Consider the following 57,671-nt stretch of genomic DNA (forward strand, 5'->3'; position numbering starts at 1 on the left):
CGTGGGATAAAACCGATAGCGGTAGGCACGGTGTACGGTCGTCATGGCTAAAAATTAACGTGGTAAATCTAGCATGTCAACTAAGAGGCGCTGCGCGCCTCGCGCTATCCTGCCTCGGCCTAAAAGGCCGAGGTTTGACGCGCATTTTGATCAGGAATGCCCAGTTGGCGAATAAGAGCAGCGCGCGCCTGCTCTTCTGGCAGCAAGTTGCCAAACCAGTGGTGGGCGGTCAGCGTTTCGGGCGGCCATGTTCGTTGGTTTAAAGGAAGGCTATTGGAAATTGCTTGTCCGCTAGCTTGCCACTCTTCGTCATATTCAAAGCCCATGAGACGGCCATCTAAACCACGCCAGAGGGTACCTACTCGCTGATGGTTTTGCCAAACGATAAGCTGGTCTGGGGTCATAGATCACTATCCATGGGCTGGGCGAGAAGCTCTATGCCAAGTGTTTCTAACACGCGTAATACTCTTCCTATGCCACATGTATCACGGCCATTTTCGAGTTCACTTAAAAAACGAATGCTGACGCCGCATAGTCCTGCCACCGTCTCTAGTGTCAGATGTTGGCGTTTGCGGGCTTGTCGAATTAACAGGCCGAGACTCTTGGCGGATTCAATTGAGTGAAGGGGCGTTTCCGTCGTTGCTGGCAGGGTACGCATACATGCTCCATTTTCCCGATAAGGAAAATTTCTGGATGAAAACAGATATACTAGCTGATCTTTCCCTGTAGGGAAAATAATGCGTAGGATGATCGAAAAGAGAGGCCTTTATCCCTATAGGGAAATAAAGAGCAGGCAGATGTTTGCTACTCATCCGCCGAGTTTTGAAATGAAGCTAGGTAAGCCAAGGCTCAAAAAAGTGCCCCCACAGCAGTAGGGGCACTGGTGAGCCATAGTTGCTTTATCGCTTCTTCCGCACCGGTTTTTTATCGCTGCTTGCTGGCTCGGCGCTATCGGCTTTGCGTGCGCTGCTGGGAAAGTGCGCTCGTACTAACTCCAGAAGCCCCTGGGTGGAAGCGTCGAAGTCGGCGGCGTTGGCGTCGATGCGTTCGCTGATTTCACCGGCGATGCGCTTCCCTAGCTGCACGCCCCACTGGTCGAACGAGTTGATGTTCCAGATTACGCCCTGCACAAACACCTTGTGCTCATAGAGCGCAATCAGCGCGCCCAGGTTTTTCGGCGTTAGCTCGTCGAGCAGTAGGGTGCTGGAGGGGCGGTTGCCGGGGCAGCTGTAGGGGTCGAGCTGGCTAAGCTCTTTGCTGTCGCCTTGGCTGCCTTCCATAAAGGCGTTGGCTTGGGCCAGCATATTGGTCAGCAGCGCGAAGTGGTGATCTTCCACTCCCGGTTCCGGCTTGAGAGAGGCAATAAAGTCGATGGGCACGTAGCGAGTGCCCTGGTGCAGCAGCTGGAAGAAGGCGTGCTGGCCGTTGGAGCCGGTTTGGCCCCATACAATCGGGCCGGTTTTGTAGTTCACCGGGTGGCCGAAAATATCCACCGACTTACCGTTGGACTCCATGTCCAGCTGCTGCAGGAAAGAAGGCAACTGGTTCAGCGCTTGGTCGTAGGGCACGATGGCCTGGGTTTCCGCGCCAATGAAGTTGATGTACCAAATGCCGATCAGCGCCATCAGTACCGGCATGTTCTGAGCGAAAGGCGCTTCGATAAAGTGCCGGTCCATCTCATGGGCGCCTTCCAGCAGCTCGATGAAGCCTTCGAAGCCAATCGAGAGCGCAATGGGCAGGCCAATGGACGACCACATGGAGTAACGTCCGCCCACCCAGGCCCAAAACTCGAACACGTTCTCTTCGCGAATGCCGAACTCCATGGCCGCTTTGCGGTTGGTGGACGCGGCAATGAAGTGCGCGCCCACGTCGGCGTCTTCGCCAGCGTTCTCCAGGAACCAGCGCCGTGCCGTCTTGGCGTTGAGCAGGGTTTCCTGGGTGGAGAAGGTTTTCGTAGAGACGATAAACAGCGTGGTGGCGGGGTCTAGCCGCGACAGCACTTTCTGAATATGGGTGCCGTCCACGTTGGAAACGAAGTGGAAGTGCAGCTCCGGGTGGCGATATTTCAACAGCGCACGCACCGCCATGTTAGGGCCGAGGTCCGAGCCGCCAATACCGATATTGACCACGTCTTTAATGCGCTGGCCGTTATAGCCTTTCCACTCGCCGCTACGCACCGCTTCCGAGAACAGCTTGATCTGCTCGCGGGTGCGGGTGATTTCTGGCATCACGTCTTCGCCGTCCACATACACCGGCTCATCGCCCAAATGGCGTAGGGCGGTGTGGAGTACCGGACGGTTCTCGGTCACGTTGATAATGTCGCCAGAGAACATCTGGGCGCGGCGCTGTACCAGGGCGGAGTGGTCGGCTAGCTCAATCAGTTTGGCCAGCACTTCATCCGATACCTGATGCTTGGAGTAATCTAGAAAGAGGCCGCCGACGCGCAGGCTCATTTTTTCAAAGCGCTGCGGATCATTCGTAAAGTAGTCACGAATGCGGTCATTGGCGGTTTTATCGCGCAGGCGCTCTAGGGTCTGCCAAGTAACGCTGCGAGTGAGTTGAAACATAACGGGCGGTCCTGTTGTTTTTGCATCTGTTTTACATCGTTATCGCTAACGGGGCGTGTCCAACCCCTGGCGTCGCTGTTATTTATGTAAAAATACTACATATTGCGCGCTTGAGAACAACAGTTAGCGATAAATGGTAAGAAAAATGGTTAATAAAACAGCGGGGTGGTGGACGTCTTGAACGGCTGACTAAACAGCAAAAGGGCGAGGTTGCCTCGCCCTTAGTGTGCCGCTTTTAGCTGGCAACGGCTACTTGGGCAGCGCCACGTTTGATAAACGCGTAGCCCAGGCCGGTGATCAATGAGCCCACCACAATGGCGCCCAGGTAAAGCAGAGCGGGAGTAATGGCGTTAGGAATCAGCAGCACGAAGATACCGCCATGGGGGGCCATCAGCTTGGCCCCCACCAGCATGGAGAGCGCACCCGTGACCGCGCCCCCGGCGATACAGGCGGGAATCACGCGCAGCGGGTCTTTCGCCGCGAAGGGAATCGCGCCTTCACTGATAAAGCACAGGCCCAGCACGAACGAGGCTTTACCCGCTTCGCGCTCGGGGGCAGAGAACTTGTTGCGCGCCACGAAGCTGGCGATACCCATACCAATTGCGGGCACCATGCCAGCGGCCATGATCGCGGCCATTGGGCCGTAGGTTTCAGAGGCCAACAGGCCGACGCCAAAGGTGTAAGCCGCTTTGTTGACCGGGCCACCTAGGTCGAAGCACATCATGGCGCCGAGCAGAATGCCCAGCAGCACGGCATTGGTCGAGCCCATGGACTCCAGGAAGCTGGTGAGCGCGCTCAGCACGGCAGCCACCGGCTCGCCAATCACGTAGATCATCGTCAGGCCGGTGACCAAGCTGGCAATCAGCGGGATGATCAGAATCGGTTTGAGCGACTCGACGCTGGAGGGCAGCTTCACGTAGCGCGTGACGGCGAGTGCCACATAGCCCGCCAGGAAACCGGCCAGAATACCGCCGATAAATCCGGAGCCAATCTCGGCGGCCAACATGCCGCCAATCATGCCGGGGGCAATGCCGGGGCGGTCGGCAATCGAGTAGGCGATGTAGCCCGCTAGAACGGGAATCATCAGTGCGAAGGCCGTGCCGCCACCAATCTGCATTAGCGCGGCGGCCAGGGTGCCTTCCTCCTGGAAGGCCTCGATACCGAACACGAATGAGAGGGCGATGAGCAGGCCGCCTGCGACCACCATGGGCAGCATGAATGACACGCCAGTCAGCAGGTGCTTATAAATGCCTTTTTCTTTGATGCTTTTTTTGGCCGTGGCGCTGCCAGCAGTGCTGGTGACGTCTTCCACGGCAGCGTCAGTGAGGGCGGCCTCCAGGGTCGGGCGCGGCTTTTTGAGCGCGTTGCCGGTCGACGTTCGGTAAATTCGCTTACCCGCAAAGCGCGAGGGGTCGACTTCGATATCGCAGGCCAGCACGACGACGTCGGCGGCGGCGATGTCGTCGTCGGTGAGTTGGTTCTGCGCGCCCACCGAGCCTTGGGTTTCGACGCGGATCTGGTGGCCCATGGCCTTGCCCGCTTCGGCGAGCGCTTCGGCGGCCATAAAGGTGTGCGCAACCCCGGTGGGGCAGGCGGTGACGGCAATGATGTTTTTACCCCCCGCACTGCTAGTCGGGGCAGCCGCTGTGGCTGCCGGGGCACTGTAGATCGGCGCTTCCCGCTTGGCCTGGCTCAAGAAAGCGCTGGGGTCGGGCAGGGCGCTGGCAATAGGAGCCTGGAATAGCCGCTTACCTTCGAACCGCTCCGGGGCGGGTACGTGGTCGGCGGCCACGACGATCAAGTCGGCGTTGGCGATCTGTTCAGCGCTGGCGGCTTGCAGCGGCGCAATTTCGCCGTGCATCTCCACATGAACGTTCCAGCCTAGCCGCGTGGCGGCTTGCTCTAGGCGCTTGGCGGCCAGGAAAGTGGTCGCCATGCCGCTGGGGCAGGCGGTAATCAGGATCAGGTTCATCGCGTGGCTCCCTCGGTGTGGGTGTCGTCAAGACGCCGTACCCGGGTCTTTTGTTGGAGTGAGTCGAAATCATCGGCGTGGGAAGTGCCTACGCCAACATGGCGTACCGCTTCGGCAGAAAGCGCCGTGGCGAAACGAAGCGTATCGACGGGTGTGTGCTGGCTTAGCAGCCCGTGGAGCATACCGGCCACAAAGGTGTCGCCCGCGCAAACGGTATTGGTGGCGGTGACGGTCGGCGGCGTGGATTGCCAAATCCCGTGCTGGCTCACCCATAAAACGCCTTCAGCACCCGCTGAAATCAGCGCGTGTTCGATACCGCTGGCGTGCAGCCGCTTGGCGGCGGCTTGGCGCTGCTGTTCGGTATCCAGCGCGCTTCCTGCCCAGTCGGCCAGCTCGGTTTCGTTGGGTTTTACGGCGGCAGGCTGCGCGGCAATTGCCGTGAGCAGCGCCGGGCCGCTGGTATCCACCCACAGCGGCACCCCGAAATCTTTCAAGAAGGCAAGCAGTTCGCCAAACGCGGGTTGGTCGATGCCGGGAGGCAGGCTGCCTGCGACCACCACAGCCTCAGGCGGCGCGCCACTCTCGAACAGGCCATCGAGCGCGGTGCGTAACGCCTCCAGATGGGCAGCTTCGATGGGCATGCCGGGGCCGTTGATGTCGGTCACGCGGCCGCTCTGCTCGGCCAGTTTGGCGTTGATGCGCGTGCTGCCCGGCACCCGCACGAAGGCGTCGATGACGCCGTAACGGGGGAAGGCGCGGCTGAAAGGGGCGTCGTTCTCTTCGCCCAAAAAGCCGCTCACGATCACCTCGTGGCCCAGGCTTGCCAGCACCCGCGCGACGTTCACCCCTTTACCTGCGGCTTCTAGCTGCGCGCTAGTGGGGCGGTTGACGTGCCCCAGCGTCAGCGCATCCAGGTTGAAGGCGAGATCCAGCGCGGGGTTGAGCGTAATACAGACCACGCGTGCCATTAGCGGGCCTCCAGGGCGTCGCGGACGTCGTCGCTGGTAGCTTGGCTCAGCGCCAACTGGGCACTAGCCTGGGCTTGGGCAAGATCAAACTCGCGCAGGCGGGCTTTGACCAGCGGGATTTGGCGTGCACTCACCGAGAGTTCATCGACACCTAAACCCACCAGAACCGGCACGGCCATGGCATCAGAAGCCAGCTCGCCGCAAACACCGACCCATTTGCCGTGAGCGTGGGCGGCTTCGACGGTCATTTGGATCAACCGCAGTACCGCCGGGTGCAGGCCATCGGCTTGAGCGGATAGCTCTGGGTGGCCGCGATCAATCGCGAGGGTGTACTGGGTTAAATCGTTGGTACCCACTGAGAAGAAGTCGACCTCGGCGGCCAGCGTCGGTGCTAGCAAGGCGCTGGAGGGCACCTCAATCATCACGCCAAGCTGTACATCGGTGGCGCGCTGCTGGGGGGAGATCTCGTTGAGCAGGCGGTCGTAAATGGCTTTGGCGGTGCGGAACTCGGCCACGTCTTTGACCATCGGCAGCATAATGCGTAGCGGTTTACCGACGGCGGCCATTAGCAGCGCGCGAATCTGGGTTTCTAACACGTCTGGTTGGGTCAGCGCTAAGCGAATACCGCGCAGGCCGAGGAAGGGGTTGTCTTCCTGGGGCACTGGCCAGTAGGGCAGCGGCTTGTCGCCGCCGACGTCCAGGGTGCGGGCGACGAGGGGGCGGCCGTCGAGGGCATCGGTGGCTTCACGGTATTCGGCGATTTGCGTGGCGAGATCTGGCGCGCTGGAGTAGGCCATAAACAGGAACTCGGTGCGCAAAAGGCCGACGCCTTCCGCGCCGCGCTCTACCGCATCGGCGGCGTGGGCGGTGTTGCCCAGGTTGGCGGCAACCTCAACCCGGTGACCGTCGCGGGTTTGCGCCTGCTCGAAGCGCAGCTCCCAGGCGTCCGCTTCACGCTGCTGCTGGTCGAGCAGCTGCTGCTCGGCGCGGCGCAGGCGCTCCTCGGAAGGCTGCGAGGTCACGCGGCCGCGCTCGCCATCCAGAATCATCATGCCGCCGTTGTGTAGCGCCATGACCGCTTCACCGGCGCCTACGACGGCAGGAATGCCCAGCGCACGGGCCAAAATCGCGCTGTGGGCGGTGGCGCCGCCGCGCACGGTCAGCAGGCCACGCACGCGGGAGGTATCCAAGCGGGCCACATCGGAGGGGCCGATATCGTCCATCACCAAGATATAGGGGTGCTCGGGCGGCTCGGGCAGGCTGACGTCGCAAAGCACGCCGAGCACGCGGCGGCCGACATCGCGCAGGTCGGCGGCGCGTTCGGCCAGCAGTCTGTCGGCCAGCATCTCTTGGGCGTGGGCGGCGGTGTCGATAGCTTCCCACCAGCCCGCTTCCGCCGAGCGGCCTTCGCGGATGGCGTCAATCGCCGCCTGGTGCAATTCGGGGTCGTCGAGCATCTCTTCGTGCATAGAGAGAATGTCGGCCACTTCGCCGCCGGGGGCTTTGTGTACCAGCGCCTGAAGCTGGGCAGCCCCTTCTTTCAGCGCTGCCTCCAGGCGGGCGATCTCGTCGTCGGGCTGATTGGCGTGCTCAGGATAGTCGAACTGCATCGGGCGAATGACGAACACCGGGGCAATCGCCAAACCCGGCGAAGCGGCAACGCCAGAATGGGGCGTATCGGCAGCGAGTGGTTCGACGGCGGGCTTACTGGTGCTAGCGGCTGGGGCCGCGTCGCGACCGCCATCGAAGGGCGTGACTTTCTCACCCAAGCCACTCTCGACGGCGGCGGCAATGGCGTCTAACGCGGCATTTGCCTGTTCGCCCTCGGCGGAGAAAATCAGCCATTGGCCACGGCGTGCACCCAGGCCAATCACTTTGGTCAAGCTGGCGGCAGAGACGGTAGTGGCGCTGCCCTCTTCCAGGCGTACGTTGATGGGCATGGGCTGGGCACGAGCGATCTGTACCAGCTGTTTGGCCGGGCGGGCGTGCAGGCCGTGGGGGTTCAGAACGCGCACGCGGCGGGTTTGGGTGCTGGCGGTTTCACCGGCCAGCGCTGCCAGCAGTTGGGCGCTATTTTTGCCCACAAAGCTGTCGCTTTCGCCGTTCTCTAGTACCGCCATCAACTGTTCGAGCAGCGGCCGGTGGGCATCGCCGCTGGCGGCCAAGCAGAATAGCGCATGAACCGGATGACCGCCATGCTCGATGGTGCTATCGGCGGGCGTTGCCACGCCTAGTGCGGGCTGGTTGACCCCTTGGGCGTGGCTTGAAAGCCATAAGCCTTTGCCCAACCACTGGGGCTGGGCGCTCGCCACGGCACTAATAAAGCCGTTATCCACGCAGCCGCTTTGACGCAGCCGCGCTGCCGCCGCCAGGGCCAGTTCCTGCGGGTCGCGGGCGGGGAAGTTAACACACAGCGTATCGGCATTCAGGCGCGGTGCTAATGACGGCTTCGAGAGCAGGCGCGCAACATCGGCGGCGGAGCTGGCGCGGGCCAACTCGGTTGCTACGCCGTCGCGGTCGAGGACGTGGGTTAGCTGGCGCAGAATATCTAGGTGTTCGTCGTTTTGTGCCGCTATCGTGACCAGTACGTGAACGGTGTTGCCGTCGTGCCACTGCACCCCTTTAGGGAACTGCAGCACCCGTACGCCGGTACGTTTGACGTGATGGCGGCTTTCCGGAGTGCCGTGGGGAATGGCAATGGCGTTGCCTAGGTAGGTAGAGGACTGCGCTTCGCGGGCGTGGAGGCCATCGCGATACTCGGCCGCCACCAGGCCAGCCTCTGCCAGGGCGTTGGCGGCGCTGTCGAGCGCAGCTTGCCAGTTGTCCGCGTGGCGGTCGAGCAAGATGTCATCGGGGCCGAGTGTCAACATAGGGGTCTCCTGTAAACGCGGTCAGGCAACGGCAACGTCTGCGATTGGCGGCGAAAGTGCACGCATAAAACGTTAGTCGTAGATCGTTAAGGTTAGCTGGATGAATCGTGTCACCTGTGGTTAGTTGGCTATGCTGAATCGATTCACTTTTTGGCACAAGGGTTGTTTCTTTAGACTTTTGTCTGAAGAGGGTAAAACGGCTGCTAAACTGCCGTCTTCATCTAGGGAGAAACCAGCATGACACTTGCCGATATTGCCCGGCTTGCCGGGGTTTCGCGCACCACGGCAAGCTATGTAATCAACGGCCAGGCCGAGCAGCGACGCATTAGCCCGGCCACTATTGATAAAGTGATGGCTGTGGTGCGTCAGCACCGCTATCACATTGACCCCCAGGCCGCCGCGCTGCGCCGGGGCGCTAGCCGCTTAATTGGCCTGATCGTCCCGGATTTAGAAAACATCAGCTATGCGCGCCTCGCTAAACGCTTGGAGCGCGGTGCTCGTGAGCGCGGCTACCAGCTGCTGGTGGTGAGTTCCGATGACTGCGCGGATAGTGAGCGCGCGCTGGCCTTGGCGCTGCGCGCCCAGCGCTGTGAGGTGCTGATTACCGCCAGCTGTCTGCCAGAGAGCGACACTTTTTATACAGATTTGGCCGACGAAGGCTGGAGCGTCGTTGGGATGGACCGTGGCCTGACCCCCGAGCGTTTTGCCAGCGTGGTGAGCAATGACCAAAAGGCGGCTTACGCGCTGACGCGCTCGGTGATGACGAGTTCAACGCGGCGAATCGCGTGGCTGGATGCAATGCCTGAGCTGTCGGTTAGCCGGGAGCGCCGTGCGGGATTCTTAGAGGCATTAGAAGGGCAGGGAGTTGAAGCCGTCACCTTTAGCGGCGAGCGCTATGAGCGTGACGCAGGCGTTGAGCTGGCTAAGCAAGCCTTGGCGGTAGGTGAGATCGACGCGCTGGTCACGGCGTCTTATGCGCTCATGGAAGGTGTGTTTGATGAGCTGCTCGCCCAGGGGGGGCTGCCAGAGACGCTGCGGTTAGCCACGTTTGGTGACCACCGCCTGCTAGATTTTCTGCCGCAGCCGGTCAATTCGGCACTGCAAGATTACGACCGCATCGCCGAGCTGACGCTGCAGTGCGCGCTGGTCGCGATGAACGGAAGCTACCAATGCGGTCAGCAGGTGGTGGCACGCCACCTGCGTACTCGCTAAGTAAGAGGTGCGCGCGGCTATACCGTGCGGGCCTTTGCCCAGGCATTCGCGTCGGGAATCGACATATCATAGCGTTCGCTAAGATAGGGCGAGGAGAGCAGAAAGTCGGCACTGGCCGCATTACACGCTACCGGCACGTTCCATAGCGCCGCCAAACGCAACAGCGCTTTCACATCCGGGTCGTGGGGCTGCGGTGCAAAGGGGTCCCAGAAGAAGATCAATACGTCGAGCTGCTGCTCGGCGATACGCGCGCCGATCTGCTGGTCGCCGCCTAGCGGCCCGCTCATTAAGCCTTCCACTTCTAGCCCCAGGGCGGTTTTCAGCCGCCCTGCGGTAGTGCCTGTGCCAATCAGCGTATGCTGGCTCAGTGTGTCTTGCCAGCGCGTCGCCCACTCCAGCATCTCGGTTTTTTTGCCATCGTGGGCAATCAGCGCAATACGCTTGCGCGGTTGCAGCGTGCGCACGGCTTGGCGGGGTGGGCGGGCATCGTTCATGGCATGGCTCTCCTGGTCATTCGATTGTTATTCATCGTCCGTCGAGACGGTTATTCATTCGGCGTCGACGGCCAGTACTTTCATGGCGTTGGTGCCACCGTGGGCATTCATGTGGTCGCCGCGAGTAAGAATGACATGCTCGCCTGGGCGTGCCAATCCATGGGCCTTCAGCAGCTTGATGGCTTCCTGGTTCACTTCGGTCGGCTCCATGTGCGTGGTATCGAATGGAAGCGAGACCACGCCGCGGTAAAGCGCCATGCGCCGCTGGGCGATGGGGCTATGGGCCAAGCCTACGATTGGCAGGCCCGAGCGAATGCGCGAGGCAATCAGCGGCGTGTAGCCGGTGGAGGTCATGCAGGCAATGGCGCGTACGCCGGTCAGATGGTTGGCGGCGTACATGGCGGAGAGCGCAATGGTTTCATCGATCCGCTCGAAGCCTTCATGGATGCGGTGGCCGGAGGCTTGGGCGATGCGCTCCCGCTCGGCACCTAGGCAGACGCGGTCCATGGCTTCAATGGTTTCCACCGGGTAGTCGCCTGCCGCCGTTTCCGCAGAGAGCATGACGGCATCGGTGGCATCCAGCACGGCATTGGCCACGTCGAACACTTCGGCACGCGTAGGCAGCGGCGATTCGATCATCGACTCCATCATTTGGGTGGCGGTGATCACCGCGCGATTCAGCGAACGGGCATGCTTGATAATGCGCTTTTGCGTGCCGATCAGCGCCTCATCGCCAATCTCTACGCCCAGGTCGCCGCGAGCGACCATGACTGCTTCTGACGCTTCGATGATGGCGTCTAGAGTTTCGTCGTTGGCAACGGCCTCGGCACGCTCCAATTTCGCCACCAGCCCGATCTCTTTGCCCTCGTCGCCCAGTAGAGCACGCGCTTCCTGCATGTCGGCGGCGCTGCGTGGAAACGAAACGGCGAGGTAATCCACGCCAATCTCGATGGCGGTTTTCAGGTCTTCTTTATCCTTATCGGTCAGCGCTGGGGCGGAAAGGCCGCCGCCTTGCTTGTTGATGCCTTTATTGTTGGACAGCTTGCCGCCCACGTGAACTCGGGTGTGAACTTCTTGCCCAACGATAGACGTGACGTCCAGCACGACGCGACCATCGTCCAGCAGCAGACGGTCGCCGGGGGCGACGTCATCGATGAGCGCTTTGTAGTCGCAGCCGACGCGTTCGGCGGTGCCGCTATTGGCATCCATAGCCATATCGAGCACAAACACTTGGCCGATGTCTAAGTGGATAGCGCCTTCTTTGAAGCGCGAAATGCGAATTTTAGGGCCTTGCAAGTCGCCCAGTGCCGCTACGCTGCGGCCTAAGCGCTGAGCAATCTCGCGTACTTCGGTGAGGCGGCGGCGATGATCATCAGCAGAGCCGTGGGAGAAATTCAGCCGCACCACGTCAACGCCCGCTTTTAGCATGGCTTCCAACACCCCGGGGCGGTCACTGGCTGGGCCAAGCGTGGCGACGATTTTGGTACGACGAAGGGGGGTTGGGGACGTTGCGCGTGTCATAGTGGTACTCCTAATGAGCAGCGTGGGCTGAACATAGACTATAAAAAGGGCTGATGAATCGTTGATTAAGTATTGGACTACGATAGCCTTTATATAGTAATTTTACTACATATTGGATAGTTATTAGCCTTTAGGGGCGGTTATGGCAGGTTAAAATCGGCCTATAGGTGCTTAAATACGTATTTTTAGTAATTTTTTTACTGGATACGCCATCTACGACCACTGCTTGATTGAGGTGCTACCATGACAATAAGAGTTGCCATTAACGGATTTGGACGGATTGGCCGTAACGTACTGCGTGCACTGTATGAAAACGGCTACCGTGATCGCGTTCAGGTGGTTGCGATCAATGATCTGGGTGACCCTTCGCTTAATTCCCATCTACTGCGTCATGATACGGTTCACGGTCACTTCCCCTTCAGTGTCGAGCATGACGCCGAAAGCATCAGCGTAGATGGTGATCGTATTACGATCTCCTCCGAGCGTGATCCGGCCAACCTACCCTGGGCGTCCATGGATATCGATCTCGTCATGGAGTGTACTGGTCTGTTCACCAAGCGCGAGGCGGCTGCCAAGCATATTGCTGCGGGCGCCAAGCGTGTGCTGATCTCAGCTCCCAGCCCGGACGCGGATGCCACCATCGTTTACGGTGTGAATGACCACATCCTCACCGCTGAGCACACTGTGGTGTCCAATGCGTCGTGCACGACGAACTGCCTAGCACCGGTTGCCAAAGCGCTGAACGACGCTGTTGGTATCGAAAACGGCCTGATGACCACGGTTCATGCCTACACCAACGACCAGAACCTGTCGGATGTGTATCACTCCGACCCCTACCGTGCGCGTAGTGCCACTCACTCCATGATTCCGACCAAAACCGGCGCGGCGGCAGCCGTGGGTTTGGTACTGCCGGAGCTAGCGGGTAAGTTCGATGGCCTGGCCGTGCGCGTGCCGGTGATCAACGTTTCTCTGGTGGATCTAACCTTTACTGCGGGTCGTGATACCACCAAAGAAGAGATCAACGCGATTGTCGAGAAAGCCGCCGCAAACTCCCCGGTCTTGGCCGTCAACGCCCAGCCGCTGGTGTCTATCGACTTCAATCACGATGCGCACTCGTCTACCTTTGACGCTAACCATACTCGCGTTAATGGTCGTCTGGTGAAGATCATGGCGTGGTACGACAACGAGTGGGGCTTCTCCAACCGTATGTTGGATACCGCCATCGCCATGCAGAAAACCGCCAAATAACGCCTGTTTGATCTTTAAGGGCAGGTATCGCCCAGCAGCAGCTCGGTTTTGAGCAGCTGCTGGGTTTTTGGTATTCGGCCTAAAATCATTTTGGCTGCCACGCGCCCTTTACCTGCGCTGTCCTGGCGTACGGTGGTTAAGCGTGGCGCCCGGTACTGCCCTTCGGCAATGCCGTCAAAGCCGGTAATTCGTAACTCCCCTGGGACGTGAATGCCTCGCTGCTCTGCTAGCGTTAGCGCAGTGAGTGCAATTCGGTCTGACATGCATAGTAGTAGATCTGGACGCTGCTCAGCGGGCAGATCGATGATCTCGGTAATCACCGGCGAGCACACGTCAAACACGTTCTCTTCAATATTCCACAGCGGAACCTGTTCGGTATCAAAGCCATGCTCAGTGAGCGCGGCATGAAAACCGGCCAGGCGCGCACGGCTTATCGTGCTGCTGTCGGGCAGCATCGTGTGCTCTTTGGTCACCCGGCCATTGCAGTGCTCTTTAGTTAAACGCAGGTTGATAATGGCAGGCCGAAGAGGGCGCTGCTTAAGCGCATGGGTTGCCATCGCGTAGCTGGCATCACGATCATCGATGTGCACGGTAGGGCTGCCGTCGATATCGAAGTCTACCGACACCAAAGGGCGTTGAGAGGACAGTTCGTTCAGCAGTTTATTGTTGGGCATCAGCCCGTAAACGATAAATCCATCGGCGATATTAGCCGAGCCGGGTGGCTGGGAAGCATGGCCTCGGCCCGGTAATAACAGCATGGTATGGCCGTGGGCATCCAGCACTTCAGCCACGCCAGAGAGAAACTCACTGGCCACGGCATCGTTCAGGCTGTAAGTCAGGCTTTCGGCCAGAATCACCGCCACGATGCTGGAGCGTCCGGTGCGCAGGCTGCGTGCTTTGGCGTCGGGTCCACTATACCCCAGCCGCTTAGCTTCCTTAAGAATGCGGTCGCGCAGTAGCGGGGAGAGCTGGTCGGGTCGGTTAAAGGCGTTGGAAATCGTCGCGGTTGAGACGCCGAGTTCGAGCGCAAGATCCTTTAGGGTCATTCGGCGAGGGGCGGTCACGGTGCTTCCTAAACAGGTGAAGATTATGGGCGGAGAGAGTGCGTTGCCTGGGCGGTATTTACAACGCAGGCTAATTATTTACTTGTAGTGCACAAGAATAACGGCCTTGATGGTGTGACGACTACACTCTTTGGGAAGACGTTTCACCCAGCCAAGGCCGTGATGGGGCTTTCTAGCAGTATTTAAGCTGCTGTGCGTGTAGCAGAGAGGATTAACGCGGCCCCGCTTTCGTCGAACAGATGTACATGCTCGGTATCCGGCACCAGCGACACCTGTTGACCCTCTTGCCACTGGCTGGGCGCTTCGCTGCGGTGGATCAGCAGGGTAGAGCCCTCTTTCGGCTCCAGATACACGTAGACTTCGTTACCCAGGTATTCAACGTTGACGATATCAAAGCAGTTATCGCCCTGAGGCGCTTCCAGGCGAAGGTGCTCGGGGCGCACGCCAAGTGTGAGCGAGGAGCCTTTCGAGTAAGCGTCGCCCGCTTGTGGCAATGATACTTCTCCCACTCCCGCCGCTTTCACTCGGCAGCCGTCGGCGGTGCCGCTCAGTAGCTCGGCGGGCATAAAGTTCATGGTGGGTGAGCCAATAAAGCCGGCTACGAATTTAGTGGCCGGACGCTGGTACAGCTCGTGAGGGCTGCCCACTTGCTCGATATGACCGCGGTTTAGCACCACGATTTTATCCGCCAGGGTCATGGCTTCGACCTGATCGTGGGTGACGTAAATCATGGTAGAGCCGAGACGGTTGTGCAGGCGGGCGATCTCGTTACGCATCTGCACCCGCAGCGAGGCATCCAGGTTGGAGAGCGGCTCGTCAAACAGCAGAATGCGCGGCTCCCGCGCCATGGCACGGCCCATCGCCACCCGCTGGCGCTGGCCGCCAGAGAGGGCTTTGGGCTTACGGTGTAAAAGCTCTTCCAACTGCAGGATTTTTGCCGTGCTCATCACCCGCTCGTGAACGGTCTCTTTGGCGGTGTTGGCCAGCTTAAGACCAAACGCCATATTGTCGTAAACGGTCATGTGCGGGTAGAGCGCGTAGGACTGAAACACCATGCCTACGCCGCGTTCACGAGGCGGTAAGTCGTTGACCACGGTGCCGCCAATATTCAGGTCGCCATCGGTGATTGATTCAAGACCGGCGATTAAGCGCAGCAGCGTGGATTTACCGCAGCCGGAGGGGCCAACAAATACGACAAACTCACCGTCGCCAATGGAAAGATCAACGTCTTTGATGATGTGATCGCGGCCAAATACCTTATTGACCTTTTCAAGCGTAACACTTGCCATGGTAACTCCTTGCCGACCTCGATCGGAGCGGGTCGGCTATCGTTATTAACTGTTATGGGCGGCGTTTAGGCAACCTGCATAAAGGCGGCTTGGTACGCGGGCAGCGTGAGCGTGCTGCCGTCTCGCGTGGCGGTAAAGTGGGCGACCGGCAAGTCGCTGGCGACCTCCACAGGCAGGGTGGTTTGCTGCTCTTGCCCGGTCAGGTTGAACACGCACAGCAGGGTCTCGTCGCCTTTTTGACGGGTAAAGCCAAGTAGCTCCTCGCCAACGTCTACCAGTGCCAAGTCGCCATCGAACATGGCCGGTTGGCTGCGGCGGAACGCTAGCAGGGCGCGTACGGTGTTGAGCGTGGCGTTGGGGTCATCCTGCTGGCGGCTCACCGCCAAATCCAAGTGACGAGCTTCCATGGGCAGCCACGGTTCCACCGGAGAGAAGCCGCCCTGTTCGCCGTCGGTCCACGGCATGGGCGTGCGGCAGCCGTCGCGGCCTTTAAACTCAGGCCACAGCACTTTGCCGTAGGGGTCTTGAATGCGCTCGAAGGGCACGTCCGCTTCCGGCAGGCCCAGCTCTTCGCCTTGGTACAGGCACACACTGCCGCGCAGTGAGAACAGCATGGCCAGCATCACTTTCGGGTAGGCGTTGGGGTCTTCGTCAGCCCCCCAGCGAGTCGCGCTACGCACCACATCGTGGTTGGAGGTTGCCCAGCAGGGCCAAGCGTCGCCTGCTAAGCGCTGGAAGCGTTCAATCACTTCGCGCAGGTAGCTCGCGGAGTGGGGCATGTTGAGCAGGTCGAAGGTGTACGCCATGTGCAGCTTATCGCCACCGGCGGTGTACTCGGCCATGCGCTCTAGCGGGTTATCGTCGCCAATTTCACCTACGGTGGTGGTGCCGGGGTACTCATCCATCAGCGCACGGAGGTCTTTGAGGAAGTCCAGGTTTTCCGGGCGGCTGAGGTCGTAGACATGGCGCTGCCAGGTATAGGGGTTTGCTTCCGGGGCGCCCAGGGTTTTGGCTTCGCCTTTGGTCACCGGCGGGTTGTCCCGCAGCTCGGCATCGTGGAAGTAGAAGTTGACCGTGTCCAGACGGAACCCATCGACGCCCAGATCGAGCCAGAAGCGCATGTTGTCCAGCTGTGCCTGACGCGCTTCCGGGTGGTGGAAATTGACGTCCGGCTGGCTGGTCAGGAAGTTGTGCAGATAGTACTGCTGGCGGCGGGAGTCGAAGGTCCACGCCGAGCCGCCAAAGATCGACAGCCAGTTGTTGGGCGGCGTGCCGTCGGGTTTCGGGTCGGCCCACACAAACCAGTCGGCTTTAGGATTGGTGCGATCCTGGCGGCTCTCCTGGAACCAGGGGTGCTGATCGGAGGTATGGCTGATCACCTGATCGATCATCACTTTCAAGCCCAGCGAATGGGCTTTTTCCAGCAGCGCCTTGAAGTCGTCCAGGGTGCCGAACATCGGGTCTACGTCGCGGTAGTCACTCACGTCATAGCCAAAGTCGAGCATCGGCGAGGTGAAAAAGGGCGATAGCCAGATGCCGTCCACGTTGAGGGAAGCCACGTAATCCAGCTTTTCGGTGATGCCGTTCAGATCGCCTACGCCGTCGCCACGGCTATCTAAAAAGCTGCGCGGGTAAATTTGATAGATTACACCGCCGCGCCACCACATCATGTTGTCTTGCATTACTGTGTTCCTTAAAAACGGTTGCTGAGGTTTATCAGCGAATTCATAGAGGCGTTATTGCGCAGGGGCTTAGCCCTTCACGGCACCCGCGGTTAGGCCGGACACAATGCGGCGCTGGAAAATGATGACCAAAATCACCAGCGGTACGGTGACCACGACGGACGCGGCCATGATCGGCCCCCAGGGCAATTCGTAGGCACTACCGCCTGACAGAAGGGCAATCGCGACCGGCACCGTGCGCTGCGCATCGGTGAGCGTGAAGGTCAGTGCGAACAGAAACTCGTTCCAGGCGGCGATGAATGCGAGCAGGCCCGTGGTCGCCATGGCCGGCCACATCAGCGGCAGAAATACCTTGGTGATGGTCACCCAGGGCGTTGCCCCATCCATGATCGCCGCCTCTTCCAGCTCCATGGGCAGCTGCTTCATAAAGGTGGTGAGCACCCACACCGTAAAGGGCAGGGTGAAGATGGTGTAGCTGAGAATCAGGCCCGCCGGGTTGTTGTAAAGGTTCAGCGCGCGAATTACCTCGAACAGCCCAGAGAGCACGGCCACTTGAGGGAACATCGAAACGCCCAGAATGACCAGCAGCACCGTCGAACGGCCGCGAAAGCGTACCCGACCCAGCGCATAAGAGGCGGTAATGCCTAACAGCAAAGCGATGAACACCACGCTGAACGCGACAATGATCGAGTTAAAAATCGCCCGCACAAAGCTCGATTGGCTAAAGATTTGCGCGTAGTTGTCCAGGTTCCAGGTAGAGGGCCATAGCTCCACGCGGAACAGGTCGCTAGAGGGTTTTACCGAGGTGATCACCGCGTAGTAAAACGGGAACACTGCATACACCATAATGACGGCAATCAGTGCCCAAAAACCAACGCGTTTAGCAATTTTGGCGAACTGGCGGCTGTTCATCAGTCACCTCCCAATTGAATCTGTTTGCGGCCAAGGTAGAGATAAGCCACGGTGGCCAGCGCGATGATCAGGAACAGCAGCGTAGAGGCCGCACTGCCATAGCCGACGTCCTGGAATTCCACCAGCTGCTGGCGCGCATACACCGACATCGACATCGTGCTGGTGGAGTTGGAGGTCAATACGTAGATCACGTCGAATACGCGCAGCGCATCCAGCAGGCGGAAGATTACCGCCACCATTAGCGCTGGAGTAATCAGCGGTAGCGTGACCTTGAAGAACACGCGCACGGGGTGAATGCCATCCACCTCAGCAGCTTCATAGCAATCTTTAGGCAGCATCTGCAGCGCGGCTAACACCAGCAGCGCGACGAAAGGAATGGTCTTCCAAACGTCAACCATAATGACCGCCCACATGGAGTAGGTGGCGCTGGCTGTCCAGGCGATGGGATTATCAATAATGCCAACCACCATCAGCAGGTGGTTGATGATGCCGAACTGATCATTCAGCATCCACGCCCACATCTGGGCTGAGACAATGGTGGGGATGGCCCAAGGGATGAGGACCGCCGCACGAACAATCACACGGCCTTTAAATTCTGCGTTCAGAATCAGCGCCACGATGACGCCAAACACTACTTCCAGCGAAACGGAAACGACCGAGAAGTAGACCGTGTTCCACACGGACTGCCACCATACCGGGTCGGCTAGCACGCCAAACCAGCGGCCGTTGTCGTAAACCAGATAGTTTTCAAAGCCAATCAGGTTTGCGGCGCCTAAATCGGACAGCGACGCATCGGTAAAGCTGAGAAAGAAGGTGCGAAGTAACGGCCAGCCCGCCACCAGCGTGAGGGCAATCAGCATGGGGGCTAAGAACAGCCACGCCGCCTTGACGCGTTGGCGGCGGACCTTGGTACCCCGTTGCCGCCGCGCTGGCGTGGCGGAACGCGCCCCGAGGGGCGCGTTTTGGTGAGAGTGGTGAGAAGAGCTCGACATAGGTGTCTCCGCGTTTACCAGTTGCGACGCTTCAGGCGCAGCAATTCGCCTTCAAGGTCAGCGACGGCTTGAGCGCCATCTTTGGTGCCGGACAGCACGTCATGAGAGGTGCTAAAGAAGGCGTTGCTGACCCGGCCATAGGCACCGCCGGTAGGTGCAGAGGGGCGGGCAACCGCACTCGTGAAGGTGTCGTAGAGCGTGCCGAAGAAGGGCACCGCTTCCAGTACTTCCTGGTCCTGGTAGAGCGCATCGATGGTGGGGTTGTAGGACGCCTGAATGGCGCGACGTTTCTGCTCTTCTTCACCGGTCAGGTAAGCCACCAAATCCGCCGCAATGTCAGGATGCTCGCTGTAGCGCGACACGGCCAGGTTCCAGCCGCCCAGGCCCGCAGCGCTTTGGCCCTCTTCACCGCCAGCAGGCAGCTGCACGACGCCTACTTTGCCGCGTACGTCGCTGTCATCGCTTTGGGCCAGCGCCCAGGCGTAAGGCCAGTTGCGCATGAAGACGGCATTGCCGCCCTGGAAAACACCCCGTGCTTCCTCTTCGGTGTAGTTCAGCACGCCTTCCGGGGAGATGTCACCGATCCAAGAGGCAGCGAGATCCAGCGCTTGGGCAGCGCGCTCGTTGTTGATGGTCACTTCGCCGTCATTATCGACCACGGTACCGCCGCCAAAGCTGGCGACCCATTCCAAGGCGTTGACGGTCAGCCCTTCATAGGCGCGCCCTTGGAATACGAAGCCCTGCATGCGGCTGTTGCCCGCTTCACGCTCAGCGTTTTGAATATCGCGCGCAATCTCAGTCAGGTCTTGCCACGTGGTGGGCACCTCGTGGCCATGCTTTTCCAACAGGTCTTCCCGGTAGTAAAGCACCCCCGCATCGGTAAACCACGGCATGGCGACCAGACGATCATCGATGGTGTTGTTGACCACGATCGTCTCGAAATGGCCCGCGGCTGCGTCGTCACCCAATACCTCGCGAAGATCGAGCAGGTGATTGGCCAACAGGCCGGGCCACACCACGTCGATTTGCATGACGTCGATATCGCTGGAGTTGGCGGAGAGAATTTGTTGATAGAGAGACAGGCGCTCAGTGGATGAGTTGGGCGTTGAAACCACATCGACGCTGTGGCCGGTTTTCTCTTCCCAAGCGCGCACGCCTTCTTGGCAAAGGGTCAACTCTGCACCAACCGCACCACAGGAAATCGTCAGTTCGACCGCCTGGGCAGACCCGGTGGTACTGGCAAGACTGGCCAAAGCGATAGCTGAAGTGAGTAGTGTCTTTTTCATTACGGCGTTCCTCGGCGTTTATTGTTGTGGGTGATGGGGGATCAGAGCGCTTGTAGCGCCTACTTAAACGATTAAGTACGCTGCCAGTTAGCCGTCTGTCATCGTGAAGTTCAATAGAGACTTTTGTCTAATCTATTTCAATTCGGTTTCTCTAAGATAAATAGTGCTTTAGACATTGGTCGATAATTAGTAAAAGCTTGTTGGTTTACTAGCTCTTAATCGATTAAGTTTTAGTGGCTGTCGCTCTTCGGCTCAAAATAGAAGTTGCTTTGCAACATTATTCAAGGGAAGGCGGTGCCTGGAGCCAGCGTCACGATCAGAACAAAAATAGGATTTAAAATAGATTTAAAACAATGCACAAAATGACATTCAAGACACCATTAGCCATCGCCGTTGCCACTGCCAGCCTCGGACTTTGCGGTGTTGCCAACGCCGACACGACGATGGAAGAGCGCTTTGCCGAGCTAGAAGCGCGCATTGCGGCCGCCGAGCAGCGGGCTGAGGCTGCCGAGCGCCGCGCCGAGCTAGCCGAGCAAGGTCGTGGAACCGCGCCTGCATCCAGCGCCCCGGCTGCGGCGACTACCAATGCCGATATCGAAGAGCGCCTGGCCCGCGTCGAACGCCAGGCCAGCGGCGAAGAGGGCTTCTCGTTCAACGTGTATGCTCGTTCTGGCCTGTTGATCGGTGAAGATGGCAAAAGCGCACCGGGCGGCCCGTACCTAACGCCCGCCGGTGGTAATGGCGGCGCAGTGGGGCGTTTGGGTAACGAGCCGGACACCTACTCTGAAGCCATCCTGAACTACCGGATGCAGTTTGATAACGGTGCAAAAGCCCGCTACACCACGATGATTGCGGACAGTGTCAATACCAGCAACGACTGGACGGGAGATGAGTCCCAGCTCAACGTCCGTCAGGCCTATGCCGAGTTCAGCGACCTGCCCAGCTTCACCGGGGCCTTCGAAAATGCCTCCATCTGGGCGGGTAAGCGCTTCGACCGGGATAACTTCGACATCCACTGGCTCGATAGCGATGTAGTCTTCCTCGCCGGTACCGGTGGCGGTATCTATGATATGCAACTAGCCGATAACTGGACCTCTAACCTATCAATCTATGGACGCAGTTTCGCCGACTTTGATGTGGTTAGTAGCGAAAACCCAGGCCTCAAAGACGATACCGATAACTTGATCCTGACCTCCAACAATTACTTCGGTAATTGGCAGTGGATGGTTAACGGCATGTCCGCCGCCGATAACGACACCCGTAATATTGGCGCTGGGCAGGAAGCAGCCGAGAATGGCTTTCATACCATGGTGGCCTAACACGGCGACAGCTTCTTCGGCTTGGGTGAAGGTAACTTCAAAGCGGCGGTTCTGCATGGCCAAGGCTTGGGTGCCGAAGTGAAGGGGCTCGGTAGCAATGGTGATCTAACCGACGATGCCTCCACGACGCGTCTGGCCGTTTACGGTACAACCTATGTTGCTCCGAAGTGGCGCATTGCTCCCGCCATTCTGGCGGAAACCAGCGATGACCGTTTTGCTAGCGGTGACAGCTACGACTGGGCGACCCTGAACGTTCGTCTGGCGAACGAGATTAACCAGAACTTTGAAATGCAGTACGAAGCCAGCTACCAGTGGATGGATTTCAAACCGCAGGGCTACAGCGACCGCAACGCTGTCGATGGCGACTACATGAAGTTCACCATCGCCCCGACCTTCAAGCCGGAAGTTGGCGGGTTCTGGAAGCGTCCTGAAATTCGTCTGTTCACTCCTATAGCGACTGGGATGAGAGCCTGAACAGTTACGGTGGGAATTCACTACTTGGCAGCGATGGCTTTACTGGCGGTGAGTTCACCTTCGGCGTACAAACCGAGGTATGGTTCTAAGGGCGAACCACTCACTAGCAAGGCTGTTATTGATACGTTTGTTTCACCAATGCTGATTGCCCGCGATTCGTCGCGGGCTTTTTATTAGCCTAGGTTTACTAGGCTAGGTTTTGGGTAGTGAAAGGAGAGGGCCATGCCGCTGCTTCAAGAAAAGCTAAAAGCACCGCCGCTGCCACTGAGCGTCGTGGCAAGGCCGCGCCTGAACGATTTCTTCGCGTTGAACGAGCGGATACGCTTGCTGGTCGTGCAAGCGCCTTCGGGGTATGGCAAAACCACGCTGCTGGCGGAACGGCTACCGGCTCTGGAACAAGAGGCGGCCTGGCTTCGTTTGGATCAGCGCGATAACCAGCCCGAGCGCTTTTTGAGCTACTGGCAAGCGGCCATCCAGTCGCTGCTAGGCGACCATACGCCGCTGTCGCCTTTGGCCGAAGGGGCAGAGTGCGATGAGCAAGAGTGTGTTGAGCAGTTGGAGCGCTGGCTGGCCGAGCTGCCTGAACAGCGCGCAGCCTGCCGGTTGGTGGTGGATGAGTTTGAGCACCTTACCCATCCCGATATTTTAGCCGGGCTGGCCCACTGGCTACGCCACCAGCCACCCTGGCTGACCTTAACGCTGGCCAGCCGCTCCCGCCCTGCGTTGGGCCTTGCCAGCCTGCGGTTACGCGGCGAGCTTGAAGAGATCGACCTTAGCGCCCTGGCCTTCGATAGCGAAGAGGCGCAAACTCTCTGCGCCGAGCAGCTCAGTTTTCCGCCTACTCGGGTGAGCCTGGAGCGGGCGCTGCGTCGAAGCGGCGGCTGGGTGATGGCCCTGAACTGGCTGGTGGAGCGTACGACGACCCGCGCGGGATTCGATGCGCTGGTCGAGCGGCTAAACGGCGGTCATCCCGATTTCGTGGCGTGGTTCGATGAACGGCTGGCCGAGGCGCTGCCCCCTGAAGAGCGTGAACTCCTGCTGCAGCTTGGAGTGCTGGAGCGCTTTACCCCTGAATTGATGGCGCGCCTACTGGAGGGCGAGCGGCTTACCCAGCGGTTGGAAGCCTTTGAACAGGCGGGGCTATTTATCGAGCGGCCCGACCCTCACGCTCAGTGGTACCGCTTTCAACGGCTGTTTGGTGAGTACCTGCGCCACCGCCGTCACGAGCTAAGCTTGGCCACCCAGCGCACGCTGCACCAGCGGGCCAGCCAAGCCTGGCTAGCACTCAACGACCCGGTAATGGCGCTGCGACAAGCCATTTTGGCCGAATCGCCTGGCGATGTGGCTAGCCTGCTGGTTTCTCAAGGGCCTGCACTGCTTGCCAGCGGGGCCTACGCGCTGCTGGCTCAAGGGCTTGGGTTGCTGGGGGAGCCGCAAATCTCGACACGCCCAGAGCTGGTGCTGCTTTACGGCTGGGTATCCCACGCGCAGTTTCAGTTTGATATCACCGCACGGGTGATTAGCTGGATCGAAGCGCAGCTTGAGGTGCCCGAGTGGCAGGTGTTGAGCGCGGAGTTTGCCACCCTGCGTGCCCAGTTAGCGATCAATCAAGGCAACGCCGAGCGTGCCGCTCCGCTCGCCGAACAGGCGCTGGCCGTGCCCGCCCGCTATTTAGCCTCCACACCGCTGACCGCGACAGCCATTTTGAGCGAGGCGCGCTTTGTGCTGGGCTATCTGGATGAGTCGCTGCAGCGGGTGCGCGAGGTGGAGCGTCTGGCACGTCAGCGTGAGGATCATCAGCTGCTGCTGTGGTCGTTCTGCCATCAGTCGGAAACGCTGGTGGCCCAGGGGCGCTTGCAGGCTGCCTACGATATTCAAGAACGCGCCTTTGCCCACCTGGAGCGAGCAGAGCTTGAGCACCTGCCCGTGGCGGAATTTCTCTACCGGATTCGCAGCCAGGTGCTCTGGGAGTGGCACCGCCTGGATGAAGCCGAGCAGGCCGCGCTGAAAGGCATTGCCGTGCTGGATAACCAGGGCGAGCGCTGGACGCTGCAGTGCCATATTCAACTGGCCAAAATTGCCCAGAGTCGTGGCGATCAGGCCCAGTGCGCCGACCATATCCGGCGGTTGCGTAAAATCCTCGCCGAAGGCGATTACCATATCGACTGGGTGGCCAATGCCCACGCCACGCTGCTGGCCTGGTGGCACTCCACGCAAGACCTCGACGCGGTAGAGCGCTGGCGCCAAGAAGCGCCCGCTCCCGTTACCGAAGGGGCCACCAACCACTTTGCCCAATGCAACGTGCGCAACCACGCCCGAGCGCTCACGCTGTTGGGCCAGTGCGAGGAGGCCCGCACGCTTCTGGAAGCGCTCGAAGTGCATACTCAAAGACTAGGGCTGGTTACCGATGCCAACCGCAATCAGCTCTGCCTCGCGGCCGCTGCGTGGTCGGCTGGCCAGGAGACGCAAGCCCGCCACCACATGCATCAAGCGCTCAGCTTGGCTTCCCGTACCGCGCTGGTAGGCAGTTTTCTGCGCTTGGGGAAACCGCTTGGGGAACTGCTCAACGGCTTACTCGCCAGCGGCACGCTAGCGGCTTTAGAGCAGGCGAGGGCAGAACGGCTGTTGGCGCTGGCGGGCCAACAGAAGGATTTCGGCTGCGCCCGACGCTTAATGCTAGATGAAACGGTCATCGCGGATATTGTCGCGAGGCCCGACGTGCCAGAGCTGATCCGCACCTCGCCGCTGACCCGCCGCGAATGGCAAATCCTGGGGCTGATTCACGCCGGGCTCTCCAACGAACAGATTGCCGAGCAGCTCTCGGTAGCACCGACCACCATCAAAACCCATATCCGCAGCCTCTACCAAAAGCAGAATATCCGCCGCCGGGACGAGGCCATTGCCCTGGCCGGACAGCTCTTGGCGCATATCCAGGGGGAGTAAGGCGCCGTGTGACCACTCCTCCCCGGGCCTACGCCTGGTATGCCCAGTGGGGGAGGATTCTATCGAGCGGCGTAGCCTGCATCATGCCGACCATGGGTCATCTCTCTATTCATCGAGATGCCGACGGCAATAACAAGGACAAGGATCATGATGCAGACACCTTCTACTTCTCACTACGTTGGCAGCCAGGGGGCAGACTGGTGGCGCGGCGCGGTGATTTACCAAATCTACCCGCGCAGCTTTATGGATAGTAACGGCGACGGCATTGGCGATTTGAAAGGGGTAATCGATAAGCTCGACTACATCGCCTCACTGAACGTCGATGCGATTTGGCTGTCGCCGTTTTTTACCTCGCCGATGAAAGATTTCGGCTACGACATCAGCAGCTACCGCGATGTCGACCCCATGTTCGGCACGCTGGAAGACTTCGACCGCCTGGTCGAAGCGGCCCACGCGCGGGGGCTGAAAGTGACGATCGATCAGGTGATGTCCCACACCTCCGACCAGCACGCGTGGTTCGAAGAGAGCCGCCAAAGCCGCGACAACCCCAAAGCCGACTGGTACGTATGGGCCGACCCCAAACCCGACGGCGCGCCGCCCACCAACTGGCAGTCGGTATTCGGCGGCAGCGCGTGGCAGTGGGATACCCGCCGCTGCCAGTACTATCTGCATAACTTCCTGGCCAGCCAGCCGGACCTTAACTTCCGCACCCCTGCGGTAGTCGACGCCATGCTGGAAGAGGTGCGCTTCTGGTTGGAGCGCGGCGTGGATGGCTTCCGGCTGGATGCGGTGAATTTCTGCACCCACGGCGAGTTAAAAGACAACCCGCCGCGCCAGGAAATTATCGAGAGCTTCCTGGGCGTTCGCCCTGATAACCCCTACGGCTATCAGCTCCACCAATACGACAAAACCCAGCCGGAAAATCTGCTGTTTCTGGAGCGGCTGCGGGCGCTGCTGGATGAGTACCCCGGCACCACCAGCGTGGGCGAAGTGGGCGACGATGACGCGCTCGGCGTGATGGCGGAGTACTCCCAGGGCGGCAAGCGGCTGCACATGTGCTACTCGTTCAACCTGCTGACCGATAAAGCCGACCCCGGCTATTTGCACGAAACGCTTACTGAAATGGAAGCGCGCATTGGCGATGGCTGGCCCTGCTGGGCGTTGGGAAATCACGACGTAACGCGGCTAGCAACTCGCTGGCAGGCGGAAGGGCAGCTGGAGAAGCTGCGCCTCTATTTGGTGTTCCTGTTCAGCCAGCGGGGCAGCGTATGCCTCTATCAGGGCGAAGAGCTGGGTCTGCCCGAGGCGGAGCTGACCTTCGAGCAGCTTGTCGATCCGGCGGGCATCACCTTCTGGCCTGCTTATAAAGGTCGCGATGGCTGCCGCACCCCGCACCCCTGGCAGGCGGACGCCCGCCATGCGGGCTTTAGCAGCGCTACTCCCTGGCTGCCGGTGCCCGATTCCCACGCGAGCTTGGCAGTGGATCAACAAGAGCAAGATGCTGATTCTCTGCTCAATGCCTACCGCGCGTTTTTAGCCTTCCGCCGCACGCAGCCTGCGCTGGTTAAAGGCGACGTGCGCTATCACCCGGTACGCGATGAGGTGCTTTGCTTGGAGCGCACCTATCAGCAAACACGCCTGCTGGTGGCCCTGAACTTTAGCGATCAAACCGTGACCCGCCCGGCTCCCGAGGGTGCTGAAGCGCTGGGGGATGCGCCTAAGTGGCTAAACGGCGAGTGGCAAGCAGGTACGCTGACGCTGCCGCCGTTTGGGGTGGCGATTGCCCGCTGCCCGCAAACCCAGGAGGATGCGCCATGGGACGTTTAACCCTCAGCGGTATCGGTAAATCCTTCGATGGTGTCGAAATCTCACGAGATATCGACCTCACCATCGAAGACGGCGAGTTCGTCGTTTTCGTGGGCCCCTCCGGGTGCGGTAAATCCACGCTGCTACGCATGATCGCGGGCTTGGAGGACATCACCGCTGGGGATATGCAGCTCGATGGTCAGCGTATCAACGAGATACCGCCCCAGGAGCGGGACATCGGCATGGTGTTCCAATCCTATGCCCTCTACCCGCATATGAGCGTGGCCGAGAACATGGCGTTTGGCCTGAAGCTGGCGCGCACCGACAAAGCGGAAATTCGCCGCCGCGTGGAGCACGCTGCCGAGATGCTGCACCTCACCGAGCTTCTGGAGCGCAAGCCCAAAGACCTCTCCGGCGGCCAGCGCCAGCGGGTCGCTATTGGCCGCACCCTGGTCAAAGAGCCTGCAGTGTTTCTGTTCGACGAGCCGCTCTCCAATCTGGATGCCGCACTGCGCGTGGATATGCGGGTACAGATCGCCGCGCTGCACAAGCGCCTGAACGCCACCATGATCTACGTCACCCACGATCAGGTGGAGGCGATGACCCTGGCCGACCGTATCGTGCTGCTCTCGAAAGGACGTATTGCCCAGGTAGGCGCGCCGCTGTCGCTGTATCACTTTCCTACCACCTTGGAAGTCGCCGAGTTCATCGGCTCGCCGCGTATCAATACCCTGCCGGTAACGGTGGTCGACCCCGGCGAGCGTCAGACCGTGGTGCGCCTGCATAGCGGTGAAACGTTGCCGGTGGCAGTCAACGGTCAGCAGCTCCAGGCAGGCGATAGGGCCACCCTGGGACTGCGTGCCGAAGACTTCGTGGCGGCTGAGCAAGCGGATGCAACGCTGAGCGCGACCCTGATGGTGGCCGAAAAGCTGGGCTATGAAACTCTGGCCCACTGGCAGGTGGCGGGTATCGATACCCCTTTAACCCAGCGCCTGGATGGCCTGACGCGGCTGGAGGAGGGCCAGGTCTCGCGCTTGGGAATCGCAGGCCAGCGCTGCCATCTGTTTGACTCCAACGGCAACGCCTGCCCACGCCAAGTCACGGTGGATGGGGTAAGCCGATAATTTTTTAAATCATTAAACTCTTTTTAAAAAGAGTGCATCCAATCGGTCTCCTTGTGTGTATCCCCTATACAGCCGCTATTTAAAGCGGTTGATACAAAACCCAAGGAGACTGAAATGACCATCCAGCATACTCTTGCCGCTATCTTGATTGCATTCTTCAGTCACGTCGCGCTGGCTGACATGACGCCCGCCGACGTCCAAGTACCGGACGGCAACACCGTCGCTCTCGAATGCTGATTCGCCCAGCGATTCGCCTTCACCGCTATGTCTATTTCAAGCAGTTGCCGGACACCGACCAGGACGCGTAGACATACAACCCCATTCAACGCAGTTGGCTATCCTTACTGCCCCGACGATTGTAGCCACTATAAGCCGACTGCTTTTTGTCCAATTCACCTTGACACACCACACAGAGTCGAACGCCAGGAATAGCCTTGCGGCGTGCTTCGGGAATGGGGTCGCCACACTCCTCACAAAACTCAAGACTTTCGCCGCGGGGTAATTGGCTACGCGCACGCTGCACCGCATCCTCCAGCGTGCTCTCCATCTGCTCGTGTTCAGCGCCATCTTTCGCCCATCCACCCGCCATAATCGCGCTCCTCGCTTCAGCCAAGAACAATCTTTCAACATAGCAGTAACGAGAAGAACGCACCATCAGTCCAAAAACCTAACTCCTTGGGCCGCCAATGGGCTTCTTAGCATGAACGATCACGGCAGTAGTTACGACGGTAGTGCTAAAGATTACCTAACCCATAAAAAACCGGCGCTGATGAGCGCCGGTCATGAGCAACATGCTCAAGCGAGGAAACAGCCTAGTAAGTTCCTGCTTAACCCTTCACACCCCCTGCGGTTAAACCGCCGATAATCCAGCGTTGGCAGATCAAAAACGCCACGGTAATCGGTAGGCCGGAGAGAACAGCAGCGGCGGCGAAGTTACCCCAGCGCTGGTTGTGGTCGGCTAGGTACTGCTGGGCACCCACGGCGAGCGTCAGCTTGTGCTCGTCGACCAACAGTACCGAGGCCATGGGGTACTCCATAATGCTCATCACAAACGCCAGAATGAACACCACCATCAAGATTGGGATAGAGAGCGGCAGCAGAATGTAGCGAAACGCTTGCCAAGTGCTGGCGCCATCCACCATGGCAGCTTCCTCAAGCGAGCCATCGATGGATTCGAAATAACCTTTGATCGTCCAGATATGCAGCGCTACCGCACCCAGCGAAGCCACAATCAGCGCGCCGTGCGTATTGATGCCTAGCCAACCGACGAACTGCCCCAGCCGGTCAAAGAGGGCATACAGTGCCACCAGTGAGAGCACCGCTGGGAACATCTGAAAAATCAGCATACCTTTGAGCAGCGGCGCTTTGCCCTTGAAGTGCATGCGGGCAAACGCGTAGGCGCTGGTGGTAGCGAGCATGAGAATCAGCACCGACGACACCACCGCCACCTTGATGGAGTTCCACAGCCAGAGCAGCACGGGGAAGGGCGGCTGCACTACGGTGCCGTCTGGCCGCTCCCAAGGAATCCCCAGCGCCAGCGACCAGTGCTCCAGCGAGAAATTTTCTGGAATCAGGCTGCCGGTGGCAAAGTTGCCCTCGCGAAATGAAATCGAGATGACCAGCAGCAGCGGAAAGACAATCAGCGATACAAAGCAGATCAGCGCTAAGTGCGCCCCTAGGCGGCGCACACCAACGGAGCGGGGTTGAACCATGGCCATGTGTAACCTCCTATACCTTCACTTTGGAAAGGCGCAAATTGAGCAGCGACATGCCCGCCACCAGCAGGAAAATCAGTGTGGCAATGGCCGCCGCGAGGCCGAAGTTCTGTCCGGCATCCTGGAAGGCGATGCGGTAGGTGTAGCTCACCAGCAGGTCGGTGGTGCCCGCCGGGGTGCTGGCGCCCAGAATGTCCGGGTTGCCACCCGTGAGCAGCGCGATCAGCACGAAGTTATTAAAGTTGAACGCAAAGGCGGCAATCAGCAGCGGCGTGAGCGGCTTGATGATCAGCGGCAGGGTGATTTTGAACAGGTTGGTGAGCGGGCCACCGCCGTCTACCGCCGAGGCTTCGTATAAATCCTGGGGAATGGCCTGAATCAAGCCCATGCAGAGCAGTAGCATGTAGGGGTAGCCTAACCAGGTGTTCACGATCAGCAGCATGCTGCGTGCCATCCACGGGTCGGTAAACCACTCGGGGCGCACCCCAAACAAGGTGTCCAGAATCATGTTCACTTCGCCAAAGTGCTGGTTGAACATGCCTTTGAAAATCAGAATCGAGATAAACGCTGGCACCGCATAGGGCAGAATCAGCAGCGTACGGTAAATGGCCTTGCCTTTGAGTTGATCCCACTGCAGCAGTGACGCCAGTACGAAACCGACAGCCAGGGTAAACACCACGGTGAGGGCGGCAAATACGAAGGTCCACACAAAAATCTGCATGAACGGGCCGCGAATGTCCGGGTCGGTAAAAATCTGGGTGTAGTTGGCTAAGCCTATGTTCACTGGCCAGCCGGGGGTGATTTGCTCGCCGTCGTCAGCCACGAAAAACCCAATGCTGGGGTCGGGCGTGAGCAGCCGCTCATCGCGACGGTCATATAGCGCGCCATCCTCGCGGGCTTCGTAGCGGTTCACCATCGGAGCAAACTGGCGCAAGCCCGCCATACGCAGTTCGCTGCCGTCTGGAGTGACCAGCCGCAAGCCTTGCAGGGCATCCCGTGCTTGAATAACGGCCCGCATGCCCAGCGCTTCCTGTGCGGGTGGGGCATCGGTGGCCTGAACGCCAATCTGGCGGTTTTCCTGATTGGCCAAATTGAGTGGGGAAGACACGAACCGCTGGCCCTGAGGGCTCTCTAAATAGAGCCGTACCAAATCACCTTCGGGGTAGAGCGCTAGGTCAAAGGCGTTACCCTCCGCTTGATAGGTTTGGCTCATGAGCTGGTCGCGCACCCGCTCTTCCGAGAGCAGGTTGGTGGAGCTGTAGTTGCTGAAGCTGATCCCGAAGGTGTAGATCAGTGGAAAAATGACGAACACCCCCAGCCCTGCCACGGCTGGGAAAATATAGCGGTGGCTCATCAGCGAACGCTTGGTGAAGACCACGCCCAGCGAGCCGCCGAGAAGCAGAAACAGCAGTGCGAACATCCACTGGCCGTTCAAATGAAAGGCCAAGACTAACCAAAGTAGCGCAATCACCAAAACAGCAATCACGCCACGCATGGCCCAGCGTGTGTAGCGTTCAGTAAGATGGCGAGAGCGATGGCGGGGAAGGCCACGAGACGCGTTGGTGGTATACATGATGGCTTCCTGAAAGCTGCCCAGCGGCTAATGCCGCTGGGCAGATGGGCAAAAAAGAGAGGCTACTGACGCATGCGCCGTGCAGCGGCATCCAGCGCTTCCTGGGGCGATTGGCGCCCGCTGCCGATGTTTTGCAGCGCTGGCTCCATGGCGGCCCAGAACGCACCCATTTCAGGAATGTTGGGCATCGGCATGCCCACTTCGGCGTTTTCCAGCGTAGCGGCAATGTTGGGGTTATCCGCCAGCTCCGCCTGATAGTTGATATGGGCAACCGCACCCAGCGAACCATCGCTGTTGAAGGTGCGCATACCCTCTTCGCTGAGCAGGTAGTTCTCTAAAAACTCCACCGCCAGGAAGTCGTTGGGCGTGGCGGAGTTGATCATCGCGGCCGTCACGCCAAACATCGGTCGGGCGCGCTCGTCGCCTACCCGGGGCAGCAGCGCCACGCCATAATCGATGCCGCTGCGCTCCAGGTTGGGCCACGCCCAGGGGCCGCTGATCATGGTAGCGACTTCGCCCCGGTTGAAGCGAGTATCCATCAGGTTGTAGTCGGTGCCCCGGGGCACTACGCCGCTATCGATCAGCTCCACCAGCAGCTCGGCCCCCTGTAGGGCACCGGCATTGTTGACCCCAATGTCGCTGACATCATAGCCGCTATCGGTTTGCTTGAACGGGTAACCGCCGTTGGCGGCCAGCAGGGTCCAGCCATAATAGGGCTCGCTGTAGTCGAACAGGATGGCCTTTTTACCCTCGGGGGCCAGGGTGGCGTCCAGTTCGATCAGTTCCGCGAAGCTGTCGGGCGGGGTATCCACTAACGCCTTGTTATAAATCAGCCCAAGGGATTCCACGGAAATCGGGTAGGCATAGGTATCGCCGTTCCACAGCGCGGCTTCCCAGGTGAAGTCGTAGAACGCTTCACGGAAGCTGTCGCTGGGTGCAATCGGTTTGAGTAGGCCGCTCTGTGCCCATTCACCCATGCGGTCGTGGGCCCAAATCACGATATCCGGCCCTTGGCCGCTGCCTGCCGCCTGCTGGAAGCGGTCGGTCAGGTTGTCCGGAAACACGACTTCCACTTCGATGCCGGTCTCTTCTAAGAACTGGTCGGCGACCGCGCGGATGCCTTCCTGGCCTTTATTGTCGCCCATCCAGATGGTTAAACGGTCATCCTCAAAGGCGAAGGCGGGGAGTGTGGCGGTGGCTGCTAGCGTAGCGGCGAGCAGCGGCGTGAAAAATGGACGAACCATTGCCATGATGTGCATACCTCGTTGTGACGTTGTTGTTGTCGGGCACGTTCGTTGTTGGACGTGCTTTGTTCACTGCCAGCGTCTCTAATTCAGCGCAAGGCCACCTCCTCCTTGGGGGGAGGAGGGGTGGCGTATCCAAGGGGCGTAGAGTAAAGGTAGAAGCGTAGGCGGTCAGGGCGCGACATCGTCGTTGTAAAACCCACCGGAAAGGGCAGCAGGCGATAATATTTTGTAGTAAAATTACACGAATTATTGTGTATAGTGCCTCATATGAGATAGATTTTAGGTAATCTAACTACATTAGATGGCCTAATTATAAATAGGAGCTGAGATGAGCCAGTCACATGCCCCGCTGGGCGATCCGAATCACGCTATTGATTTAGCGCTTTTTGGGGCGCTAGGCGACCTTGCCATGCGCAAGCTGTTTCCTGCGCTGTATCATCTTGACCGCGAAGGCTTAATGCCCGAAAGCACGCGGATCATGGGGCTGGCGCGTCAGGAGCACGACACTGCCGCGTTCCGTCAGCTGGTCAAGGGCGCGCTGCAGAAGCGCCTGAAAAAAGAGGAGCAGGACAAGGCAAGCCTTGAACGCTTCCTGAACCGCTTAGAGTATCTCAAGCTCGACTTTGCCACCGCAGAGGGCTACGACGCCATTCGCCAGTGGCGCGAAGGCAGCAAGCGCCCAATGGTGGTCTACCTCTCCGTCGCCGCGCGTATTTATGGCGACATTTGCCGCAATCTCCAGGCCAGCAACAGCCTGGATGACGATACCCGCGTGGTAGTGGAAAAGCCGATTGGTTATGACTTGGCCTCTTCAGAAGAGATCAATGACGCCATCGGTGCCGTGTTCCCTGAATCACGCATTTACCGCATTGACCACTACCTGGGTAAAGAGACGGTTCAAAACCTGATCGCCCTGCGCTTTGCCAACCCGCTGTTCGGCACTCAGTGGAACCAGAACCATATCTCCCACGTCGAGATTACCGTCGCCGAAAAAGTGGGTATTGAAGGCCGCTGGGGCTACTTTGATGATGCGGGCCAGCTGCGGGATATGGTGCAGAACCACCTGCTGCAACTGCTGTGCTTGATCGCCATGGACCCGCCCTCCAACCTGGATGCCGATGCCATCCGCGATGAGAAGGTAAAAGTGCTCAAGGCGCTGAAGCCGTTTACCGGCGAAGCGCTGGGCCGCGACGTGGTGCGTGGCCAGTACATTGCCGGTACCAGCGATGGCCAGGCCGTGCCGGGCTACCTGGAAGAAGAGGGCGCCAACACCCAAAGCCAGACCGAAACCTTCGTGGCCATGAAGACCGAAGTGTCCAACTGGCGCTGGGCTGGCGTGCCGTTCTATCTGCGTACCGGTAAACGGATGCCGGAGAAACTGTCGCAAATCGTCATTCATTTCCGTCAGCAACCGCACTACATCTTTGATCCGGACCAGCGCGGCATCGCCTCCAACAAGCTGATTATCCGCCTGCAGCCGGAAGAGGGCATTGCCCTTCAGGTGCTCACCAAGGATAGCGGCCTGGATAAAGGCATGCGCCTGCGCCCTGGCCCGCTGCACCTGGATTTCAACAGCGCCTTCCCGAAATCGCGTATCCCGGATGCCTACGAGCGTCTGCTGCTAGAAGTCATGAAAGGCCAGCAGTACTTGTTTGTGCGCCGGGATGAAGTGGAGCACGCGTGGCGCTGGTGCGACCAGCTCATCAGCGGCTGGAAAGCACGCGAAACCCCGCCGCGCCGCTACCCGGCAGGCTCTTGGGGGCCGGTCGCCTCTATTGCCATGATTACCCAGGATGGCCGCAGCTGGTACGAGGATTATTAACATGAGCGAAGCACGTCAAGCGCTAGCCGAGCAGCTAGCGGAAGCCGTCTATCAGGCGCTAGCCGATGACCTTGTCAACCAATCACGTGCGCTGCTGGTGGTCTCCGGTGGCTCAACGCCCGTGCCGTTTTTCAAGGCGCTGGCACAAAAGCCGCTGGAGTGGGCGCGGGTAGATATCACCCTGGCCGACGAGCGCTGGGTAGATGAGCAAAGCAGCGACAGCAACGCCAAGCTGGTGCGCGAGAACCTGCTGCAGGGCCCGGCGGCGGCGGCTAACTTCGTGCCGCTCACCTCGGACGCTGGCACCCCGGAAGAGGGCGTGCCAGCGGTGGCAGAAGCAACGGCAGGACTTGCCTGGCCCGCGAGCGTCGTCATTTTAGGCATGGGCGGCGATGGCCACACGGCTTCGCTGTTCCCCGATAGCCAAGAGCTGGGCCTAGCGCTTTCTACCGATGAGCCGCTAGTGGCCGTGCGCACCCCCAGCCAGCCGCAGCCGCGTATTACCTTCTCGGCGGACCGCCTGCATCAGGCGAAGCGCCACATTCTACATATCACCGGCGACGATAAGCGTGCCGTATTGGCCAACGCCATGGGTGGTGACGATGTTCGCACGCTGCCGATTCGCGCGTTTCTATCTTGCCCGCTGGCGATCTACTGGGCGCCCTAATAAACCGCCTTCGCCAATAACAATTTGCTTGGAGACTCACTGATGACCATCGATAAACAGCTTCCCTCAACGCGCACCGCCGAGCTAGACAGCATCTGCCTAAAAGCCGAAGTGATCCCGGTGATCACCATCGAGCGCCTGGAAGACGCCGTGCCGCTGGGCCGAGCTCTGGTCGAAGGCGGCCTGACCGTGCTGGAAATTACCCTGCGTACCGACTGCGCCCTGGAAGCCATCAAGCGCATGAAAGAGGCGCTACCGGGTGCCAGCATTGGGGTCGGCACCGTGCTGACGCCCGCGCAATATCGCCAAGCCGAGCAAGTCGGCGCTGATTTCGTTGTTACGCCAGGTGCCACCGACGCGCTTTACCGCTACGGCGTAGAGAGCCCCGTGCCGATGCTGCCGGGCGTTTCTACCATTTCTGAGCTGATGACCGGCTGGCAGTACGGCTACCGCCGCTTCAAGTTCTTCCCCGCGGAATCCAGCGGCGGTGCCAAGGCGATCAAAGCGTTCGGCGCGCCAATTCCTGAAGCGCGTTTCTGCCCCACGGGCGGTATCACCGTTGATAACGCTGAATCTTACCTGTCACTACCCAACGTGATGTGTGTCGGCGGCTCCTGGCTGACGCCGAAAGCAATGGTCGATGCCGAAGATTGGGACGGCATTCGCGAACTGGCCCGCCAAGCAGCGGAGCGTTTCCACCACTAAACGGTTCCACCACTTATGTAAAACACAGTACCGAGCACTCTCGTCACTTGCCTCACTGATGTCGGGTCGTGTGAGCAAGACGTTTGCCCGAGCATGTCGCCATGCTCGGGCTTTTTTACGTCTACACCTAAAGGGGATACTTCCGTTAGTTAATAGGCGTGATACGCTAACTTAAACGATTAAGTTGACCGATTAAGTTAAGGTTTTAAGCATGACGTTAGCGGATTTTGAGCCTCAGCATCCTGCGCTGCATTTTACTCCCCCGATGGGGTGGATGAACGACCCCAACGGGCTGGTGTTTTTCGAGGGCGAGTACCATCTGTTTTATCAGTACCACCCGTTCAGCACCGTCTGGGGGCCGATGCACTGGGGGCATGCGGTCAGTCGCGACCTGTGCCACTGGCAGCATTTGCCCATCGCGCTGGCACCCAACGAAGACGGCGCTTGCTTTTCGGGTAGCGCCGTGGTGGATGAGCACGATGTCACGGGGCTGTTTGACGGCCAGCCGGGGCTGCTGGCGTTTTACACCTGCCACCGGGTGCTCTCAGATGACCCAGAAGATTACCAGCAGTCCCAGTGCTTGGCGTATAGCCGCGACAGGGGCCGTACCTGGCAGCGTTACGAGGGGAATCCGGTTCTGCCGCCGCCTGGGTTTAAAGATTTTCGCGACCCTAAAGTGGTTTGGCATGGCCCTAGCCAGCGCTGGGTGATGGCGCTGGCCTGTGGGCAGGAGATTCACTTCTATACCTCCCATAACCTGCTGGAGTGGCAGTTTGCCAGCGCCTTTGGCAAAGGCGAGGGCGCGCATACTCAGCACCCCTGGGAGTGTCCGGACCTGTTCGAGCTGCCGGTGGACGGCGCTGGGCCGAATGAGCCCGCCACCCGCTGGGTGCTGGTGGTGGGCATTGGCGCCACGCCGGATAACCCGTTTGGCTCGTTGACCCAGTACTTCATTGGCGCGTTCGATGGCGAGCATTTCACCAATGACAACGCTGCCGACGTCGTGCTGATGATGGACGAAGGGCGGGATTTCTACGCGATGCAGAGCTGGTCGAATACCCCCGGGCGGCAGCTTGCGCTGGCGTGGTTGAACAACTGGCAGTACGCCAACCATGCCCCCGAAACGGGCTGGCGGGGCACCATGAGCTTGCCGCGAGAGCTGACGCTGCGTGCGACTTGTCGTGGGGTGCGGTTACGACAGCGCTTTGCTCGCGAAGCAGCTCAAGCGCTCAGCGCCCCAAGCCACATATCGCCTCGTTCGCTTCAAACGGCAGGGGAGCACTGCATTGCTTTGCCAGAGGGCGCGGCGGTTTACGGCCAGCTGACGCTGGTGCTTAAAGCAGGCACAAGGCTGGCGCTGTCGCTGCAGCAGGGCTATCAGCAGCGGCTATGGCTGACCGCAGGTGAATCAACAACGTCGCTACACTATGAGCGTCAAGGGAGTAACGGTCAGGCCGCCTTTGATGAGCACTTTGCCTGCGACCACGCGGCGGGCAGCGTCGATGGGTTAACGGTGACGGTAACGTGGTGGTGCGATCACGGCACGCTGGAAATGTTGGTCGACGGGGCCACTGAACAGCGCAGCATCACTCAGGTTAGCTTTGTCGATCATCGCCGTCAGCCGGTGACGTTGGAAGTCGTCAGCGGGCGGGTGGAGGTGGCAGAAGGGGGCATCCAAAGCGCCGTCGAGTAGCAGCCTCGACGACGCTCAGTGCTAGCCTGCCGAGCTGCGCAGGGCTTCAATATCAGCGTGGGTGGGCAGCGCGGCATAGGCGCCGGGGCGGGTGACCGCGTGGGCGCCGCAGCGGCAGGCAATGTCCACTGCGCGGGTGAGCAACGCGCTGTCCTGGTGCCAGCTCTCGCTGATGCCGTAGCTTGAAAGCTCCGCGAGCAGGCCGCCAATAAAGGCATCGCCACCGGCGGTGGTGTCGACGGCCGTGACGCTGGGTGGCGTCACGGTTTGGTCAATGCCGATGCCTTTGAGTACCACATTATTGGGGCCGTCGGTAATCACAATCACCTTCACCCCTGCGGCCATGCGCTCGGCTAACCACGCCTCAGGTGGGTGGTCGCCACGCAGGTAGTCCAGCTCTTCGAGAGAGACTTTGACCAGCTCGGCGCTATCGACCAGCTCGGTGACCAGCCAAGGATCTGCCGCACCCTCTGCCCACAGGTTGTGGCGCAGGTTGGCATCCACGCTCACAAGGCAGCCTGCGCGCTTGGCCATGGCGGCAATCGCGAGAGTGGTCTCAGCAATTTCGGGGTCGGTCAGGCTGTTGCTGCATAGGTGAACGATGGCGGGCTGCTCGAACACGCCGTGGGGAAGGTGTTCCAAGCGGTAGAGCAGGTCGGCGGCCGGTGGGCGGTAGAAATCGAAAGTGCGCTCGCCGCTGCTGTCGCGGGAGACAAACGCCAGCGCCGTGCGGGCTTCTTTGGTAAGCACGACGCCCTGGGTATCCACGCCGTGGCTTTTCAGCTCACGGATGAGAAAGTGCCCAAAGGTATCGTCACCCACCATGCCCAAAAACTGGCTGGGAACGTTGAGCCGCGCGCAGGCCACCGCCACGTTGGCGGGCGCGCCGCCAGCGTAGGGGGTAAAGGTTTCCTGCCCTGTGTTATCGCCTAACCGGCTAGAGAGCATATCAATCAAGGCTTCACCGAAAGCAATCACCGGTGTCATAGGTCTTTCCTTGTCATTATTGGCATCAATGTTGAGTGAGCGTACTAAGCGACGCAGTGGCCGCGGGCGGCCTCCAGCAGTTCGTACCAGGCTTCTCTGGGCAGCGTTTCCGGGCCGTTCAGCATATTGGCAATACGCTCCGGTTTCACGCTGCCTACCACCGGTACTGGGCGGCCGGGCAGGGTGCGCAGCCAGGCCAGCGCCAGCGCGCCGGGTGTGCTGTTAAGCTCGCCTGCTAAACGGTTCAATACGCGGCTCACTTCACCCTGCATCAGTTGGCCGCCCGCCAGCGGAGACCACGCCATGGGCGCATGGCCATCGGCACCGAGGTCGTCAAAGCTGCCGTCAAACAACGGCGCGCTATGGGCAATCGAAAGCTCGATTTGGTTGGCGCGTAGCGGGTGATGCATATGGCGTTGCAGTCGGCGCCACTGACTGGGCAGATGGTTGGAAATCCCCGCCGCGCCGATTTTGCCTGCCTCTATGGCGTCATCCAGCGCACGGCCTGTTGCGGCGGCGTCCATCAGCAGGTCCGGGCGGTGAATCAGAAAGTGATCCAGACGCTCGACACCCAAGCGGCCCAGCGCATCGTCAATGGCGCGGCTTAGGTACTCCGGGCTGGCATTGTAGTGCTTGATCTTGCCGGAACCCGGTGCCGGATTGTCGTTGGCGATGCTGGCTTTGGTAACGACATTCAACCGCTTGGCCAGGGCCGGGCGGGCGCGCAGCGCTTGGCCAAACAGCGTTTCGCATGCTCCGTTGCCGTAAATGTCGGCATGGTCGAACCAGTGCAAACCCTGTTCTAAGCGAGCTTCGATCCAGTCGGCCAAGTGGCTCGCTTGGTGCATCTCTTGCGCTTCATGCAGGCGCATCATGCCGAGTACAAACGGCACGTTGAACGTTACAGCAGCCATGGCGTGTTCCAATCTGTTAAAAGACTTCTTCGTTATGTAGCGCTTCGGCGGCACCCAGCAGGCCGGTCCACGGGTGAGTCACAATCCTCACCGGGATGTCGGCGTTGTAAGCGCCCATGCGCCCTTTATTGACAAAGCTTGCGCGCAGCTCACACTTGGGCAGCCAGTCCAACAGGCGGGGCAGAATACCGCCGCAGAGATACACGCCGCCGCGCGCACCCATGGTCAGGGTGGCATCGCCGCACACGTCGCCGAGAATTTTCAAAAAGCGCAGCAGGGTAGCCGTGGCCAGGGCATCGCCCTGGTTGGCCGCTTGGGTCACTTCGGCGGGGGTCTCGCAGCGCGGCGTTTGGCCTTCCAGGGTGCAGTGGGCTTGGTATAGCTCTAGCAGCCCCTGGCCGCACAGAATGCGCTCGACGCTCACCCGCTGGTGGCGCTGTAAGAACACGTCCAGCAGCGCGCGTTCGGTGGTGTCGGTAGGCGCAAAGGTGACGTGGCCGCCCTCGGTCGGCAGCGGAATCCAGGCGTGCTGGCCGGGGAACACCCCGGCCACGCCCAAACCTGTACCGGGGCCGATGACCAAGCGGGTCGAGTGCGACTGGGCTTCCCCAGGCTGCACTTCCACCAGGTTATCTTCCCCTACGTGGGGTACGCCCAACGCCTGGGCGGTGAAGTCATTGATGACTTTGAACAGCGACAGATTCAGCGCCTGCTGAACGTCGCTTTTCATAAAGTCCCAATGGTTGTTGGTCATCTTTACCCGCTCGGCGTGCACCGGGCAGGCGAACGCCAAGCAGGCTTCTTGCGGGGCGTTATCGCCCGTTGCGCCTACCCGAGCGAGATAGTCCTGAATCGCTTCGATCACGCCGGGGTAATCGGCGCAGGGTAGGTTAAGAATGTCGTGGGGCGTGACTTCGCCCGGCGTGACCAACGCCAGACGAGCATTCGTGCCGCCAATGTCCCCGATTAATGCCGGTCGCATCAGGCGTCCTCTTGAAAAATCTGACCTTCTTGACGAGCGAGATCGTCGGCTTCGAAGCCGCCCAACGAGCCCGCGCCCTCTTCGCCGCGCATTGCCAAGTGGCGGAAGCCCGAGAACAGCTCGCGGCCCAGGCCCACATGGTAGTGATCCAAATTGGCGACAACGAGCTCACGCTCGGCCCAGGTGGCGGCGTCTACTTTGGCTTCCAACGTGCCGGCGTTGGCATCCAGGCGTACCACGTCACCATCGCGCAGCTTGGCCAGCGGGCCGCCGTCGAGCGCTTCCGGGCTCATATGGATGGAGGCGGGCACTTTGCCCGATGCGCCAGACATGCGGCCATCGGTGACGAGGGCAACTTTGAAGCCACGGTCCTGGAGTACGCCCAGGAAGGGGGTGAGTTTGTGCAGTTCGGGCATGCCGTTGGCTTTGGGGCCTTGGAAGCGAACCACCACAATGACGTCGCGGTCCAGGTCGCCCGACTCAAACGCCGCTTTCATTTCGTTCTGATCCTCGAAGATCTTCACCGGCGCTTCTACTACACGGTGCTCTTCGGCTACCGCCGAGACTTTGATGACGCCACGTCCCAGGTTGCCTTTCATCACGGTCAGGCCGCCGGTGGGGGCGAAGGGTGTAGCGACCGGGCGCAGCACTTCTTCGTCCAGGCTGTTTTCCGGGCCTTCGCGCCATACCACTTTGCCATCTTCCAGGAAGGGCTCTTGGGTGTAAGCGGTCAGGTCGGTGCCAAACACCGTGGGAATATCGCCGTGGAGCAGGCCCGCGCCCAGCAGCTCGCGGAACAGGTAGCTCATGCCGCCCGCTGCCTGGAAGTGGTTAATATCCGCCTGGCCGTTGGGGTACACCTTCATGATGCTGGGCGTGACCGCTGACAGATCGGTGAAGTCATCCCAGTTGAGGGTAATGCCCGCCGCTGCCGCCATAGCAATCAGGTGCATGGTATGGTTGGTAGAGCCGCCAGACGCAAGCAGGCCAACGACGGCGTTGACGATGGCGCGCTCGTCGATCTGCTTATAGAACGGACGGTACTCGCCGCCGGGTTCGGTGTTGCGAATGGCCTGCTCGGTGGCGTAGCGGGTGAGCGCTTCGCGCATCTCGGTGCCCGGGTTGACGAACGAGGTGCCCGGCAGGTGCAGGCCCATCACTTCCATCATCAGCTGGTTGGAGTTGGCTGTGCCGTAGAAGGTGCAGGTGCCTGGGCTGTGGTAAGAGTCGGACTCCGCCTGCAGCAGCTCCTCGCGGCCCACCTTGCCTTCGGCGTAGAGCTGGCGAATGCGCGCTTTCTCCTTGTTCGGCAAGCCGCTCGGCATCGGGCCTGCGGGTACGAACATGGCGGGCAAGTGACCAAAACGCGCCGCGCCGATGAATAGTCCGGGAACGATTTTATCGCATACGCCGAGGTAAAGAGCGGCATCAAACATGTTGTGCGACAGGCCCACGGCGGTGGCCATGGCAATCACGTCGCGGGAGAACAGCGAGAGTTCCATGCCCGGCTGGCCTTGGGTTACGCCATCGCACATGGCGGGTACGCCACCGGCAAACTGCGCGGTAGAACCCATGGCGCGGGCGGCCGCTTTGATGGTTTCCGGGAAGGTTTCGAACGGCTGGTGGGCCGAGAGCATGTCGTTGTACGAAGAAATAATCCCTAGGTTGGCGCTGTTCATCAGCTTCAGGGAGTCTTTCTCCTGGGCGCTACAGGCAGCAAAGCCGTGGGCCAGGTTGCCGCAGGAGAGCTCGGCACGATGCACGCCACGCTTGTGCTGGTCGGCCATGCGGCGCTCGTAGAGAGCGCGGCGCTCGGCAGAGCGTTCACGAATGCGTTGGGTAACCTTAGCAACCGTAGGATTGAGTGTGGCGGGTGTTGAACCAGGCATAGAGACCTCTGCATGTGTAGAGACGGTGAATCCAGATTTGTAGTTATTTTACATCTTATGGCGTCGATATAAGAGACTTTACGGCAATAAAAACGCTATTTATAGATTAAGTTGTAGTTTTATTACCCGAAAGGATGAGTCGGATGATCCCAGCGTCCAGCCCATGATAGCCAAAAAGCGCTCATGGGCCGAACGCGCCTGCTCAGGAGTCGACCTCGTCGCTGCTGATATGGAACAGCATGGCATACAGGGTGGGTACGGCAATCAGCGTCAGCAGCGAGGCAAACGCCAGGCCGCCCATGATGGTCACCGCCATGCTGTTGAAGAAGGCGTCGGCCAAAAGCGGCAGCATGCCGAGGATGGTGGTACCAGCGGCCAGGAAGACCGGCCGCAAGCGGCTGATGCTGGCGTCCACCAGAGCAGAAAAGCGCGCCTTGCCCTCCTTGATCTGCCCATCGATCTCGTCCACCAGCACGATGGCGTTTTTCATCAGCATGCCCGACAGGCTGAGCATGCCCAGCAGGGCGGTAAACGAGAAGGGCAGGCCGGTCACCAGCAGGCCAATCACCACGCCACACACCGACATGGGCACCACCAGCCAGATGATCAGCGGCTGCTTGAGCTTGCCAAACAGCAAAATCGAGGTCAGCAGCATCACCAGCAGGCTGATGGGCAACTGCTGGGCCAGCGCCTCCTGGGCATCGCCGGAATCCTCGTGTTCACCTCCCCAGCTCAGCTGGTAGCCCGGTGGCAGCGTCATGGCCTCGATCTCTTCGCGAATGCCGCCGAAGGCCTGGGCGGCGGTATAGCCCTCGGCGGGGTCGGCCCCGACGGTCAACGTGCGCACCCGGTTGCGGCGTTGAATCAGCGCTTCCTCGCTATCGGTATCGAAGGAGGAGACCACCTGGCTGATGGGCACGAAGCGCTGCTGCGCGGCGCTCCACACGTTGCGGTTTTCCAGCAGTGCCACATCGTCCCGCTCGGCCGCCGGTGGGCGGGCAACGATGGGTAGCAGGTGCTCGCCTTCACGGTAGGTGCCTGCCCGAATGCCCGACGAGGCAAACTGTAGAGTCTGGGTGATGTCTTCACGACTGACCCCGGCAATGCGGGCGCGCTCCTCGTTGATGCGCGGCCGCACCACCAACTCCTGCTGACGCCAGTCGGTACGCTGGTCGATCAGGTAGGGGCTGTCGGCCATGATGCGCTGGGCCTGGTCGGCCAGCGAGCGCAGCACTTCCGGGGAGGGCCCCTGAAAGCGCGCTTCGATGCCCGCGCCATCGCCCGGGCCGAACTGCAGCCGCTGGGTGCGTACCTGCGCGCTGGGAAACGCTTCGTTCAGCTCTCGGTAGAAGCGCTGGTCCAGCGCGGGAATGGCGTCCAGGTCTTCGGTGCGCACGATGAACTGGGCATAGGCGGTGTTGGGCTGCTCCGGGGCGTAGGTGAGCATGAAGCGGGTAGCGCCCTGGCCGATGAAGCTGGCCACCGATACCACGTCCTCCTGCTCCAGGATATACGCCTCGATATCGGCGGCGTAGTCGGCGGTCGAGCGAATGTCGGTGCCCTGGGGCAGCTCCACATTGACGAAGAACAGCGGCGTGTTGGAGTCCGGAAAGAACGACTGGGGAATCAGGCTGAAGGCCCACAGGCACACGGCGGTGATCAGCACCAGCGCGCTGACGGTGACGATGCGCATGCCCAGCGCCAGCAGCAGCACCCGGCGATAGGCGCGATAGAGCAGGCCGCCGTACAGCTCGCGCTTGCTGGGCTCGTCGTCGTTCTCGTTTTCGTCCTGGTGCTCGTCTGCTTGCTGCTCGTCAGCGGGCTGATCCTCGTCGTCGCCTTTCTGGCGCAGCAGGTAGTAGCCAAACAGCGGGGTGACGGTGATCGCCAGCAGCCAGCTCAGCATCAGGGACACCAGAATGACCATGAACAGCGAGTAGAGAAATTCGCCGGTGACATCGTCCGACAGGCCAATACCGGCAAAGGCCATGATGCCGATCACCGTGGCGCCCAGTAGCGGCAGCTGGGCACGCTTGGCGGCGCTGCCTGCAGCCTCCTTGGCGCGCTGGCCGCGCTTGATGTTGGTGACCATGCCTTCGGCGACCACGATGGCGTTATCCACCAGCATGCCCATGGCGATGATCAGCGCCCCCAGCGAGATACGCTCCATCTCGATGTTTAACAGCCCCATGAACAGCAGGGTGCCCAGCACGGTGAGCAGCAGGGTACTGCCGACCACCACGCCGATGCGCCAGCCCATGGCCAGGCACAGCACCCCGATCACGATGGCCACCGACATGGCCAGGTTGAGCAGGAAGTCGTTGATGGCATCGTTGACCACATGGTGCTGTTCGTAGAGAGGATGTAGCTCTACGCCCAGCGGCAGGCGGCTTTTCAGCTCTTCCATGCGGGCTTCGACGGCTTCGCCCACTTCGATGATGTTGTCGTTGGCGGCGCCCGCAATGCCGAGCGTGAAGGCATCCTCGCCGTTATAGCGAATCAGCTGGTTGGGCTGGTCGCTGGGCTCGCGGTAGACGGTGGCGATATCCATCAGCGACACCTGTTCGGTGGTGCCGGGGCGGCCGATGCGGATGGCTTCGATCAGCGCGGTGCTGTCGATGTCGCTACGCGCCACCAGCCGCACCTGGCGTTCCCCTACCCGCAGGCTGCCCGCGTTTTCCACGGCGTTTTCGGTCTGGATGGTGTTGATGACCTGATTGATGGGAATGCCCAGGGTGGTCAGGCGCTCGTTGGAGATGTCGATGTAGATGGTCTCTTCCCGCTCGCCTGCGGTGGTCACCCTGGCCACGCCGGGTACTGCCAGCAGCTCGCGCTGAAGAAACGTCGAAATATCGCGGATCTCCCGCGTGGTGAACCCATCGGCCGTGACCGCATAGAAGAGGCCGTACACTTCACCGAAATCGTCGTTGACTTGGGAGCCCAGCACCCCCTCGGGCAGGGCCCCCTGGGCATCGTTGATCTTGTGGCGCAGCTCATCCCAGATTTGTGGCAGTTCGTGGCTGCGGTAGCTGGAGTGGACTTCCACCTGGATTTCCGAGCGCCCGGGCAGCGACTTCGATTCTATGACGTCGATCTGCTCCATCTCCTGGATGGCGCGCTCCAGACGTTCGGTGACCTCTTCTTCCACTTCAACGGCGGTGGCGCCGGGGTAGGGCGTGTTGATGATGGCGTTGGGGATGGTGAAGGCGGGGTCTTCGAGTTTGCCCACCGTATTGAATCCCCAGATACCGCCCAACAGGCAGATCACCACGATCAGCCAGGTATTGAGAGGCCGTTCGATGGACAGCTTGGCGATGTTCATGGCGGCTCCTAGAGGGCGTTATCCAGCGGTTTGACGCGCATGCCGTCGCGCAGCAGGTGTACCCCGGCCGCCGCAATCGACTCGCCAGGCTGAACGCCTGCCACCAGCATCACGGCGTCGTCGCTCAGCTCACCCACGGTGACCTCCCGGGGCGATACCGTGCCCTCGTCGGGGTCGTAGACCCACACGCGAAAATCACCGCTCTCGGTGGTGTCCAGGGCGCTGGCTGGAATCATCATCACCCCGGACACCAGCCGCTCGGCGGGCTCGATGAACACGGTGGCCGTGGTGCCGGGCAGCGCCACCAGGTGCTCGCCTTGGGCGGGCGCGAACTCCACCTGATAGGTCTGGGCGACCTCATCGGGCTCGGTGATGTGTTCGCGGTACTCCAGCGCAATGCGCTCGCCGGGCAGCGTGGCGATCTCGGCTTCGGCGTTGAAACCGTGTTCGCCATCGAGATGCTGCATCAGCGCTTCGGGCACGTTGATGCGAATCCGCAGCTCCGAGATGTCCTGAATACGGACGACTTCGGCATTGGGCGGCAGCGTGGTGTGGTTTTCCACCAGGCGGCGGGCAATCAGCGCATCAAAGGGCGCGTACAATGAGGTGTAGGCCAGCTCCTGGCGGGCGCTCTCCAGCTGGGTAGCGGCCAGCTCGGCATCAGTGCGGGCCGCTTCCAGCACCGAGGCGGAGACGGCGTTATGGCGATACAGATTTTCCTGCCGCTGCAGATGCTGGCGGGCCTGGGACAATTCCGCTTCCGCGGCGCGCACCTGCAAGGCGTAATCGGTTTGATCGAGCTGGGCGATCAGCTCGCCTTTGGCCAGCGTGGTGCCCTGTACGGCTGGAAAGGTGGTCAGGCGGCCGCCCACCTGAAAGGCCAGATTGACGGTGCTCACGGCATCGACGCGACCCACAAAACGACGGCCCGAAAAGGCCTGCTGCTGGCCAGTCTCAAACAGTTTGACCACCTGAGCCGGAGGCTCGGGGGGCTCTTCGGCGTCTCTGCAACCTGCCAATAACGTCACGCATGCCAGCAACCCGGCCAGAGTGGGTAGCCACTTCCCCTTGCGGATGAACCTCATTCAATGCCTCCCTGCAAGTCAATGGGGGATCACGGTGGTGTGATGTATCCCCTGTTTCGTCAGCCCCCTATAATAGGTACTCTTAGCCACTTCGAACAGGTGTTTGGTTAAACGCCGCCCTAAATCGGTATTCACCCGAACTGCAAGGATGATCAGCGTGCACAGGAATCACCCGTGGGGCCCCCGCCTCAAACCGTTCACCACTGCCTCGGCGCTGGCCTTGCTGCTGGCAGGCTGTGCGGTCGGCCCGGAGTATCAAACGCCCGACATTGAGCTGCCGGAGAGTTGGCCTGCCCATATCACTCTGGAGCAGCAGGCCCGTGACGACTGGCACCGCTGGTGGCAGCGCTTCGAAGACCCGGCGCTGAACCGGCTGGTCGAGCGCGCCAGCGAAGACAATCTCGAACTGGCGATTCAGTTGGCGCGCATTCGCGAGGCCCGGGCCCAGCTGGGGTTTGCCGATGCCGAGCGCTTTCCCACCGTGGGCTATCAGGCCGAAGCCAACCGTGAGCGCACCCCGGGGGCGGCGCTGCCCATCGATGTTCAGCCCGTGCAGGAGCTGCTGCCCATCGATGTTCAGTCCGTGCAGGAGCTGCTGACCTCCACCAACAACCAGTACTCCCTGGCCGCTAGCCTGGAGTATGAAATCGACCTGTGGGGGCGGCTGGCCAACCAGCGCGCTGCGGCCATGGCCGCCCTGCAGGAGAGCCTGTTTGCCAGAGACGCCGCCGAGCTGGGCGTGATCGGTGACGTGGTCACCACCTACGTCAGCCTGAAAAGTGCCGAAGCCCAGCAAGCGCTGATGGAGGAGACCCTGGCCGCGTACCAGGAGACCTATCGCCTTCAGGCGCTGCGCTTCGAGCATGGCGACATCAGCGAACTGGAACTGCGCCAGGCCGAAGCCGAGTGGCGCAACCTGCAGGCAGAGCTGCCGTCGCTCAAGCAGCAGGTGGAAACCCTGCGCGGGGCCCTGGGCACGCTGGTGGGCATGTCCCCTGATGAGCTGCTGACTACCCTGGACACCGGCACGTCGCGGCTGGATGACCTGGCCCAGCCGGTGGGCATACCTGCCGTGATGCCGTCGGCGATGCTCCAGCGCAGGCCCGACATTCGCTCGGCAGAAGCGGCGCTGATCGCGGCCACCGCCCAGATCGGCGTGGCCGAGGCCAACCGCCTGCCGTCGCTCAATCTCAGCTCCTTTTTGGGCACTGCGGCCGCCAGCACCAGTGATCTGTTCAGCGATGTGGCCCGCACCTGGGGCGTCGGGGCCTCGGTGATGGGGCCGCTGTTCGACTTCGGTCGTAGCCAGTCCGGGGTGGAAAGCGCCGAAGCGCTGGCCGAACAGGCCGAAGCGCAGTATCGCCTGACCGTGCTGACCGCTTTCAACGAAGTGCGCGATGCACTCTACAGCTACGACTTCAGCGAGCGACGGCTGGCCGCCATCGACGAACAGCTGGAGGCCGTTGCCCGTACCCGGGAGCTGGCCGTGCTGATGTACGACCAGGGGCAGGTGAGCCAGCTGGAGCGCCTGGACGCCGAACGCAACCTGCTCTCGGCCCGTTTGGCCCAGGCCGGTGCGCGCCGTGAACAGCTGGCGGCCACGGCCACGCTGTTCAAGGCGCTGGGGGGTGGCTGGCAGGAAACCCCCGTTTACTGATTGCCGGTACGGTAACCACAGCCCGGGCGGCTCCGCTGGCCGCCCGCATCTGTTACCATGCTGCGCTTGCGATCACTTCATCTCTGGTTTTGCTGCCACTGGAGCTGCCATGCCTCCCTGCGCGTCCTCTGCTGCCGCTTCTGACTCCCTTGCCGCTTACCCCTGGCTGCCTGATATCGGCCCCGTCGATGCCGCCGCCGCTGAGCGCACTCGTGCCTACCTCGATACCTTGACCAAGCCGCCCGGCAGCCTGGGCAGGCTCGAAGCGCTGGCGATTCAGCTCAGCGCCATCACGGGCAGCGCCCGCCCTCGGGTGGATAGCCCTGCCGTGGTGGTGTTTGCCGCCGACCATGGCGTGGCCGCTGAAGGCGTGTCGGCGTTTCCACAGGAGGTGACCGCGCAGATGGTCGCCAACTTCGTTCAGCAGGGCGCGGCCATCAACGTGTTTGCCCGCCAGCTGGGAGCTCGGGTGGACGTGGTGGATGTCGGTGTGGCGTCGCCGCGACCGCTGCCGGGAGCCACCGATGCCCGCGTGCGTTCGGGCACGGCCAACATGCTGCACCACGACGCCATGCCGCTGGACGACGCGCGCCAGGCCATGCAGGCCGGCATGGCAGCGGTCGAGCGGGCCGTACAGGCGGGGGCCAATGGGCTCATCGTGGGCGAAATGGGTATCGCCAACACCACCGCCAGCAGCGCCATGCTGGCGGCCTTGCTAGGGGTGCCTGCCGCCCAGATGGTGGGGGCGGGCACCGGTATCGACAGCACCCAGCAGGCCCACAAGGCGGCGGTTATCGAGCGGGCGCTGGCCAATCGCCAGGCGAATCCTGACGACCCGCTGGAGGTGTTGTGCAAGCTGGGCGGCCTGGAAATTGCCGCCATGGCGGGTGCGTACCTGGCGGCGGCGGCCCACCGCGTGCCTGCGGTGGTGGATGGCTTCATTGCCACGGTGGCGGCCCTGACCGCCTGCCGCATGGCCCCGGCACTGTGCGACTACCTGGTGTTTGGCCACCGTTCGGCGGAGCCGGGCCACGTCCTGGCGCTGGAAGCCCTGGCGGCGCAGCCGCTGCTGGCCCTGGAAATGCGCCTGGGCGAGGGCAGTGGGGCGGCGCTGGCTTACCCGCTGCTACAGGCTGCCGCCGCTATGCTCAGTGACATGGCCACGTTCTCCCAGGCGGGGGTGAGTGGCAAGGCACCATGAGCCTCGACTTGCTGAGCCTGCCCGCTCTGGCCGGATGGGTCGCGCTGGCCATCGTCATCGATTTGATCGTGGGGGACCCGCGCGCGCTGCCCCACCCGGTGGTGATCATCGGCAAGGCGATTAGCGCCCTGGAGCACCGCTGGAACAAAGGCAGCCCCCAGCGGCGGCGCCTGTTGGGCGGGTGCCTTACCCTGGTGGTGGTGCTGGGCACCTTGTCGGTGGCCTGGCTGGGGCTTGCGCTGTTGTCGTGGGTGCACCCCTGGCTGGGGCTGGCCGCCGAGCTGTGGCTGCTGGCCACCACGCTGGCCATCAAGGGGCTGGCGGATGCCGGGCGGGCCATTGCCGCCCCGTTGCGGCAGGGCGATTTGCCCGGCGCGCGGCAGGCGCTGTCCAGAGTGGTGGGGCGTGATACCCAGGCTCTGGATGAAGCCGAGATTACCCGGGGCGCGGTGGAAACTGTGGCGGAAAACACCGTCGATGGCATTACCTCGCCGCTGCTGTTTGCGCTGCTGGGGGGCGCGCCGCTGGCGCTGGCCTACAAGGCCATCAATACGCTGGACTCCATGGTGGGCTACCGGAACGAGCGCTACGGCGACTTCGGCTACGCCTCGGCCAGGCTGGACGACCTTGCCAACTGGCTGCCTGCCCGGCTGACCGCCCTGTGCCTGTGGCTGGCGGGCGTGCTGTATGGGGTGTTTCACCGCTCACCTCTGCGCTGGCGGGGCGCCCTGGCGGCCACCTGGCGCGAAGCGCCCCGCCATCCAAGCCCCAACGCGGGTTGGCCCGAGGCGATGGTGGCGAATTTGCTGGGCGTCCAGTTGGGCGGCACCAACGTCTACCAGGGGCAAGTATCACACCGGGCCACGCTGGGCACCGCCCATGATTTACTGAAAGCCAGCCACATCACTACCACGATTTGGCTGATGCACGGGGCCTGGTTGATGTTCTTCCTGCTGCTGCTCTTCCTGCAGCTGTGCCTCGTGATGGCTACGGGGGCCGGGTGATGCGCGGCCAGCCCGGCAACCTACCCCTCGACCATTGGCCAAGCCACGGTGGCCAGGCCGCCGCGCTGCTGCAGCGCTTTGGCCTGCCTGCCGACCACCCGCTGGAAGATATCAGCGCCAACCTGAACCCGCTGGGCCCGCCCGGCTGGGTAACCGGCTACCTGGCCCAGCGCCTGGCTGGGCTGGGCCGCTACCCCGAACCGGACTACCGCGCCGCCAGGCAGGCGATTGCCGAACACGCAGGCGTGGAGCCGGGGCAGGTACTGCTCACCAACGGCGGTGCGGAAGCCATCTTTCTGGCGGCGGCGCACCACGCTGGCCAGCAGGCGCTGATCGTCACTCCTACCTTTGGCGAGTATGCCCGGGCCTGCAACGCCCACGGTGTGCGCATCAGCGAGCTTGGCCTGTTGCCGGGCACCTTCGACCCGCCCGCGGCCGCGTTGCTGCAGGCGGCAGCCAGCGCTGATGTTGTGTTCGTCTGCCGCCCCAACAACCCCACCGGCACGCTGCTGCCCGTGGCGCTTATCGAGGCGCTGCTGGACGCCTTGAAACCGGGGGCCTCGCTGGTGGTGGATGAAGCCTTCATCGACCTGGCATTGGAGGCTGCACCGCTGACTCCGCTGCTCCAACGCTACCCGGCGTTGATTCTGCTGCGCTCCATGACCAAATTCTTTACCCTGCCGGGCCTGCGGCTGGGCTACGTGCTGGCCGATGTGGGGCGTATCGCTCAGCTTCAGGCGCAGCAACCGCCCTGGAGCGTCAATCATCTGGCTGCTGAACTGGTGCCGCCGCTGCTGGCGGATGAGGGCTTTGCCCGGCGTACCCACCAGTGGTTGGCCCGTGAGCAGCCACGCATGGGCGCTGCCCTGGCCGCGCTGGGGCTGGAGGTGGTGCCCAGCCACAGCTGCTTTCATCTGGTGCGGCCTGGGGCCGCCCAGCGGCAGCGGGGCATTTCCAGTATCGTGCTGCTTGAGCGCCTGCTTCACCAAGGTATGCTGGCGCGACATACCCATGGTTTTGCTGGCCTGAAGGGTGGTTGGCTAAGGCTGGCGCTACGTGATGGTGTGACCAATGATCGGTTGTCAAAGGTGCTGAATGATTGTCTTTGTTAGTGGAGGGGCTCGGTCGGGCAAGAGCCTGGTGGCGGAGCAGTGTGTTCAGCAGTACGCCGACGGCAAGACGTGTTACTACGTGGCCACCGCCGACATCTACGATAGCGAAATGGCCGAACGGGTAGGCCATCATCAGGCCCGCCGCGCCAACCACTGGGTCACCCTGGAAGCCCCGCTCAACATCGAACAGGCCGTGGCCCAGGTGTCCAACGGCCATGCCGCCCTGTTGGACTGCCTGACCCTCTGGGCCAGCCAGGTGATGTTCAATACTCAGGAGGACGCCGCACCGGTCAGTGAAACAGAAGCCTTTGCGCTGTTGGTGCGTGCGCTTCACGATGCCCGCCGCCGGGGGGTGACGCTGGTGGTGGTCTCCAACGATCTCAACGAAGCGCTCCTGCCTGCCTCGGCAGAGGTGTGGCGCTACGTGGAATTCCTGCAAGGGTTGCACCGCTGGCTGGCGGCCCAGGCCGACCGGGTGGTGGAGGTGGTGGCCGGGCAGTCCATCGAATGGAAGGCGGCTGGCGCACCATGAAACACGCTCTGTACGGCATGCTGCTGGCGCTGCAGTTTCTGACGCGTCTGCCGCTCCCCGTTGCCTGCCCCTGGACACCGGCCACCCGGCGCTGGGCCATTCGCGCCTACCCGCTGGTGGGCCTGATGGTGGGGGCGCTGCTGGCCTGTGTCGCCCTGCTGTTGGGCCAGTGGCAAACCCCATCGCCCATCGCGGCGCTGGTACTGCTTAGCCTGTGGGTGGCCATTTCCGGTGGCCTGCACTTGGATGGCGTGATGGATCTGGCCGATGCGTTGGGCAGCAACCAGCCGCTGGAACGGCGCTGGGAGATCATGAAAGACCCACAAATCGGCAGCTTCGGTATGTTAGCGCTGCTGTTTTTGCTGGCCTGGAAGGGCGTGCTGCTCTGGGCGCTGCTGCAGTATCACGCGCCGCTGTGGTGGCTGATGGTGGTGCCCGCGTTGGGGCGTTGGGCGGGAGTCGCGCTACTTGTACTGACCCCATGCGCCCACTCACGCGGCCTGGCCTGGAGCTGGCAGCAGTCGCTCAGCTGCCGCGATGTTGGGCTAGCGCTGGTGCCGCTGCTACCGCTGGTGTTGGTATGGCCCGCGATGGCGCTATGGCTGGTCGCAGTCGCGTGTTGGTTAGCGCTGACGCGTGCGGCACTGCTGCGTCTATTTAACGGCATTAACGGCGATATGGTCGGTGCCACCATTGAAGGAGGAGAGCTTTGGCTACTGGTCTTAATGTGGAGTTGGTGGCAGTTCGTCACGGTATCACCGCCTGGAATTTAGAGCGCCGTTACCAGGGCCAGCGGGATATTCCGCTGCTGTTTCCCGATGCGGAGGAAGGGCTGCTAACGCTTCGGAAAGCCCTGATGGATGAACGCTTTGACGCGATTTATGCCAGTGACCTTGGCCGCTGCCAGCAAACGCTGGCGTGGTCACAAGCAGCAAAACCGGGTATACCCGTCTATGCCGAACCGCGCCTACGGGAGCTCGATTTTGGCGAGTACGAAGGCAAGGTTTACGATGAATTAAAAGAATTGCCGCACTATCGCGCCTGGATTGATAGCGCCGGAGAGCTGCAAATTCCCGGTGGAGAGTCTTCTGGCCAGCTGCGCGAACGTCTAGATGCTTGGCTCGACGATGTCGCGGCACACACTCAGCAGTATGGCTATCAAAAAGTGTTAGTGGTGACCCACGGCGGTGTGATTCGTGAGCTACGCCGCCGTTTTGAAACCCTCGATTTTTGGGAGGGAATTGTGCATCAGGCCCAAGGACGGCGCTGGCAGCTCGCGTATCAGGCAGGTGAGGATGGAAAAGGAGAATGGCAATGCAACTATTCATCGGCGGTGCCAGTGCAGGTAAGCGCGACGCTGTAAAACAACGCTTCCCCAGTGCGGTATGGTGGCGCTTAGCCCCTGGCCAGCGCCTTCATGAGGTCGCCCACGTCATGCTACCGAATACGCCGCTGGTGCTCCACGGCTTGTTTGAGTGGCTCACCGCCGCGCAGGATTCTGACTTCAGCAGCGACGAGTGGCGAGCCCAGTGGCGGGAAGATTTACAGCGCCTAAACCAAACCGCCGCAGAGGATAACGTCACGCTGGTGATTATTGCCAACGAACTGGGTCGTGGCCTGGTGCCCATCGCCCGAGACCAGCGCCGCCTGCGCGATTTAAACGGCTGGTTCACCCAGGATGCCGCCGCCCACGCTGAGCAGGTATGGTACGTGCGCCACGGCCTATTACAGGCGCTGAAAGGCTAGACGGTAAATTGACCAACCTCTAACAAGTTGCTAGTTTACGCGCACTCTCAGGTGCTGGTGGCACTAACGCCATCAATTAAACGGGAAGTTGGTGAACGTTTTTTGTGAATCCAACGCTGCCCCCGCAACGGTGATCGAGATAAGAACGGCTAGAGACGCCACTGTGCTTACGCATGGGAAGGTGGTCGTTCGGAAAGGTATGGCGCTTACGTTAAGCCGCCCCTTCTTTCGCTCGTCAGCCCGGAGACCGGCCTAAGAGTGACGACTAAAAAAGCCAAAGATTACCGGCATGCGGAGGGCATGTGCAGGGCGAATACCAGAGGCGTTCAGCCGATGCTTTCCCTTGTGTGCCCCTGCCCGGTCACTAAAAACACGCTGTGCGGGTGAGCACAGTGAGCAAGGGACCTTTCATGAACCACCGTTTTCACACCACCGCCACACGGGCGGCATTTGCGATGGCAGCACTGCCGCTGGCCATCTCCTTTTCAGCCCAGGCCCAGTACGCCGAAGCGACCACGGAATTAGCGGCGCTTGATCCTGTCGTTGTCACCGCTGCATTAGCGCCCCGCACCGCCAATGAAAGCCTCTCATCCGTTAGCGTGCTGGATGAAGCTACTTTTCGCCGCCAAGACCCCACCAGCCTAACCGATCTTCTACGCGGCCAGCCGGGCGTTGATGTCACCAGCAACGGCAGTTTTGGTAAAAGCGGCAGCGTTTCTTTGCGTGGTGCGCCCGGCGATGCAAACGTGCTAATGATAGATGGCATTCGGCTGCGTTCAGCCACAGCGGGTAGTGCCGCTTTTCAGTATTTAGATCCTCGTATGTTTGACCGCGCGGAAATCGTGCGCGGCCCGCGGGGTAGTCTTTACGGCGCGGATGCCGTTGGCGGCGTGATACAGCTCTTTACCCCTGATGGTGACGAACAAGGCCCGCAACCCAATATTTCCATCGGCGGTGGTTCATTCAATACCCAGCGGGTAAGTGCCGGTATTTCTGGACGCGAAGGCGGCACGCGCTACAGTTTTGCCGGTAGCCATTTCAATACCGACGGCCAGCCGGTACGCCAGGGCGGCGAGGATATGGGCTATGACAATACCTCGGCGCTGGCACGCATGTCACATACCTTCGATAGCGGTGCGGAAGTCGGTTTTTTGGCGCTGAGGGCGCGTGGCACCACTGAGTATGATGAAAGTGGTAGTTTGGCTACGACGGACTATGTGCAGCAGGTCGCAGGCATTTATGGTGAGCTGCCAATTACCGACAATTGGCGTAGCCGCTTGACGCTTAGTGAAGCACGCGATGAGAGCGTCAACCACCACTGGGGCTCTATTCTCGACACCCAGACACGCACGGCTCGCTGGGAGAATACCTTGAGTGCCGGTGTGCATGAGCTGATTGTCGGCGCGGAGTATCTGAACGATAGCGTGGCCGGTAGTATTACCGGGGATATGCCTTGGGATGGCCCTTATGATGTCGAAAAGCGCGATAACAAGGCGGTCTTTGGTCAGGCGTTGCTGGACTTTGCGCCATTCGCTGTTCAGGCCAGCCTGCGCTATGACGATAACGAGGCGTATGGCGATGAAGTGACCGGCAGCCTGGCGCTGGGCTACGAACTGGATAACTACCATACGCTGCGCGCCAGTATAGGCACGGCGTTTAAAGCCCCGAGTTTTAATGACCTCTATTGGCCGAACTCTGGCAACCCTGATCTCAATCCGGAAAAATCTGAAACCGTTGAAGTGGGCGTTCGCGGCCAGTACAGCCAGTGGTTCTGGGACGTGGCCGTCTTCCAAAACGACTACGACGACCTGATTGCCTGGGCGCCGACGCCAAGCGGTTTGTGGGTGCCACAAAACGTCAATAATGCGCGTATTCGCGGTGCTGAGCTTTCAAGCGGCGTAGAAGTCAACGACTGGGTACTGCAAGCTGCCTATACCTACCTGGACCCGGAAGATCAGGAAACAGGCAATCGACTAGCCCGCCGTGCTAGCCAAAGTGTGCGGCTAGATGCTGACCGCGAGCTTGGCGATTGGTCATTGGGAGGGTCGTTAGTAGCACAAGGTTACCGCTATGATAATGCCTCTAATACTCAGCGATTGGGTGGCTATGGGTTGGTTAATCTACGTGCGGGATGGCAGTTTGCACCGCTTTGGACGGCCCGTGTTACGGTAGAAAATGCCTTTGATAAAGAGTATGAAACCTCGCGTGACTACATCAACGCAGGCCGAGCAGGGTTCTTAAGTGTTCACTTTGGCCAGTAGCCAACGTGGGTTAATGCGCGGGGCCTTGGGCCTCGCGTTTTTGCTCATAGCCATACCTGTCCAGGGCCACGACCACTCACGCTGCGTGGTGGATGATCGTGACCGCGAAGTATGCCTGCACAACGCTGCACGGCGTATTGCCACGCTCTCCCCAGGGGCAACGGAGCTGACCTACGCCGCAGGCGCAGGAGATCAGGTCGTGGCCGTGGTGAGTTACAGCGACTACCCGCCGCAAGCCCAAGAAGTGGCTTCGGTGGGCAGCCATACGCGGATTGATTTAGAGGCCCTGGTCGGGCTTGCCCCGGATTTAGTCATCGGCTGGGTAACAGGTAACCCCGCCGAGCAGATGGAAACCCTAGAAGCGCTGGGCATGCCGGTGTTCTACATCGAGCCGCGTAGCGTGGAAGACGTCGCCCACACCATTGAGCGACTGGCCCGTTTAGCGGGAACTGAACCAACTGGGCGGCAGGCGGCTAGCGAGTTTAGAGACGGCATGGCCGCGCTCACCGCCCGCTACAGGGAGCGCGACCCGGTACCCACGTTTTATCAGGTGTGGGACGAGCCGCTGATGAGCGTTAATAACGAACATCTGATTGGTCAGGTAGTAGAGCTTTGCGGCGGCGAGAACGTCTTTGGCGAGCTGGAACGGCTGGTGCCAAGACTGGATGACGAAGCCGTGCTGGCCGCCAACCCCGAGGCCATTATTGCTGGAGGAATGGGGGAGGAGAACCGCCACTGGCTCACCCACTGGGAACAGTACCCCAATTTAGCCGCCGTAACGGGCGATAACCTCTATTTTGTGCCACCTTCTTTAATTCAGCGGCCCACTCCGCGCCTGTTGGAAGGCGCACAAATTCTGTGTGAGAAACTTGAACAAACTCGCCAAAAGCGCGGGGCCTCTTGATGGTGGCGCGCCTGTGGCAACCCCTTGGTCTGTTGGCGTTGATCGCCGTGGCCGCCATGCTATTGTCTCTGGCGGTGGGTAGCGCGCAGCTTTCGGCAGCGCAGCTCTGGGCGGTGGTGCAGGGCCAGGGCGATGCGCTGGCGCGTACCATGGTGATCGAGCTTCGCCTGCCACGGGCGCTTTCTGCCTTTGCGGTGGGCGGGCTGCTGGCGGTGGCCGGTGCCTTGATGCAGGTGCTGCTGCGTAACCCGCTGGCAGACCCCTACGTACTGGGGCTTTCCGGCGGGGCATCGATGGGGGCATTGGCGGCCATGTTGGCCGGGATGGGCGGTGTGCTTATTTCGGGTTCGGCATTTTTAGGCGCGCTGCTCTCTACGTTTTTAGTGTTTGGCCTAGCCCACGGCAGCGGCGGCTGGACGCCTGCCCGGCTGTTGCTGACGGGCGTGGTCGTGGCCGCGGGGTGGGGCGCAGTGATTACCCTGATGCTCGCGCTAAGCCCTGCCGAGCGGCTGCCGGGGATGCTCTACTGGCTGATGGGGGATTTATCCTACGCTCGCGCGCCGTGGCCGCCGCTGCTGCTATTAATCGCCACCTGTGTATTGCTGATACCCCTGGGGCGCAGCCTCAACGTACTGGCCCGTGGCCCCCAGCAGGCCGCCGCCCTGGGCGTGGATGTTCGCCCATTGGAGTGGGGAATTTACATTGCCGCCAGCCTCTTGACCGCCACCGCCGTGACCACCGCAGGCAGCATTGGGTTTGTGGGGCTAGTAGTGCCCCATATGCTGCGCCTGCTGCTCGGCAACGACCAGCGGCTGATTTTACCTGCCTGCGTCCTGGCAGGCGGCACGCTGCTGGTACTCGCCGATACCCTAGCGCGCACCATGATTGCCCCCGAGCAGCTCCCCGTAGG

Annotated in this window: 45 protein-coding genes, 1 pseudogene and 1 riboswitch (1 of these 47 running past the window's edge); of the genes and pseudogenes, 22 read left to right on the forward strand and 24 right to left on the reverse strand. The window is 60.8% G+C overall.

What is annotated here, in order from left to right; translation table 11 throughout:
• Positions 1-119: 119 nt before the first annotated feature.
• The 6 genes from L1249_RS10175 to ptsP form a co-directional block, all read right to left on the reverse strand.
• Entirely contained in the window at positions 120-404 is a 285-nt protein-coding gene (locus L1249_RS10175; protein WP_089675467.1) for a HipA N-terminal domain-containing protein, read from the reverse strand.
• Positions 401-658 carry a helix-turn-helix domain-containing protein gene (locus L1249_RS10180; RefSeq protein WP_074210730.1) on the reverse strand — a complete coding sequence of 86 codons (258 nt, stop codon included), beginning with the start codon at positions 656-658 and terminating at the stop codon, positions 401-403. Before L1249_RS10180 ends, L1249_RS10175 begins: the two co-directional genes overlap by 4 nt.
• A 241-nt stretch (positions 659-899) precedes the next feature.
• Positions 900-2,567 (reverse strand): glucose-6-phosphate isomerase, encoded by a 1,668-nt coding sequence (pgi, locus tag L1249_RS10185; RefSeq protein WP_235253556.1) that lies wholly within the window; start codon positions 2,565-2,567, stop codon positions 900-902.
• 235 nt (positions 2,568-2,802) lie between these two features.
• On the reverse strand, positions 2,803-4,539 hold the full coding sequence (locus L1249_RS10190; RefSeq protein ID WP_230834772.1) for a PTS fructose-like transporter subunit IIB: 1,737 nt from the start codon (positions 4,537-4,539) through the stop codon (positions 2,803-2,805).
• Complete coding sequence (pfkB, locus tag L1249_RS10195; protein WP_054645205.1) at positions 4,536-5,507, reverse strand: 1-phosphofructokinase; 972 nt, start codon at positions 5,505-5,507, stop codon at positions 4,536-4,538. Before pfkB ends, L1249_RS10190 begins: the two co-directional genes overlap by 4 nt.
• Complete coding sequence (gene ptsP, locus L1249_RS10200; RefSeq protein ID WP_230834773.1) at positions 5,507-8,377, reverse strand: phosphoenolpyruvate--protein phosphotransferase; 2,871 nt, start codon at positions 8,375-8,377, stop codon at positions 5,507-5,509. Before ptsP ends, pfkB begins: the two co-directional genes overlap by 1 nt.
• A gap of 237 nt (positions 8,378-8,614) precedes the next feature.
• Here ptsP and cra point away from each other — a divergent pair, with 237 nt between their 5' ends.
• Positions 8,615-9,589, forward strand: a complete 975-nt coding sequence (cra, locus tag L1249_RS10205; RefSeq protein ID WP_230834774.1) for a catabolite repressor/activator — start codon at positions 8,615-8,617, stop codon at positions 9,587-9,589.
• Between the two features lie 17 nt (positions 9,590-9,606).
• Here the strand turns inward: cra and L1249_RS10210 are convergent, their stop codons facing one another.
• Both L1249_RS10210 and pyk read right to left on the reverse strand, forming a co-directional pair.
• Positions 9,607-10,083 (reverse strand): methylglyoxal synthase, encoded by a 477-nt coding sequence (locus L1249_RS10210; protein ID WP_230834775.1) that lies wholly within the window; start codon positions 10,081-10,083, stop codon positions 9,607-9,609.
• 54 nt (positions 10,084-10,137) lie between these two features.
• On the reverse strand, positions 10,138-11,604 hold the full coding sequence (gene pyk, locus L1249_RS10215) for a pyruvate kinase (protein ID WP_230834776.1): 1,467 nt from the start codon (positions 11,602-11,604) through the stop codon (positions 10,138-10,140).
• Between the two features lie 243 nt (positions 11,605-11,847).
• On the opposite strand from pyk, the gene gap reads away from it, so the two are divergent.
• Positions 11,848-12,852 (forward strand): type I glyceraldehyde-3-phosphate dehydrogenase, encoded by a 1,005-nt coding sequence (gene gap, locus L1249_RS10220; RefSeq protein ID WP_230834777.1) that lies wholly within the window; start codon positions 11,848-11,850, stop codon positions 12,850-12,852.
• 14 nt (positions 12,853-12,866) lie between these two features.
• On the opposite strand, the gene L1249_RS10225 is transcribed toward gap, so the two are convergent.
• The 6 genes from L1249_RS10225 to L1249_RS10250 form a co-directional block, all read right to left on the reverse strand.
• Complete coding sequence (locus L1249_RS10225) at positions 12,867-13,898, reverse strand: LacI family DNA-binding transcriptional regulator (protein ID WP_044629384.1); 1,032 nt, start codon at positions 13,896-13,898, stop codon at positions 12,867-12,869.
• A gap of 200 nt (positions 13,899-14,098) precedes the next feature.
• Positions 14,099-15,205 (reverse strand): ABC transporter ATP-binding protein, encoded by a 1,107-nt coding sequence (locus tag L1249_RS10230; protein WP_230834778.1) that lies wholly within the window; start codon positions 15,203-15,205, stop codon positions 14,099-14,101.
• A gap of 65 nt (positions 15,206-15,270) precedes the next feature.
• A complete protein-coding gene (locus L1249_RS10235; RefSeq protein WP_228168882.1) occupies positions 15,271-16,887 on the reverse strand; it encodes an alpha-glucosidase family protein in 1,617 nt (538 codons plus the stop codon).
• Between the two features lie 69 nt (positions 16,888-16,956).
• A complete protein-coding gene (locus L1249_RS10240; protein WP_062360289.1) occupies positions 16,957-17,799 on the reverse strand; it encodes a carbohydrate ABC transporter permease in 843 nt (280 codons plus the stop codon).
• The gene (locus L1249_RS10245; protein ID WP_062374551.1) at positions 17,799-18,791 is read right to left on the reverse strand and encodes a carbohydrate ABC transporter permease; all 993 of its coding nucleotides are present in this window, start codon (positions 18,789-18,791) and stop codon (positions 17,799-17,801) included. The genes L1249_RS10240 and L1249_RS10245 overlap by 1 nt, the downstream gene beginning before the upstream one ends.
• A gap of 14 nt (positions 18,792-18,805) precedes the next feature.
• Positions 18,806-20,077, reverse strand: a complete 1,272-nt coding sequence (locus L1249_RS10250) for an ABC transporter substrate-binding protein (RefSeq protein WP_228168881.1) — start codon at positions 20,075-20,077, stop codon at positions 18,806-18,808.
• Between the two features lie 353 nt (positions 20,078-20,430).
• On the opposite strand from L1249_RS10250, the pseudogene L1249_RS10255 reads away from it, so the two are divergent.
• The 5 genes and pseudogenes from L1249_RS10255 to L1249_RS17490 all read left to right on the forward strand — a co-directional run bounded on the left by L1249_RS10255 (position 20,431) and on the right by L1249_RS17490 (position 27,980).
• Positions 20,431-21,959: pseudogene (locus tag L1249_RS10255) on the forward strand (carbohydrate porin).
• Between the two features lie 133 nt (positions 21,960-22,092).
• On the forward strand, positions 22,093-24,813 hold the full coding sequence (malT, locus tag L1249_RS10260; RefSeq protein ID WP_089675458.1) for an HTH-type transcriptional regulator MalT: 2,721 nt from the start codon (positions 22,093-22,095) through the stop codon (positions 24,811-24,813).
• 147 nt (positions 24,814-24,960) lie between these two features.
• Positions 24,961-26,640: an alpha-amylase family glycosyl hydrolase gene (locus L1249_RS10265; protein ID WP_235253557.1), complete on the forward strand. Its 1,680-nt coding sequence runs from the start codon at positions 24,961-24,963 to the stop codon at positions 26,638-26,640.
• On the forward strand, positions 26,628-27,743 hold the full coding sequence (gene ugpC / locus L1249_RS10270; RefSeq protein WP_235253558.1) for a sn-glycerol-3-phosphate ABC transporter ATP-binding protein UgpC: 1,116 nt from the start codon (positions 26,628-26,630) through the stop codon (positions 27,741-27,743). The genes L1249_RS10265 and ugpC overlap by 13 nt, the downstream gene beginning before the upstream one ends.
• 114 nt (positions 27,744-27,857) lie before the next feature.
• Complete coding sequence (locus L1249_RS17490; RefSeq protein WP_268825193.1) at positions 27,858-27,980, forward strand: hypothetical protein; 123 nt, start codon at positions 27,858-27,860, stop codon at positions 27,978-27,980.
• Between the two features lie 85 nt (positions 27,981-28,065).
• Here L1249_RS17490 and L1249_RS10275 read toward each other — a convergent pair whose 3' ends face one another.
• The 4 genes from L1249_RS10275 to malE form a co-directional block, all read right to left on the reverse strand.
• Positions 28,066-28,332 (reverse strand): DksA/TraR family C4-type zinc finger protein, encoded by a 267-nt coding sequence (locus L1249_RS10275; protein WP_044629374.1) that lies wholly within the window; start codon positions 28,330-28,332, stop codon positions 28,066-28,068.
• Between the two features lie 238 nt (positions 28,333-28,570).
• The gene (malG, locus tag L1249_RS10280) at positions 28,571-29,461 is read right to left on the reverse strand and encodes a maltose ABC transporter permease MalG (protein ID WP_044629373.1); all 891 of its coding nucleotides are present in this window, start codon (positions 29,459-29,461) and stop codon (positions 28,571-28,573) included.
• Positions 29,462-29,471: 10 nt separating this feature from the next.
• Positions 29,472-31,031 (reverse strand): maltose ABC transporter permease MalF, encoded by a 1,560-nt coding sequence (gene malF / locus L1249_RS10285; RefSeq protein ID WP_235253559.1) that lies wholly within the window; start codon positions 31,029-31,031, stop codon positions 29,472-29,474.
• Positions 31,032-31,093: 62 nt separating this feature from the next.
• The gene (gene malE, locus L1249_RS10290; RefSeq protein WP_235253560.1) at positions 31,094-32,281 is read right to left on the reverse strand and encodes a maltose/maltodextrin ABC transporter substrate-binding protein MalE; all 1,188 of its coding nucleotides are present in this window, start codon (positions 32,279-32,281) and stop codon (positions 31,094-31,096) included.
• Between the two features lie 325 nt (positions 32,282-32,606).
• On the opposite strand from malE, the gene zwf reads away from it, so the two are divergent.
• The 4 genes from zwf (at position 32,607) to L1249_RS10310 (ending at position 37,165) form a co-directional block, all read left to right on the forward strand.
• Positions 32,607-34,100: a glucose-6-phosphate dehydrogenase gene (gene zwf, locus L1249_RS10295; protein ID WP_062360298.1), complete on the forward strand. Its 1,494-nt coding sequence runs from the start codon at positions 32,607-32,609 to the stop codon at positions 34,098-34,100.
• A 1-nt stretch (position 34,101) separates the two neighbouring features.
• Positions 34,102-34,767 (forward strand): 6-phosphogluconolactonase, encoded by a 666-nt coding sequence (gene pgl / locus L1249_RS10300; RefSeq protein WP_044629370.1) that lies wholly within the window; start codon positions 34,102-34,104, stop codon positions 34,765-34,767.
• A gap of 42 nt (positions 34,768-34,809) precedes the next feature.
• Positions 34,810-35,472, forward strand: coding sequence for a bifunctional 4-hydroxy-2-oxoglutarate aldolase/2-dehydro-3-deoxy-phosphogluconate aldolase (locus tag L1249_RS10305; protein WP_044629369.1), 663 nt, complete (start codon positions 34,810-34,812; stop codon positions 35,470-35,472).
• Positions 35,473-35,683: 211 nt separating this feature from the next.
• Positions 35,684-37,165 (forward strand): glycoside hydrolase family 32 protein, encoded by a 1,482-nt coding sequence (locus L1249_RS10310; protein ID WP_235253561.1) that lies wholly within the window; start codon positions 35,684-35,686, stop codon positions 37,163-37,165.
• A 21-nt stretch (positions 37,166-37,186) separates the two neighbouring features.
• On the opposite strand, the gene L1249_RS10315 is transcribed toward L1249_RS10310, so the two are convergent.
• The 6 genes from L1249_RS10315 to L1249_RS10340 all read right to left on the reverse strand — a co-directional run bounded on the left by L1249_RS10315 (position 37,187) and on the right by L1249_RS10340 (position 46,344).
• Entirely contained in the window at positions 37,187-38,152 is a 966-nt protein-coding gene (locus L1249_RS10315; RefSeq protein ID WP_044629367.1) for a carbohydrate kinase family protein, read from the reverse strand.
• Between the two features lie 44 nt (positions 38,153-38,196).
• Positions 38,197-39,066 carry an aldo/keto reductase gene (locus L1249_RS10320; RefSeq protein WP_044629366.1) on the reverse strand — a complete coding sequence of 290 codons (870 nt, stop codon included), beginning with the start codon at positions 39,064-39,066 and terminating at the stop codon, positions 38,197-38,199.
• Positions 39,067-39,082: 16 nt separating this feature from the next.
• A complete protein-coding gene (glk, locus tag L1249_RS10325; protein ID WP_044629365.1) occupies positions 39,083-40,048 on the reverse strand; it encodes a glucokinase in 966 nt (321 codons plus the stop codon).
• The gene (gene edd, locus L1249_RS10330) at positions 40,048-41,937 is read right to left on the reverse strand and encodes a phosphogluconate dehydratase (RefSeq protein WP_235253562.1); all 1,890 of its coding nucleotides are present in this window, start codon (positions 41,935-41,937) and stop codon (positions 40,048-40,050) included. The genes glk and edd overlap by 1 nt, the downstream gene beginning before the upstream one ends.
• A gap of 202 nt (positions 41,938-42,139) precedes the next feature.
• On the reverse strand, positions 42,140-45,259 hold the full coding sequence (locus L1249_RS10335; RefSeq protein WP_235253563.1) for an efflux RND transporter permease subunit: 3,120 nt from the start codon (positions 45,257-45,259) through the stop codon (positions 42,140-42,142).
• Between the two features lie 8 nt (positions 45,260-45,267).
• Entirely contained in the window at positions 45,268-46,344 is a 1,077-nt protein-coding gene (locus tag L1249_RS10340) for an efflux RND transporter periplasmic adaptor subunit (protein WP_052509936.1), read from the reverse strand.
• Between the two features lie 148 nt (positions 46,345-46,492).
• Here L1249_RS10340 and L1249_RS10345 point away from each other — a divergent pair, with 148 nt between their 5' ends.
• The 11 genes from L1249_RS10345 to L1249_RS10395 all read left to right on the forward strand — a co-directional run.
• The gene (locus tag L1249_RS10345; protein ID WP_235253564.1) at positions 46,493-48,001 is read left to right on the forward strand and encodes an efflux transporter outer membrane subunit; all 1,509 of its coding nucleotides are present in this window, start codon (positions 46,493-46,495) and stop codon (positions 47,999-48,001) included.
• Between the two features lie 109 nt (positions 48,002-48,110).
• Positions 48,111-49,202 (forward strand): nicotinate-nucleotide--dimethylbenzimidazole phosphoribosyltransferase, encoded by a 1,092-nt coding sequence (cobT, locus tag L1249_RS10350; protein ID WP_044629361.1) that lies wholly within the window; start codon positions 48,111-48,113, stop codon positions 49,200-49,202.
• Entirely contained in the window at positions 49,199-50,206 is a 1,008-nt protein-coding gene (cbiB, locus tag L1249_RS10355) for an adenosylcobinamide-phosphate synthase CbiB (protein WP_235253565.1), read from the forward strand. The genes cobT and cbiB overlap by 4 nt, the downstream gene beginning before the upstream one ends.
• A complete protein-coding gene (cobD, locus tag L1249_RS10360) occupies positions 50,206-51,318 on the forward strand; it encodes a threonine-phosphate decarboxylase CobD (protein WP_235253567.1) in 1,113 nt (370 codons plus the stop codon). The genes cbiB and cobD overlap by 1 nt, the downstream gene beginning before the upstream one ends.
• Positions 51,302-51,850 (forward strand): bifunctional adenosylcobinamide kinase/adenosylcobinamide-phosphate guanylyltransferase, encoded by a 549-nt coding sequence (locus L1249_RS10365; protein WP_235253568.1) that lies wholly within the window; start codon positions 51,302-51,304, stop codon positions 51,848-51,850. Before cobD ends, L1249_RS10365 begins: the two co-directional genes overlap by 17 nt.
• On the forward strand, positions 51,847-52,623 hold the full coding sequence (gene cobS / locus L1249_RS10370) for an adenosylcobinamide-GDP ribazoletransferase (protein WP_235253569.1): 777 nt from the start codon (positions 51,847-51,849) through the stop codon (positions 52,621-52,623). The genes L1249_RS10365 and cobS overlap by 4 nt, the downstream gene beginning before the upstream one ends.
• Positions 52,578-53,213, forward strand: coding sequence for a histidine phosphatase family protein (locus L1249_RS10375; RefSeq protein WP_233420283.1), 636 nt, complete (start codon positions 52,578-52,580; stop codon positions 53,211-53,213). The genes cobS and L1249_RS10375 overlap by 46 nt, the downstream gene beginning before the upstream one ends.
• Positions 53,165-53,596: a bifunctional adenosylcobinamide kinase/adenosylcobinamide-phosphate guanylyltransferase gene (locus tag L1249_RS10380; protein ID WP_058578360.1), complete on the forward strand. Its 432-nt coding sequence runs from the start codon at positions 53,165-53,167 to the stop codon at positions 53,594-53,596. Before L1249_RS10375 ends, L1249_RS10380 begins: the two co-directional genes overlap by 49 nt.
• A 32-nt stretch (positions 53,597-53,628) precedes the next feature.
• A riboswitch (cobalamin riboswitch) is annotated at positions 53,629-53,866 on the forward strand.
• A gap of 140 nt (positions 53,867-54,006) precedes the next feature.
• Positions 54,007-55,857: a TonB-dependent receptor domain-containing protein gene (locus L1249_RS10385; protein ID WP_235253570.1), complete on the forward strand. Its 1,851-nt coding sequence runs from the start codon at positions 54,007-54,009 to the stop codon at positions 55,855-55,857.
• Positions 55,858-55,870: 13 nt separating this feature from the next.
• Complete coding sequence (locus tag L1249_RS10390) at positions 55,871-56,761, forward strand: cobalamin-binding protein (RefSeq protein WP_054641778.1); 891 nt, start codon at positions 55,871-55,873, stop codon at positions 56,759-56,761.
• Positions 56,761-57,671: the 5' portion of a FecCD family ABC transporter permease gene (locus tag L1249_RS10395; RefSeq protein WP_089675938.1), read on the forward strand. Its footprint extends 61 nt past the window's final position; only the first 911 of its 972 coding nucleotides appear in the window; its start codon is at positions 56,761-56,763; the stop codon falls past the right edge of the window. The genes L1249_RS10390 and L1249_RS10395 overlap by 1 nt, the downstream gene beginning before the upstream one ends.

This window comes from Halomonas sp. Cn5-12, assembly GCF_021532545.1.
Classification (GTDB): Bacteria; Pseudomonadota; Gammaproteobacteria; order Pseudomonadales; family Halomonadaceae; genus Vreelandella; species Vreelandella aquamarina.

Coding starts and splice junctions, on each gene's coding strand:
- L1249_RS10175 (WP_089675467.1), bottom strand. CDS start 404: ATGACCCCAGACCAGCTTATCGTTTGGCAAAACCATCAGCGAGTAGGT.
- L1249_RS10180 (WP_074210730.1), bottom strand. CDS start 658: ATGCGTACCCTGCCAGCAACGACGGAAACGCCCCTTCACTCAATTGAA.
- pgi (WP_235253556.1), bottom strand. CDS start 2,567: ATGTTTCAACTCACTCGCAGCGTTACTTGGCAGACCCTAGAGCGCCTG.
- L1249_RS10190 (WP_230834772.1), bottom strand. CDS start 4,539: ATGAACCTGATCCTGATTACCGCCTGCCCCAGCGGCATGGCGACCACT.
- pfkB (WP_054645205.1), bottom strand. CDS start 5,507: ATGGCACGCGTGGTCTGTATTACGCTCAACCCCGCGCTGGATCTCGCC.
- ptsP (WP_230834773.1), bottom strand. CDS start 8,377: ATGTTGACACTCGGCCCCGATGACATCTTGCTCGACCGCCACGCGGAC.
- cra (WP_230834774.1), top strand. CDS start 8,615: ATGACACTTGCCGATATTGCCCGGCTTGCCGGGGTTTCGCGCACCACG.
- L1249_RS10210 (WP_230834775.1), bottom strand. CDS start 10,083: ATGAACGATGCCCGCCCACCCCGCCAAGCCGTGCGCACGCTGCAACCG.
- pyk (WP_230834776.1), bottom strand. CDS start 11,604: ATGACACGCGCAACGTCCCCAACCCCCCTTCGTCGTACCAAAATCGTC.
- gap (WP_230834777.1), top strand. CDS start 11,848: ATGACAATAAGAGTTGCCATTAACGGATTTGGACGGATTGGCCGTAAC.
- L1249_RS10225 (WP_044629384.1), bottom strand. CDS start 13,898: ATGACCCTAAAGGATCTTGCGCTCGAACTCGGCGTCTCAACCGCGACG.
- L1249_RS10230 (WP_230834778.1), bottom strand. CDS start 15,205: ATGGCAAGTGTTACGCTTGAAAAGGTCAATAAGGTATTTGGCCGCGAT.
- L1249_RS10235 (WP_228168882.1), bottom strand. CDS start 16,887: ATGCAAGACAACATGATGTGGTGGCGCGGCGGTGTAATCTATCAAATT.
- L1249_RS10240 (WP_062360289.1), bottom strand. CDS start 17,799: ATGAACAGCCGCCAGTTCGCCAAAATTGCTAAACGCGTTGGTTTTTGG.
- L1249_RS10245 (WP_062374551.1), bottom strand. CDS start 18,791: ATGTCGAGCTCTTCTCACCACTCTCACCAAAACGCGCCCCTCGGGGCG.
- L1249_RS10250 (WP_228168881.1), bottom strand. CDS start 20,077: ATGAAAAAGACACTACTCACTTCAGCTATCGCTTTGGCCAGTCTTGCC.
- malT (WP_089675458.1), top strand. CDS start 22,093: ATGCCGCTGCTTCAAGAAAAGCTAAAAGCACCGCCGCTGCCACTGAGC.
- L1249_RS10265 (WP_235253557.1), top strand. CDS start 24,961: ATGATGCAGACACCTTCTACTTCTCACTACGTTGGCAGCCAGGGGGCA.
- ugpC (WP_235253558.1), top strand. CDS start 26,628: ATGGGACGTTTAACCCTCAGCGGTATCGGTAAATCCTTCGATGGTGTC.
- L1249_RS17490 (WP_268825193.1), top strand. CDS start 27,858: ATGACCATCCAGCATACTCTTGCCGCTATCTTGATTGCATTCTTCAGT.
- L1249_RS10275 (WP_044629374.1), bottom strand. CDS start 28,332: ATGGCGGGTGGATGGGCGAAAGATGGCGCTGAACACGAGCAGATGGAG.
- malG (WP_044629373.1), bottom strand. CDS start 29,461: ATGGCCATGGTTCAACCCCGCTCCGTTGGTGTGCGCCGCCTAGGGGCG.
- malF (WP_235253559.1), bottom strand. CDS start 31,031: ATGTATACCACCAACGCGTCTCGTGGCCTTCCCCGCCATCGCTCTCGC.
- malE (WP_235253560.1), bottom strand. CDS start 32,281: ATGGCAATGGTTCGTCCATTTTTCACGCCGCTGCTCGCCGCTACGCTA.
- zwf (WP_062360298.1), top strand. CDS start 32,607: ATGAGCCAGTCACATGCCCCGCTGGGCGATCCGAATCACGCTATTGAT.
- pgl (WP_044629370.1), top strand. CDS start 34,102: ATGAGCGAAGCACGTCAAGCGCTAGCCGAGCAGCTAGCGGAAGCCGTC.
- L1249_RS10305 (WP_044629369.1), top strand. CDS start 34,810: ATGACCATCGATAAACAGCTTCCCTCAACGCGCACCGCCGAGCTAGAC.
- L1249_RS10310 (WP_235253561.1), top strand. CDS start 35,684: ATGACGTTAGCGGATTTTGAGCCTCAGCATCCTGCGCTGCATTTTACT.
- L1249_RS10315 (WP_044629367.1), bottom strand. CDS start 38,152: ATGACACCGGTGATTGCTTTCGGTGAAGCCTTGATTGATATGCTCTCT.
- L1249_RS10320 (WP_044629366.1), bottom strand. CDS start 39,066: ATGGCTGCTGTAACGTTCAACGTGCCGTTTGTACTCGGCATGATGCGC.
- glk (WP_044629365.1), bottom strand. CDS start 40,048: ATGCGACCGGCATTAATCGGGGACATTGGCGGCACGAATGCTCGTCTG.
- edd (WP_235253562.1), bottom strand. CDS start 41,937: ATGCCTGGTTCAACACCCGCCACACTCAATCCTACGGTTGCTAAGGTT.
- L1249_RS10335 (WP_235253563.1), bottom strand. CDS start 45,259: ATGAACATCGCCAAGCTGTCCATCGAACGGCCTCTCAATACCTGGCTG.
- L1249_RS10340 (WP_052509936.1), bottom strand. CDS start 46,344: ATGAGGTTCATCCGCAAGGGGAAGTGGCTACCCACTCTGGCCGGGTTG.
- L1249_RS10345 (WP_235253564.1), top strand. CDS start 46,493: ATGATCAGCGTGCACAGGAATCACCCGTGGGGCCCCCGCCTCAAACCG.
- cobT (WP_044629361.1), top strand. CDS start 48,111: ATGCCTCCCTGCGCGTCCTCTGCTGCCGCTTCTGACTCCCTTGCCGCT.
- cbiB (WP_235253565.1), top strand. CDS start 49,199: ATGAGCCTCGACTTGCTGAGCCTGCCCGCTCTGGCCGGATGGGTCGCG.
- cobD (WP_235253567.1), top strand. CDS start 50,206: ATGCGCGGCCAGCCCGGCAACCTACCCCTCGACCATTGGCCAAGCCAC.
- L1249_RS10365 (WP_235253568.1), top strand. CDS start 51,302: ATGATTGTCTTTGTTAGTGGAGGGGCTCGGTCGGGCAAGAGCCTGGTG.
- cobS (WP_235253569.1), top strand. CDS start 51,847: ATGAAACACGCTCTGTACGGCATGCTGCTGGCGCTGCAGTTTCTGACG.
- L1249_RS10380 (WP_058578360.1), top strand. CDS start 53,165: ATGCAACTATTCATCGGCGGTGCCAGTGCAGGTAAGCGCGACGCTGTA.
- L1249_RS10385 (WP_235253570.1), top strand. CDS start 54,007: ATGAACCACCGTTTTCACACCACCGCCACACGGGCGGCATTTGCGATG.
- L1249_RS10390 (WP_054641778.1), top strand. CDS start 55,871: ATGCGCGGGGCCTTGGGCCTCGCGTTTTTGCTCATAGCCATACCTGTC.